Raw genomic sequence first — 41,914 nt, forward strand, 5'->3', positions numbered from 1 at the left:
TCATACAATAGGTTATTAATGTTTTTGAATATCAAAGAAATGTCACGAGCACTTTGCTTTGATAACAGTGTTACAAATAACGATTTTTTTAGAAGGCAAGCCCATTGTTTTATAGAAAATTTCTATTTAAAAAAGTTACAAAAGGAGTACAAGATATTTTTTTCGTTAATTAAATCAAAGGAAAATAAAAAAAACACTCTTTTTAAAAGAGTGCTAAAAAACATATAACCTAATAATGTTTCTAGTTTGATTACAGAAAAAAGTCTTTATTAAAACATATAGTTGCTAATTTAATTGCGATCTTCCTTGCACCCAAGCAGCAATATCATTTATAACATACTCAGGAATATTAGCAGGACTATAATATTCATCCGGTTTACTTATTTCTCCATCCCCTTCTGTAAAGAAATGATTTAACTTTGGATATAGCTGATAATCAACGTTATCTCGTTCTTTTAATTGTTCTTTCCAAAGAGGAATTTCGATTTTTGATTGAACTTGATAGTCTCTTTCCCCTTGAATAATAAGAAGCGGTGTCTTTTGTTCTTTTGACATTTCTGCTGCTTTAATTTTCCGAATAGAATCCCAAAATACTGCTGATCCTAAGTAAAAATCTTTTGGAGGATTCTGACCAGAGAAATTTGGATCATTTAATAATTCAAATTGTGATTTGTAGAATTTATATTGCTCCTGGTTCATTGCTCCAATAGAAAAAAGATACTCAAATTGATCTAAAACAACGTCTTGAATCGTACGAGCTGGCCCACCCATTACAATTGCCCCAGCAATATTTTGATTTTGGTCTTTTTCAATCATTTTCGGAAGCATCATTCCACCTTGACTATGACCAAGAATATATATTTGATTCTTATTTATTAGAGGCTCATTTTTAAGAAATTGAGTTACAAGAAGAGCATCATCTGTTGTCTCTTTATCAACTGTATAGAAGGGACTGAATTGTGTTTTCAACCCATGTTCATACGTTCGTTTATTATAGCGAAGGACAGCAATTCCCTTCGATGCAAGACCTTCAGCTAAATCGCGAAATGGTTTTAAAGCAAACGCTGTTTCATCCTGATCAGTTGCTCCTGATCCTTGAACAAGAATAACCGCTGGAAAAGGACCCTTTCCTTTTGGAACCGACAATGTTCCTGGTAATGGAAATGCACCACTTCCAACTACTACTTCTTTATCAACAAATGATTCAGGCTTACTATATGATGGACGCTCAGCAACAGGACTAAACGACATGCTGAGTTGAAAATCGTCTATTTTTCCAGATGGATCTAGTTTAATTAGTAAAGGTACAGTCATTTTTTCAAAAACTAATTGAATCTCTACATTTGTATGAACAGGATTTGTCTCTTTTTGTGTAACCTCTCCAATTTCTATAAAAGAACCTGCTTGTAATTGAATTGGAAGTCCCTCCCAATAGCTCTTCAACCATTCTTGGGATATTATTTTCTGTAATGACCTTGAGGTTAAATCAAATGCAGATTTATAATCTTCACTATTCATATGGCGAATAAATGAAAAAGTAGTAGATATAATAGGATTTTCATCATCACTATTGTCTATTTTTTTTATATTTGTGTTTACTTCCTTTAATTTTGAAATAAATTGGTGGTTAAATGGATTATTATATGTATGAGGATATAAATTTGTTTTCAAAATTTCCGTATTTCGTCCCTTATAAAAATTTGAAGAACTCTTAAAATTTTCAGGTGAAATTACTTCCTCCGCATATGAGACTGAGGGAATTGCTATTGTAAAAATTGCACTGATAAGTAATAACTTATTACTTATTCTTCTTTTCTTACCCATACTTATTGATTCTCCCTTCAAAATTTAAAATTTCTAATGCAATATGCCAACTATAAGGAAAATAAAAATCACCAAAGAGATTAATAATCTATTTTACGATCCCCCTCTCAAGTTAAAAATCTATCATTAACAAACTTCAATAAAAAACGCCTTCCCCCTCTTTTTTTATTGTTGGATTTTCCAATGACCTAGAAGCACAGCACGAAATTACATGTAACCGACCCATGAGATTCTCTGTTTCAAAAGAAAAAAGCCCCCCACTAGATACTTTCTTTAATTGTTCTCACTATCATTTATTTAGGTAATTCTCTTATTACTGTAAGATAAATTCATTCTATTTTCTAAATCTCACTTATTTCTTAATTCACTCATACCAATATAAAACCTAATAACCTACCATCAAAAAATAAAGAAAACAAGTTATTTGGCTATTCATTTCTTAAACTTAATGCTCAAATTAGTTTTTTTCACAAAGTTAAACTTTATTAAGAAAAACTTAAAGAATTTCCCTCTATATTCATAAGAACTTTTTTCTATACTCAAAAATGTAAATAGACAAAAGGAGAAACGGTCATGAAGAAATTTGTAATTTGCATACTAGGGATAGGCCTCCCTATATACTTACTACCTTTCATATTACGCGGAGATTTAGACAGATTTAATCCGATTGCTGAAGAAAAAAATGTATATGCCGTTGCGAAAGGATATGGTGTTCCAGATTATCATCATAAAGGAAGAGCTATGTACTCACTAAAAGGTGTTGATGAATTAAGCAATGAAAAAGAATATAAAGTTGGAACGAACACGCCTAATGATTTTAGAAGAAAAACTTACTTAAAAATTCATGTGAAAGGAAAGTATGTCTATTCTTACGATGTTATTTCTGAAAAGGACATTCCAGAGAAAATAAGGGGACAATTGGAGATAGCAAATAAATAAAAGAGCCAATTCGTACGAGTTGGCTCTTTATTATCGCTCCTATCTACCGTTTGGAGAATTCTTTCGGTAGATTTATTACATTCATTATCATTGTTTTAACAACCATTCTTCAATTACTTTCACTGTTTCATCTCGTTGTGCTTTTGGCGCAATTAAACTCGCATTATCACCTTTTTGCTCACCATACATGCCAAAATGAGCATGATTGCCCCCTTTTATCATGTGCATAGTTGTATTTTTCGACATTAACTTTTTATTGTTCTCTATTTTTTCTACTGTTGCTAAAGCATCTACTTCCCCATAAATTGATAACATCGGAATTGATTTCGTAGAAAAGTCATCTGCAGGATACGAACCTAAGAAAATGATCCCGTCTATCTTGTCTTCATGTTGAAAAGCATACTTAGAAATCATAGCTCCCCCCATTGAATGCCCCGCAACATACCACTTCTGAACTTCAGGATACTGTTCTATTACACTGTCTACTGCATTGATTCCAAATATCGCTAAATTTAATGGCAACTTAGGCATCACTACAAAATGTCCATCTTTTGCGAGAGCTTCCCCTAAGTAACTATAAGCCTCAGCTTCTACTTTAGCTCCTTGATAAAAAATAACCCCTATTTTACCATCTTTCTCTCCAAAAACTATATTCTCTTCATCTTTTTTATCCTCTACTAACGATAAAGCCTCTTTCGTCGGTTTATAAGTAAACTGAGACCAAACAAAAAAACTAATACTTCCTATAAGTAAAATACCTAGTAAAGAGTACATCGTAATTTTTATCCATTTCTTCACAAAGATGACCTCCCTAAGATGTGTATATTCTATATTTCAGATTACCATTCATACACATAAAAACTCGAGCATTTTTATTATGCTCAAGTTTTCATTTACGTCTTTAATTTATACTGTAAATTGTCCAAGATAAATATGTAGCAAATGCAGACCATAAAAAATATGGAATTAGCAACCATGTCGATACTTTAGATAATTTGGAAGAAACCACTATGAGAAGTAACGTAGTAATAGCGACTAGTAAACAATCTACTGTTGCTAAAAATAAATTTTTTTGACTGAATTGAAAGTAGCTGAACGCTTGATTGCACATGTAATTTAAAAGGAATACAAACCAAAATGTTTTTGGCTTACGACCATATTTATTGTAAATAATTGCAACTGAGAATGCAATAAGTCCATATAATACAGCCCAAACTATTCCAATTGTCATACCAGAAGGTGTCCAAGACGGCTTTTCTAGTGCATCGTACCACATACGATCAATAGGAAATAAAATACTAGAAACATAAAACAAACCATATGTTAGTAAAAATACTATAATACTAGATTTTTTCATAAACATTCTCCTTTTTCAACAGAAGGTTTTAGAAACTCTATATGATTATTCTGTCCCTTTAATGGGTAACATTCTAATATTTAAATTTCAAATACATATTGTTTAACCTATTTTATACGAACTCTTTCATACTTTTATATGCAAAAAGTGCTCTCTCACGTGCTGCCTTATGATCAACAATTGGTAAAGGATATGTATGACCAAGCTTTATATTGGCCCTTTGTAAAATATGCTCAGGTGCTTCCCAAGGTTTATGTATATATTTATTAGGCATATCTCTTAATTCTGGTACCCATCTTCTTATATACTCCCCATCTTTATCAAACTTTTCTCCTTGTGTGATAGGGTTAAAAATACGAAAATACGGTGATGCATCTGCTCCACTTCCAGCAACCCATTGCCATCCCATTGTATTATTTGCAATATCAGCATCTAGTAGTGTATCCATAAACCATTTTGCTCCTTCTTGCCATGGAATTAACAAATGCTTTACAAGAAAAGAAGCTACAGCCATTCTTGCCCGATTATGCATAAAACCCGTTTGCCATAGTTCCTGCATTCCCGCATCAATAAACGGATAACCAGTTTCACCCTTCTGCCATACTGTTAATAACTCCTCTTCATTATTCCACGGAAAATGTTCAAAGCTTTTATTAAGAGGTTTATATACTGTAAACGGATAATGATATAGTAAATAATAAGAAAACTCTCGCCAAATCAATTGACGTATAAAGCTATTCACTTGTTTTTCAAAAAAACTACATTGTCTTTCCGTACTTTTATTTATTAAGTAATGATACATCCATCTCACTGATATTTGGCCAAATGAAAGATAAGATGCCAACATCGAATGAGCATTTTCATTTGGAAAATCTCTTCCTTCACTATAAGAGGCTAATTTACTAGAGAAAAATTTCTTGAATATTTTGTATGCCCCTTCTTCTGTAGGCTCCCATATTGATTCAATATGAGATGTCCACCGTATAGTCGGCAGCAAATGTAATTCTGAAACAGATAAGCTTGCTGGTAAAGAGCTTCCTCCCTTTATACGCTGCACTTTACTAATAGGCTTAGGTATTACCTGCTTTTGAAATGCATTGTAAAAAGGCGTAAACACCTTATATTCAGTGTTATCTTTCTTTTTAATAATCCACGGTTCTAATAATAAATGCGAATTAAATTCCTTACAGATAATACCTTTCTCTTCTAACATTATTTTCATTTTTTGATTAGATTGTAATCTGTCCGGATCATAACAAATATTCCAATATACAGCCGTTATACCTAATTGTTCTATGAGAGAACGTATTTCTTCCAGTGTATTTCCTTTGCGAATTATTAAAGTAGATCCCAATGCCTCAAGTTGCTTTTGGACATCTATTATAGCATGGTGTAACCACCACTTTGACGCACTTCCTATTGAAAAAGTTTCGTCATGTACATATACCGGAAGAACCTCACCAGACTGAACAGCCTCAAATAGAGCTGGGTTATCATATACACGAAAATCTTTTTGAAACATAACAATAATTTTTTTTTGCATAACTATCCCTTCTAATTCTTAAAACATATTAAATTTTATTATATAACAGTAATTTATACATAAGAATTTATTTGTCTTTAATAGTTTAAACTTTTTCAACTATTTTATTAGTAGCAATTTTAACAACCGTTTCTTTTTCACCTGTTCTATCAATCATGAAACCATGAACTTTAATATCAGAAGGTACTAACGGATGATGACGAATCATATCTATACTCTTCTCAATATTTTCACTAACATTTTCTTGTCCACTTAGCCATGCATTCAGGCTACCACTTGAAAATTCAGGCATGCAATTTTTAAAGAGATAGTCTATTTCTCTGTTATTTTTTATGGAATCACGTTGAATTTGTAGATTAACTATATCAGTTTCTTTATCCTCTATTCCGACAACAATAATTTCTTCAACTTTTTCTTGATAAATAGCAATAATAACAGATCTCATTATATCTCCATAAGGATGTACAATTACAGAATCATAGCTGTGTATAGTCAACACGTTTTCTTGTTGAATGTTAGTTACTTGTTGGATAATCGGCTCTATTCCGTGTTCAATGTCTGTTAATAATAATACTTTTTTATTCTTTGAATTCATATGGAGCACTCCTTCTTCATTATTGTATTTATGAAACTTTTAAACTAGTAACGATAGTTGATTATTCATTACATGATTGTTACCAGTTTTTCCATTGTCCTTCTGGATCAACACTTGCAAGTCTGACCCATCCATTTTGAACTTTTTCTCGAAATGCGAAATCATTATTTAGCAAACGTTCTATATATTCAATAGGCGCTTGAATTACAATTAGTAAACGAAGTGGTGAATGATACGTCTCACTATCTGACTGCATAACGGATTGCCAAGGTAAGCCTGGCAACAGGTCACTTGCATTTCCTTGCATAACACCGAGACCTGCCGTTACGGTTTGGGTTGTTTTGTTTCCACTACCATAATAATGAGGAGCTACAGTTGAAGCGTAATATTGTAAATTTATCCACTGAGCTACTGTTCCTGGCCCTGCAATGATGCTAGCTAATATATCGCCACTTCCATCCTGTTTCCAATCATAATTATGAAGGAAAGCCCTTCCTTCCAAGTCACAATCCTGAGTTAATTCTCGTTTTCCGATAATAAAAGATGCATTACGGGCTAATCCCCATTCCGGACGTATTTCACTCCAATCTTCTGCAAATCGATGTGCCTCTTTACTCGGATTTTTTATTTTCGTTTTAAAATTAGGTAATTGTGTTAAACGCTCTCTATTTGCATGTTGGCTCACACTTGGCATAACCGACTCAATACTATCAAACGCTTCTTGCGCAGTTTCCGAAAGTTCTGGGACATAAATCCATTCCAATTCATCCACTGTTGTTTTATGTTCAGCTGCTGCAAAAATGGTGTCCTCCGGAATTTTAATGCCTTCAGCAGACAAAGCCTCTCTGACTTCTGGAAGATTACATAAAGTAGCAAAAACTCTTGCATTGAATCCCCCTGCCGCTCCGCCACAAGCACCACACTCAAGCGCTGCGGCATAAGGGTTGTTCGTACTTTGACTACTATGTCCGCACATTACAACTAAAGGCGCGAATTTTTCTGTTAATCCCACCATTTTTAAAGCTTGACGCACATAGTTCACTTTTTCTTCTTTCGTAAAACCGATAGGCATCTCACATTTTGTATCATGAACATGATTAAGTGAGAATGTCGTATCAGGTTTTTGTAACATTGTTTTGCGAAGGTTACCAATGAAACTACCTACTCTTCTTGGCACAAAACTTCTTGTCATCATTTGTAGACCAAGTAAAGGGCCACTTATCTCAGGTAGTAACATACTTGTAAGTACATTTTGTTTCATCGTTTTAAACGTATAACTTACTGAGCTGTCTATCTTCTTACGTTGCTCATAAGATTTATATTCATTTTCATCCGTGAGCTCTTTTATTTGATGTTTCGGTTTTAATATAACTGGCAAAGAAGGATGACTGTCATTACTACCTAGTTCACTAGTCGCAATTGGTAACCCAAAGAAACCAGCTATTCCAAACGTTTCGAACGGACCTAATTTTTCTAGGTGGCGACGAAACGGTTCTGAACGTACATCAATACAAAATGCTAATTGAGCTAATACACGTTTTTTATCATTAGTTGCACGTTGCTTAGAAACAATCTTTTCCCTTAATTGCTCTGCATGCGTCTGTTCCCAAGCTTCTAGCCAAAGTTTCCTGCGAATATTTTCATCAAAACGATATGCAAATGCTAATAATTCGCTTTGTTCAGCTGCAGACATTTGTGACCATTCCAGGGTTGAAATATTCCCCCAATAGATCCAAGAAGCTATAAGTGGGACAATCGCAACTTTCTTCTCAGCCTTTTGATTTTTTGTAGGTAAATAAGGTTTGACAATGGCCAGCTCCATAGAAATTCGAACTGCTAAATATTCAATCATAAGTTCCTGTTCCTGAATTGATTGTTGGGAACGCCATAGTATCATTCCTGCCCACCCAGGCAAAGCAAGCAAGTGCCCTTCAAGGTAAGCTTGCTTGTTAGATTCAGAAATTCCTAATTCAGATAAAGCTCTTGTTAAAGCTACCTCGGCATCCTCTGGCCAATCTTTTAAAATGCTACGCTCATTTTTACTGAGCGCTGGATCAAATTTAATAAGGTGATGCCATGCACGATACAAACCTTTCTCTCGATTTGGCATCGTCCAACTTGATCCGGAGTCATCCAAATATAATTTACACCATTTAATGATATGATAATTAAGAATATCAGATAGGTTTTCACCCTTTTGATTCTCTATAAGTGAACTTACAGGTTGCATAGGAGAGTCTTTCATACTTCCTGTATTTATATAACTCATTTCTTCTGCCAGTTTATTTAATTGTGGCGATGATAATAGGCTAGAAGGTAATTTCTCTAATTTTAAAGTTGCTTGGCAAAACTGCTCCGCTTTCTTTCGCGGGATATGAAAAGATTGTGAATCAAGCCAATGAGACAAGCCACTTTGTAAAAATGATTCCTTAATCTCCCCTTTCGCCTTTGCCGAATGAATCATAGTAGCACTAGGATATATATCCACATTACGAATTTCTTTTAACCAATCTGCAACTTGTTCAAATGATTGTTTTTCAAGTCCCATCCAAGGGTGATGAGCTGCAAATGTAGCGATCGGCCAAAGTGGTGCAATCACTCGGCTAGCAGATTCAACTAACTCATTCATATTATTTTCTTGTACTTCAATGTTTGTATCTTTCTTTTTTAAAGTTTCTTTCGTTACGATTGACGGTATGCTCATCACTGATTACCTCCCTTTGATACATAATGTTTAAGATAGCTCGGATGACTTTCTACTGACTTTTGTCTCGCCTCCCCTACTCGAACGAACCAAAGATACATTACAGCAAATATAGTAGAGGATTGATTATGAGTAACGAGAGTACTAATAACACTACCAAATAATAAGAGACATATAACAAAAATAACGGCTGAAACTGAAGGTTGAACATTTGGATACATGTCAGTATGCAACCATTTATAAAGAGAATTATGAACGGTAAAGTAAATGAGAGAAAATCCAACTAAAATAAATACGCCAACAATTCGTCCCATTCTTCCCTCTCCAAAAACAACAAGTTGTTTCCATGAAAAGTATAATGACCACCCTAAGATGAACGCACTAACTAATTCATACCCTTCTCCAGAAGTCGTAAACCAAAAAGCAATCGCTATAAATAATCCGAAAACACGTCCGACCATAATCCATAAATCAGATATCTTTTCATTAGACTGCTTCACTGCCCCAAAACGTTGTACGGAAGAACCAGCTTGTAAAAACAATGTAGCTTTAAACAAACCATGTAAAATTAAATGAATAACAGCCGCCAAATAAGCTCCTAATGCGCATTGAATAAGCATAAACCCCATTTGTGCAATAGTTGACCCCACTAGCTGACGTTTATAATCAACTTGAACTAGGCTAATTCCTGTTCCGATTAAGACAGAAATACTAGAGAAAATTAGTAAAATGATTTGTGCCATATCATCATGAAAAAGAGGTGAAAATCTAGTTAACATGATACCGCCAGCATTTACTAACCCCGCATGCATAACAGCAGAAACAGGAGTTGGAGCAACAGCTGACTCAATTAACCATCTTTGAAAAGGCCATTGTGCTGCTGGAATCATCACAGCTACTATAATCAATAAGTTAATTCCTGTTTTCTCCAACGTTCCAAATTGAGCTACATTTTCATTCGTTAAAACTAATGTTAACTGCCACTGTCCAGTAACTTGAAAAAGCCAAATGATAGCTGCTAGCAAAGCAATCCAGCTTATTGTAAATAAATAACTAGAAATTTTTGTTGCTTCACTAACCACTTTCCACCCTTTATTTAGCCCTATGAGTAGAACCAATCCTATAAGAGTTGCTCCCCAACACATAATCATGAAACGAAGATCATCACTTAACCATGCAACCGAAGATATACCTGTAGTAAATGTAAAAAGTGCAAAGTATTTTCGATATGAGCGATCTCCCAGTAAGTAACGTATAGAAAAACGCTGAATGACTAAACCAATTGTAAGAACAAAGAAAGCCATGAACCAAGCTAAAGTATCTAAATGCCAAGGCCCCACAACTCTATCTCCATTGTGATTAACAAGTGCGAGTAAAGAAAACAATGAAGGCAAAGCAGCGATACCAATATGGATATGAACAAAACGTAAAGGCATCCTTGCATGTAAAAACAATAATCCACTTAGCCAAGAAGCGCTAAGCGCCATAAAAAATAATGTTAACAGTGTTGATGAACTCAGCGAAATTAACATGTACAATACTCCCTTCCAAACGAAAATAACCTATAAAAATTCCTTTTAAGTAAGATAGTTTTTTAATTTCAATTTTCATTCACTCTTTTCAGTACATCGTTTTTTCCCATAAAAAAAACCGACAACTTCCATAATTCAATGATTTTATATCATCATTGAATTATGGAGATTGTCGGTTTCACTTCAACTAACTTCAATAAAGTTTTTTGAAGAGCTCCCATTGTATAGAGGATAATAATGTATGTATTAATCCTGTTAAAAAGAAAAGTATATTTCTGATCTCCTAGATTATGCAATCAAATATATCAATTTATGTTATACGCTATCTTTTCATTAAGAAACTTTTTCATTTAGTCAATATTACATATTAAAAAAATGCTAAAGCCTTAATTATAGCAAACTGTTAAAATGAGCATCTATCAATTTTTTAAAACAATTATAAGATAAACCATATTAAGCAGTTTGTCAATTTCTTTATCAGTTTTTTAAGAGTTATTTGAATTACGATTTATTATACCTAAATAACTTCAAGTTTTTTAATTATTAGCATGTTAATAAAGTTAAATAAAGTGCAAAACTTGTAGGTTTCTTAATCCTTCCACTAACCTTAAGTTTTATTTTTAAAATTTTTCCTCAAGATTATGAAGCAATTTAAAAATCATTACTCGTTCGCCTGTACGGGAGCTTATATCCGTATGAAAGCTTTTCACTTTCTCTCCAGTTAATTCTAGTATAATCTCTTTCAAATCATCAATTCCAGATTCAACTAGCTCCGAACGGTTTTTCTTTATCGTTAGCATGCCATCTTTTGTTTCGCAAACAGTATATTCAGCCGGGGTTAAAATACCTTGTAAATTTACGATAATCATATCCCGTAATATATCTGTCTTAACGGATATAGAACCGCGTCCTAAGTAGTCCTTTTCCCAATGAGTAATTGCTTTGCTTATCTCTGATTCAATAGAGCCTTTTGAGCTTTTCATCTATGTATCCTCCTTCAATAAAATAAATTTACAATAACAATATAATAATCTGGATTGATTTTATTTTCAATTATTGAGAAGAATTTATTGGGGTTGTTGTAAGGTATCCTTTCATATCATAGTGATTTTTTATATTACAATATAGATTTTTTGATCATTCCCAACAAGTTACTCTTACTATAAAGGCTCTGTTGCATAGATTTCTAAAAAGGTCATTGTGGGGGGAGTTGTATTTTCTTAGCTTGATAGCGATGGGGCAGGACCCCTGTACGTTAAGAGATTAGGTTGTATATTTGAGGAGATGTACGAAACAGGTGTGAATTTAAGGTAATCTAATATTTTCCATTCAAATATGATAGAATAGAAGTATATCCAAAACGGAGGAATAACAAATGAACTCAAACACAAAACAGTTTATTTATGATATCCAGCAACGAAAGAACAATTATATAGAAAATGCTTTAATAGCAATACAACACCCTAAAAAAGAGCAATCTGAACAGGTCATTCAAAATATAGTAGAGAAGATGGATATGATGATTAGTCTAGTTACTACGTACATGAGGATTGAATCTGGATCTACAAAAGAATTAAAAGAACTTCAGAAAGAAATTATCCATGCTCAAGCATATATCCAAAAACGAAAATTTGAAGAAACACAGAGATAAAACCCTGTGTTTTTATTTGATGCTCTATGACGCTAATTTGATTATTGTTTTGGCATAATCCATACAATTTGTTGAATGCGTACAATATATGGCACCGTATCTTCAATGAGCAAATGATCGGGTTTCACATCCTTTAATTTACCTCTTATATTTCCTCTTACAGTTTCAATAACCACATGTTTACCAATTACTGATTGTAATGTCTGATATACATAGGGATTAGGCACACTTACCATATTTTGTTTACTAAAGTCATTTCCCTCCAAATAACTCATTCTATAAGACTCCTTTCTAACTCGCATTCTTTCTCCTAATATATGATGTAAATCTTATAAATATGCTAGAAGGATAATTCATTATATGAACGGAAATAACATTTTAATAAGATACGGTTTCTATTTCTACATTGCTAAAAAATTATTTATATAAAGTTACTTTTACTAGTTAATAGGTGATGATATAGGGATATTTTGAATGTACATCTAGGTTGTTCCTTTTAGGATATGTATCATTTTAAATACGCCCTTTATTAGAATAGTACTCATACTTTTTTTGAGATTCTTTCGTAATACGTGCGTTAAGTAAAATTGCTAACAATAAAAACACTCCATATTTTCCCCCTGTAGCTCCTATGATAATCACACTACTACAAACAAGTACAATTAATAGGATAAACGAAACTAAATAAATACGATCATAATTCTTTGACATCTTCTCGTATTTTATGCGTTCTTTCCTTGCATCCATCTAAATTCCTCCTTTAAATAATCCATTTCACTCTCAAATAAATCTAGCCCTTAAAAAGGAAACAATCTATCGTTTTAAATAATTAGTTTGTTTTTTATCAACTAATTTATATAACGTAAAAAGAAATCCTACCAATATTAAGCTCTCTACCATGATAATCCCGACCCTCTCCTTCCTTTTAATCCCAACAAATCAGATAAAAGTTATGTATATCCCATATTAGCTGCAACAAGCAAAAAGGATCCCCTTCTCTTAAAGGCCGATCCTTTTCTCCTTGTATGCAACTATTTTTACCTATTCTTGATTAATTAGAATAATAGCTGGTCCATCTACACGAATTCCACCAACTTCGATTTTTTCATAAGACTCAACTGTAATAGAGATGATCCCTTCTCGCTTCTTTAATTCATTACTTAATTCTTTTGTTAACATTTTTTTCATGTGTGTACTCCTTCTTACTGCTTAATTTACTATTGGTATGTAAATAAAATTTAAATTGGTTTCCTGGTCTGGAAACCAATTTTTTGTAGTTGACCATATGGTGTTACCAGTTCGTTTATCAATTTTACGTAAAGAAGATAAACAATTACTATTCACCGTCTCAGTAGATATAAGGCACTCTTACAGATAGTGGTGAGATTGATTGTTTTTTCTTCTAGAAATAATGACTTAGATAGTATATTACCTAAAACAATGAAAGCCCTACCTCTCTTTCATCCTTACGGCTCCTTGTCCGTGCCAGTGTGAATCAGGATTGTAAAAATCAAGTGACTATTTAATCGAGTTATTTGATGAAACTTCAAATGTTCGTAAAAGAAATTTAAAAATAAAAATGGATTAGATTGAAGTGATAACAAAAGAGGTATCTACTCTAAAAGTGAGTTGAAGAAATTGAATATCTTTGAAATACTTTCCTTTTAATAATCAACATATACCCAGAAAATTCAGGATATTCCCAAGGGATGTCATACAGTATTTATAATAAATCTCAACAGAAACTTTTTATTTGTTTTTCAGTGATTCCTTTAATTAATTCTAGCTCACTGACCAAAAATTTATATGCATCATCCAACAATTTTTTTTCGCTTGTATTCAGTGCTTTTTCCTTCTTTATACGGATTAAATCACGTATAACTTCAGCACCTTCTTGTATTTCACCCGTTTTTATTTTATCTGTGTTTACTTTATACCTTTGTTTCCAAGGCATTAATTCGCCTGATTCTCCATGCTGAAAAATGTGTATAATGCGCGTTAATGTAAGTATATCAATAACTGGTCGTATATTCGAACTCAATATTTTGCCCTTAGGAATCATGATTTGCATATTACTAAGGGACATTTTTATGACATAATAAAGTTGCTTTTTCCCTGAGAACTCTTTTTCTTCTATGGCTTCAATTATACCTGCTCCGTGCATTGGATAAACAATGTTATCGCCAATTTGAAACATATAACCCACCTCCATATGTGGTAACCTTCTCAAGCTTAACACATACGTTATTTTTTATCAAATATTTAATAATATCATGAGTTTATTTTTGGTGTCAATCACTTTTTATTCGGAAGTTAAATTAAGGAAAACAGCCGCAAAATAATAGAGAGCGTTCTAGATTTCAAATAAAAGAAAAGGGAATTCCCACGCGTATATTCTGAAATCTCTACTCATTAACGTAGATCAGTTTTTCCTTGAAAACGGCCAAATCGATCCCGTATTTTTTTCAATCTTATATGATACTCCAAAATCTCAATTCTTGCTTTTTCTGCTAGAGGGGCAATTGGTCGTAAGTCTTTTAACCCCCAATACTCAACCACTACATCAAGTACTTGATCAAAATATTGTAGTGGCCCATAGTTTGCTTCTTTTGCAATCACAGCCATTCTATTTTCAAAATCAGGCATGACGGCACCTGGCATTTTAAAATTCCTAATCACATTGGCAATATGGTAGCAATAATTTGGTTCCAATTCTAAATGTGTTCGAATAACGTCTCGATAAAACGCATAATGAAGTGTTTCATCTTTTGCAAGACGGCGTAATAATGTAGCAAGATCTGGATCATGCTTACTTGCCACCTTAGCTACATTATTGTAAAACACCATTGTTGCAAGTTCTTGTAGCGTCGTATACGTCATGGCTTCGATTGGTGTATGAAAATCAGGCTCAAATCCACACTCAACGACTGATTTTCTTAATTCATGTATACGTTTAGGGTTTACACTTCGAGTGAGTAGTAAATATGTCTCTAATAAATTCGAATGTTGATCCTCTTCTGAGGTCCAAGTATGAATAAAGTCTGTAATAACAGAAAGGGAACCTTTAAAAGTCGCAGATAAATACGTTGTAAACCATGGTAAATTCACTTCTGTTAATAAAGCTGTTTCAATGGCCGTAATTACACCAGAAGGGAGAGTAACTTGACTTTCATCCCAAGGAACTCTTTTAAAGTCCATTCCCTTATCCCATGGTAAAAACTCATGATAACCCCAGTCTATCTTCTGCGCTCTTATTTTATGTTGTTCATACAGTTCTTTTAAACGTGGTTCTAATCGGAAATCTAAATCATTTGTTAGCATATAAGTGCCCCCTTTTCTTACCATGAATATTCAGCTTATTTTTATCTCTAAAAATTTTCTACAAATAAAGATTACTTTCCTTTTTTTAAATCAAACATAACAAACTTGTAACAAAACTCTTTAAGAGCGCTATATTTTCATAGGATTTTTTTATCAAAAGAGGGACCGTTACATCTATTTTCTTTTTTATAAAATAGATATTGAGGCAAACAATATGTTAGTTAGTCAAAATAAAAACTAACCTCAGTAAATACAGAATAACATTCATCGATAAAGATACTCGTCATGCTATAAATTTTGGTGAGTGTAAAAAGGTGCATGCCTATAAAGAATCGTTTTATAATAAAGATTGATAATGTTTTATATACACTATCAACTTATTTAGACGTAAGATAATAATCCAATATATTAGATTAAGCGCTTGAAAAAAATATAGTTGATGAGATAGCCTTAAACGACAATTCCCAACAAGCTTAATGCACATTGGCTATGATGAGTTAGACCAAATTTTGTGAAACAGTATACAAAAAAAGGGAAGAGGCGATAAACATGCAGTCAACGGAAGCGCATATGAAGGAAAAACAACGTAGAGAAAAAATAGAAATTATATTTAGTCACAGGGTAAAAGGAGAGAATTTTTTTCACGGGTCTTCCTATCAATGGAAAAACATTGTATATCAAAATTATAATAGGATACAACAAAAAGAGTTGAAAATTGAACAACTCATTTCAAAAATGGAAAAAGAAGGGATCCGTTTTACGCAGCACCGTTCACTCATACACTATCCCGTCATTGATTTCATAAAATATATAGCTAAGATTTATAAGGAGCCCCTTGAAATAAAATAATCATATTTATAAAAGGTTTATTTCCGGGGGGGTTTTTAACTTAAAACCAGGGGTAACCGCCCCATTTCCATCAAGATAAAGTTTTATAACACCCCCAAAACGAATTTTTTAGGTTTTATTGTGAAAAAAGCCTATTTATCGTTTTGGGGGTGACCTGTTTTCTGCTAATCCAGTAACCCAAAAACCATACCAGGATAGGAATGTATAAAAAATGAATAGAGTTATAAAAAAAGTGGATTTCTTTTGAGAGTGTGGATTCGCTTTTTTCTTGCTAGTGATAATAGGACATTATGTTAACCCCACATGTATACAATATGCATTTTTCTACTAAAAACATAAGATAATAAAACATTTTACTTTACCAATCATTGATGTTAAAATCTTGATTTGTAATAAAATGGATTACACCACTACTTTCCCTACTACCCTACTACTAATAGTTATTTAAAACAAACCAGGTAATTTAACACTTAAATATTTAGGAAGAAGGCTCAGAATGAAATTAAATAATGAAAAAGATGGCATTGTGTTTGCAGTACTTTCTTATATTATGTGGGGTATTACTCCAATTTACTGGAAGCTTATTCAACACGTATCTTCAGGAGAAATTCTAGCACAACGAGTTTTTTGGTCCTTTATTTTTATGCTTGTACTTTTATTTTTCATGAAGAAATGGTCTACATATGTTGAATTCATGAAAGAAATTGTTAAAAATCCAAAATTAGTTTGGTCACTTTTTATTGCTTCTGTACTGATTAGTTCAAACTGGGGCATCTTTATGTGGGCAGTGCTTAATGGAAAAATATTAGAAGCAAGTCTTGGTCAATACATTAATCCTTTAACAAGTATGTTAATCGGTGTAATCGCATTAAAAGAAAAGTTAAGTGGTTCTCAAATTCTTGCATTTATATTAGCAGGCATTGGTGTATTAACACTAACGTTCCATTATGGTGTGATCCCTTGGATTTCTCTTAGTTTGGCGCTTACCTTTGGATTTTATGGTTTAGCCAAAAAAATGATTAAAACAGATTCAGTCATTGGATTAACACTTGAAACGATGGTAATTTCGCCTATTGCGTTAGTATATTTGGCTTACTTGATGTTTCAATCTCAAATACAATTTTTCGATTCTGTTTCAACCAGTTTATTATTAATGGGGAGTGGCGTAGTAACAGCTCTACCACTTTTATTATTTACAAAGAGTGCTAAAAAAGTTTCATTATCTATGCTTGGTATTCTCCAATATATTTCACCAACTCTGTCACTAATAGCCGGTGTTTTTCTTTATAACGAAACGTTAACAAAAACTCATTTTATAGCTTTTACCTTTATTTGGTTAGCCCTTATAATTTATACTTTTTCTTCTATAACAAAGTCAAGTAAAGAGAGTAAAAAATAAATGAGTTTAACTTATAAATAATGAAAATCATGTAAATAAGCTGTCCATATGGGCAGCTTATTGTATTTTTTGCTTAGCGTTTTTTTGATGCATGTTGAATTGATGGTATTTTTGTACCAAGTACAAGTATGAATGCAACAAGTGCTAATCCTGTACATAGAAGAAATAGATAATGGAATGAAAATGATTTTATTACTCAAAGATCTAATACTGGTCCTAAAGCCATGCCATTGCTTCTCCACGAAGAGATCGTGGAATACATCAATCACAGCCTTTTCTATCGAACTTGTAGCAACTGCCCAGCTGATTCCATGGAAAATATGTAAAATCACTAAGCATATAGCCCCTGTTATCCAAGTATAAAAATACATTGCCTTTACAAATAATACTCAAACATTTTTGCAACCTTTTCTTTTATTTTTTCTTTTATAGATAATTGGTTGACGTCAGAGGATGTTACTTGCTTTGAATTTTGTAAGTCTGCATTAATCACAGGTTTTATTTTCGAAATATAGATAGGGTCATGAATATAACAGTTCATTTCTTCATTTAAATGAAATGAGCGTGAATCAAAATTCACGGTCCCAACCATCAATACTTTTTCATCAATCAAAAATACTTTACCGTGTAACACCCCTTTTTTATAACCATATACTTCCATACCCTGTTTTAATGCTTTTCGGATATATGGATATGCTGCTTCTTTAACTAATAGTGCATCCGAATGAGGTGAGAATAGAATTTTGACACGGACTCCCCTCTTTCTTGCATCTACTAATGCGTTCCAAATAGTTTTGTCTTTTGGTATAAAATAAGGTGTTAATATAATAATGGATTCCTTTGCTTGTTCAAACAGCATTTTATAATCTTGCCCAAGTTTTTCTCCACTATAATATGCAGTAAATCGTTGCGAGGTTGCTCCCTTTTCCTTTACCGCATTGTGTATCGGAATCGGTTTCTCTGCGTTTCTCTTCCAGTCTAATACAAATTGTTGTTCTAAATCTTGAACTCCTTCTCCTCGTATTTGAAGATGATAATCTCTCCAATAACCAAGTTTTTCTTTTTCCCCTAAATACTTCTTTCCGATGTTGAATCCGCCAATGTAACCAACCTTTCCATCAATAACTGAAATACGACGATGATTCCGATGATCCAAAGAAGAAAAAAGATAAGGGAAAGCAGGTTTATTGTAATATGTAAAATGAACTCCTTTTTTAACTAATAATTCTCTTTCCTTTTTCTTTAGTAAAATTCCACCTAACCTGTCCAAAGCATAGTATACTTCTACACCTTCTTGACTTTTTTTCCGTAATAACTCTAGAAACTGATGGCTTACTTTATCATCAGCAATAGAAAAAAAGTTAACATGCACGTAATGCTTTGCTTTCTCTATATCTGAGAATAGTTGATTGTTTAACTGTTTCCCATCTGTATACAAAGTAATATCACTTTGACGCATAGGGTATTGACTAGAATTCTGGCTAAATACCCCATTTTTTTCGGCTATCGTTCTGTCAATTTCACCCCAAACAAACAGAACTAAACATCCACCGATAAATAAAAAGAGGAATACTCGGAAAATTCTTCCTATCTTTTTCAGCATATTTAATCTCCTTTATATATTATCGTTTTATTTCTGTTAGTTTTTGTTATTGGGACAAAACTATTCCATGCATCTATTAGCTAACAAAATCCTTCTTTGAATGATTAACTATAAAATTTCTCATTCGCATAACCCTAAAATTGGAAGTCGTACGACGATAACAAAATAGGCACTCTATATTTTGAAGTACATTTACAAGGAGGAATACTACATGACAGTAAGTACTAAACTTAAACAAACTATCGCTGGATTAAAGAGTGCTCAAGCATGCCTAGAAGGATTTGTTCTTGATACTGATAACAAGCAAGCAAAACAATTATATAAAGGTGCAGCACAACAAACTCAAGAAATTATTGAATCTTTAAATCCTCGTCTTCAACAAATTGAACATGAAGAGCCTCAGTACAAGTAATAACATAATACCTTTCACATAGAATATCGTCCCCATGGAAGAGTGCCCAGCTTAAATAACGATTATCATAATGCTAATTACGATTAAAGGGTCTCACCATATTGCCATCAATTTAAGCATTCAAAATTACCCCAAAATGAAAAAATGAATTCAACTCTCATGGACACCTATGAAAAGATAAAATTTTCGTTTTTGGGCATTTCAAAATATTAGCTTGATTGGCATAGGGGTACCGCCACATCGCTATCAAGCTAAGATTATACAATGTCAAGTATAGTAGAGATTATTTCTTTTTTCTAAAAGCCAGGCTTAGAGAATTTAAAGGTTTGCATGCGAAATAAACCCTATCGGGTTTCATTTTTTGAATTAGGCCGCTTGATCTTCAGAAATGGTATAATTATAAACGACACCTAATATATCAAAGACTGTTTTCTTCTCATATCTGTGAGATTTTCGCCCATTTTGCTGTAGGAGGTTGAACAGGCGAATGAGAATCTTTGATAATTCTTGGGTGTCTTTCTGTATGGCTTGATAAATAAGAAAAAAATAATCTCTAATCATATATATGGCCTTATATTCACTCAGCTCTCGTTTCTTTTTCATAAGAAGTAATTGACGCATTTGAAACATAGTAGAAGAACAGAGGAGAATGGCGATCAGTTGCCCATACAAATGGCATTCTAATCTTTCTCGTTTTATCTTTTTACAATGGTGAATTTGAAAGAATGATTTCCATGTTTTAAATAAAATCTCGATTTGCCAACGTAAAGAGTACCAATCATGTACTTGTCCCATCGGGACAGTATCTGTAGGGGTATTTGTCATATATACATTGATACCACTGAGACGTTTACTACGAGGGGAATACTTTATTCCTTTCTTTTTCTCTCTTACAGCTTGATCTTGCAATCGTTTTTGTTGTTGTTCATCTGTAAGTCGATGAACAATCACACGAGTTGGTACTTTATCAGTCATTCCTACATAAGCATCGGATATTTCATAGGTTTGCCCTGGTTGAAGAGATTTCATTAATACCTCCATATCTATCTGTATATACTCTGTACCTTTCTTGATTCTTCCATCCTGAAAATAATCAGGTGTGAGATTTTTTTGATAAATACGTGTATTGGATTTAATACGAGAGATATAGTAAGCCTTTTTATCTTGTATATGTTGAAGATCTTTTAAATGAAAATACCCTAAATCACGGATACATAAATCATTTGGTGTTACAGTTGGAACACACAGAGAACCATAGGTTCGATCATGTTGTTTTCCTGGACCTGTATGGATATGTAGGAATTGTCCGCTTAATAGGTCATATTCAAGTTGAATTTTCATCCCAGCAGTATGGCTACATCCTCCAGCCCCAGGATAAATGGTTGAAAATATATCTGGAAGCTGAAATGCAGTGGAATCTAAAATGCGAATACGCTTGAAAACAGAGGTGTATGGAGAAGAAAGTGGCATAGATGAAGTTAATTTTTTATTTAGAAGGTTAGTCAATATATGTTGTAAAAACTGAACAGCTGATGTATTAAACCGTTGATTCAGTCCTTCTGGACTGATGAGTACTTCTGTGGATGCTTCTAAACAGCTAGATAACTGAGCTAAAGAGGTTGTAGCGATATTTTGACTCATCCATATACATAAAGCGACTAAATCTTTTGCTTGGTATTTACTAGTTCGTTGTACAAAACCAACATCTTTAGCAAGATCCCGTAAGGTATTTGGAGATAAAAAACTTTGAATCTCTTGAGCAAATAGTTGTAATTCATCAGACACAGAAACAGACATAAAAAACGCCATCCTTTCCTATAATTCTACAGAAAGGATAACGCCTTTTTTGCTTTATGGATAGTGTAAAACCTTAGTTTTATAGCGATGTAGCGGTACCAAATAGCCGTTTAATAATTATTTATGCTACCTTTATATATCTATATGATCAAACATTATTACTCATTTTTAATTGCTCTAAAAGATAATCACAGACATTCACAAAAATACATTGTTTTTTTAAACTTAATAATAAGTACTTTAATTCAAATTCTTGATAAAAAATCTTAGTGATATATAGTTTAAATTCATCTAAATTAGGCTTTTCTGTGTTGTATAGCATATCTAAAGGAAGCTTAAATTTAGAAAATAAATGATCGTTTTGGGCAAAAATCGAAACTTCTTCTCTATTTAATCGATCATTAAATGCAATTAAAATTTTTCTTAAGACATTTACTTGTTCTTCTTCAAATTCATGATCTATAACAAATCTATAAAATGGGAATTCATCTGACTGAATCATACTTTGCATAAGTCTAAATTGATATCTTAATAAAGTCACTTCTTTGATTAAATCCATATTTCCCCTCCTTTATTTCCCTAAATTAACCAGTTTATCATAACAATTTATAACTTAAAATACAAATAATTATGATATATCACCCATACAGTTTTTATTAACATAACCTATCATTATCAATAGTTAACGATGCGTAAAATTTTCGTTATGGGGGTAATTAAAACTATTAGCTTGATAGCGATGGGGTACCGCCACATACCCATCAAGCTAAAGATGTATATTCCATGCACTTCTTTTCTTGATGCTCACATGCTTGATATTTTTATTTGTTTTTAAAGTTTGCTTTTGATTAAAAGGGAAAATACACGCTATAAAAATAAAACCCCAATTTCTCTATATTAAAATTGAGAAATTGGGGTTTAGTCACGTAATAATATTTTTTATTTAAAACAAGTAACTGATTAATAATCCTGCCGATAATAAAAAGCCAAAAATCGTATTTGTCATCGCTGTTGATTTCATTGCGATGCGCATATACCCGGGATCCTTTGCTCCTTTTTGGAAACTTTGAATGGCAGAAATTGGCTTTCTCAAACCTAGGAACATAACTAATGCCCAAGGGCTTATATAACCCATCAATACAATTACGGCGATCCATAAATAAGCAATGAAAAAGGCTACAGCTAGTGTTACTATTGCTTTTTCTCTCCCAAGGAGGATTACTAATGTCTTTCTTCCACCTTTAATATCTTCTTCGATATCTCGGATGTTATTCGACATGTTGATTGCACCGACTAAAATTCCAATTGGAATGGAAATCAATACACTTTCAATCGTTATCGTATTCGTTTGAATAAAGAAAGCAATGAGTACAAAACATGTCCCCATTAACAATCCAGAAACTAATTCTCCAAATGGAGTGTACGCAATTGGTAATGGACCACCTGTATATACGTAGCCAACCGCCATCCCAATTAAACCAATAACGACTAACCACCAGCTGCTATTCATACAAATATAAACTCCAATAATTGCTGCTACTACATACAATAAAAGCGCAACTGTTAACACATTTTTTGGTTTCAATCCGTGACGGACAATTCCACCACCGATGCCAACAGAATCAGCGGTATCTAATCCACGTTTAAAATCATAGTACTCATTAAATAAGTTCGTTGCGATTTGCAATGCTAAACACGCAACCATCATCGCAATAAATAAAAGCCAATGAATTTCGGCAACATAAAGTGATGCCACTGTCCCTAAAATTACAGGCGAAAATGTCGCCGTTAATGTATGCGGGCGCGTCATCTTCCATATTAATTTAGCGGAACTAATTTCTTTTTCTGTCCCCATAACTCTGTTCAATCTCCGATACGATAAACTTAACTAAATCTATACAATTCAATCAAATTTACACAAGTTAGTGCTTCATCGTGTTCTCGCACCCCCGAAGGGACGAGGGGTATAACACTCCACACGAGGCAGTATCGTTACCTCCATTATCAAGCATTTATTTTACCCATCTTGATAAATTTATCGACGCATTTACATCCCTATCGTGATGGCTATTGCATGAAGCACAACACCACTCACGTATTTTTAAACTCCACTGTCCTTCTGGTTGAACTGAATGGTCGTATTTTACTCCGCAACATGAACAAATCTTGCTTGAGGCGAACCATTTATCAGCTTTTACATACGCAATGCCATATTTCTCGCACTTGTATGATAAACATTGAAAGAAGAAGTGTAATTTTTGAAATGAAAATGCTTTCGATAGTTTTTTGTTTTTTAACAGGTTTGAGATAGATAAATCTTCCACAACAATCCTCATTGGTTTGGTTTTCACCAATTTAGCTGTTGCTTGATGAATATGGTTATTTCGGATATTCGTAATTTTCCTAGATAACCGCAGGTGCTCAGTTTTAGCTCTTTCATATCCGGCAGATTGAATTTTTACACCTTTTTTAAATCTCCTAGACATATCTCTTTGTGCTGACTTTTTCCTTTTCAAAAGTTTTTTAACCTCGGCATCTTTGTTTATATTTCGTTCTTTCATACCATTAGAAGCTACAAACAGCTCTTTTAAACCAACATCCACACCAATCGACTCATTGGTTAGTGCTTGTAATTCAAAGTCTTCTTGGAATCCTACACTAATCCACCAGTGACGACCGTCAAATGTAACTCTTGGATTGGATGGTTTTTTGTTTCTTGGTAGTTGTTGGCTTGTTTTCACTTCCCCAATAGACTGAATATGAACTACTTTCTTTCCTATAATCAGTCTTTCATAATTGGCATAAAATCCTTGGATTACATCTTTTTTGGATTTATAAGAAGTGTGATAACCATTTTTGTACTTTTTGAACGAATTTTTTCTCGCCGTATCAAAATCTTTTGAAGCCTGTTTAGGAACTTGTGCATTGATGTCTTTTAACCACTCATATTTCTTTCGCTTCTTGATCTTTGTAAATCGTTTCTGTAAAGCTAACTGTGAAACAGATTTTCCAAATAGCTTATAGTATCTATCACTCATTCTTTTACAATAGTTATAAGCAAATCTTGCAGCACCAGCATGGTTTCTAAGCACTTTTTCTTGTTCAGGCGTTGGAATCAGTCTGACTTTCTTCGCCAATATCATCAGAATGTAACTCCTTTAATGAAAGATTTGTTCTTCTGAATAGTAGCGTGTTCCACCAGCATTCTCCTGAGACTACTCGGATGCAAACCTGTTAATTCCGATACTTGACTAACTCGTGAAAATTTCATTAATATTCTCACCCCATTGAATTTACCACAATGCATAGGTTCGGTAGCTTCAATGGGATTTGATAGATTTAATTAAATTTATCTCGTTCAACTAAGGGCGCAATTCCTTAGCCAGTTCTCTTATGAACTTCTCATATTTTCACATGAGCGCAGACTATATGTTTATCTCTTTAGAGATAGAGGATTTTTCCATCACCATAGGCTTGTGATGTACTCTCGTCAGTTATACGAGATAGTCGTTGAACGTTCATCTTATCCATTTTGACTTAGATGATTCGAGGCGGAAGACCCATTATTCTAGTGTTTAGGATTTAACCGTGCACGATCTGATTGATTTTTTCTGCTTTCGCAACATTCACGCTCGCTATTTCTAGCCACGTTGTAGTTCAATCAGCTTTAGGGATTGCCCGCAGTTAACCCTCACTACTAGCCAATCACTTGACTAGCAGGGCTTACTGATATATTTAATTAACTTTCGTTATAACTGGTTAAATAAATCGTAACAGTTAGTTACCCTACATTTAAGTATAAATTACTAGCAGTATCTTTCTATCTATTTCCTGCTTCACATCTATTATATCAAAAAATGAATTGGTAATAGAACTGTAATGCTCTTGCTTATCCCTCTATCACTCTTGAATTCAGTTTTTCAAAAGAAAATCCGTTGCTCAAATGCGAACAACGGACCTTCTTTATATGAACCAATGTAAAACATCCTCAGCAATCTCTTCCGGTCTATCCCAATGCATTAAGTGCCCTGTATCTCTATAGAGCTTAGTCGTAATATCAATATGCTTCCTAAATTCTGCAATTTGCAATTCCCTTATTTCTAAATAATTATGTGGGAGATCACAATACAATAATAAAATATCATTTTTAATTTCATGCGATTTCAACGTTTTATACACCGTATATTGAAACTTAATTACACTTCTAGCGGTATCGCCAGTAGCATGCCATTTCACTTTATTATCTTCTTCTCGCATTAAGTCATAAACCGCACGTTCTATTTATGGTTAGACTACATCTTCACGCCTATGAAATTAATATAGTTTAATAATTGTACTATACGTCTATCGTAAGTGTGATTTTTCAAAGTTTTATCCAGTCCATTTTTCGCTATTTGTTTTCTTTCTTGTACATGTTCCAAATAATACTCCGCTTTTTGTATAAACTCCCGTGCACTATTAAAAGTTTCTATTTCAACACCTGGTATGTAATGCTTTGCTACATCTGGTCGTATATCAGTTAATTGAAAAGAACCTACAGCATTAATTTCAAAAGTCCTATTATTTACTGAATACGCTTGGATGTTTGCGGCATTACAATTCAATTCTTTATCATTTGGTGAACGGTGTAAATTTATATTAATTTTAGTAGCTACGTAATATTGCAATGCATCCTCATACTTCGCAAGTGGCAAGACATGTATTTTATCCTTTAATCTTTCATAATTCTTTAACTTCTCCCAACCGAACCCCACAATTTTTATATTTTTTTCTGCTAAATACTCTGAAATAGAATCAATAAAGGTAAGTCTATTTTCAAATGCTGTGCCTATAAAACTAAGATCATACTTATATGTATCCCCTTTATAAGAAGGTTTAAACACATCTTGATGCGCCGCTAACGGAAGATGAAACACATTCTTACATCCTAACGCTCTATAAAACTTGATACAATTTAAATCTTGCGTAAATATGTAATCATAATACGGAACAAGATTTTGTGTTACATCCGTATAATAAGGATCATCTGTCAGCCAAAGTCCAGTAGTAAAACCTGCACTCTTTATTACTGGCATGACACTAATAATACCCTCGTTTAAACCACCGAGTACCAAAATAAAATCCGGTTTCATTTTTAATGCGGTTTCTATCGCTCGTTCTGGGTTCACCATAATTGTATTACTGTTTACCTTTTGTAAACTATTCAAAATTGCTGCTTCGATCATTGGGTAATAAAAAGGAATTCCTGATTGAATAAATAAAATTTTCTTAGGCGTATTGTCTTTCATGTCATCCCCCCTATTTCTACATAATCAAAGTGCACGAAAATTAGCAGTCTTTATTCATTTTATGACATCTTACTTTACATGTATAAGCAACGTTTATGTCCATTATGTTGCACTTCCCCTCATTTTACAGACTAATGAGATTTTGGAAGCTGTTACGAAGGGATTAAAATTAGGTTATATTCAGCCCAATTATTAAACATAGAAAATGAATACAAAAAAAGAGCCTGCTCGTACTAGTTGGCTCTTTCTCTTTTACAATATCTAATACGCTATACGGCAAAAAAGCTATGATTACGGTCAAATTACTTCCAAACAACACCTCGCCGCTCATATTCCATTCTATATTCAACAGCAGCTGCGATTTTAGGACTTGCGAATCTTTCCGTGATCCAAAGTCCTAAATCAACTCCTGAAGTAACTCCTCTTGCGGTAATAACATTCCCTTGATCCACAATTCTGTAAGGAAGCAATCCTGCTCCATATTCACTCATTTCATTCTGCGCCAAATGATGCATTGTCGCCTTTTTATCATTCAATATACCGGATGCAGCTAGTAACATACCTCCAGTACAAACTCCCGCAACGATCGTTCCTTCATTATGCATCTCTCTAATTATTTTAGTCAAAGTACCAAGCTCAGCTTCCTTTCGCGCCCCATGTTCAGCTTTATGATTCCAGCCACCACCAGGCACAATTAATAAATCTGGACGATTATCCATTCGTAAAAAATCATGTAGTTTAATCGTAACTCCGAACGAAGTAGTAACTTCTTGTTTTCGTTCACTTGATACGAGTTCAACCGTAAATGGAGCCCCTTCTTCTATCGCTCTTTTTAGTACTTCAAAAGGTGCAAAGGAGACAAGTTCTCCGAAACCGTCAAACAATACAATTTGTATTTTCATTTTTTGAACACCTCATATGCTTTCTTTTTCGCATCCAAAATTAAGAGAATAAATGTTATATACAAATTAACAATGAAGATTGTCTTTCTCCTCTCACTCTATAAACTTCCAAATGTTTTTCCAATTCCCTCTCATCACTTATTACAAGTAGCGTTTTCTTCACAAAGTTCCAATTTAAACTACCGGATAACCATAATAATGAAGAAAGCCTTTTATAATCATTTGATGTTAAAATATTATGGGCCTTATACCCTTCTAAAAATGCTCTAGCAACTTTCGAACATACTTCATGCGACTCTATTCCTTCTGTCCGGGAATACCATTTTATTAAAAAGGCTAAACCTTCAATACGATCTACATATCCAATCGATTCAAAATCTACAATCCCTTTTACACATTGATTTGAATCCCATATGACATTTAAAGGATTTAAATCAGTTTGTACAATATACTCTAGATCATTCGTATGTGCGCTTTCTATATGATACTTAGCGAGATCTATATACCCTCTTAATTCCTTACATGTACCACCCTTATTTTCTAATAGCTTTATAAACTCACCATATCCATCTAAATGTGATTTCTTTTGAAAAATCGGGCTTTGAAACGTACTAGAAATATCATGTATCTTTCTTGCTTCCTTTCCAAAGACTTCTACCATCGTTTCTGTACAATAAGTGACATGTTCCCCTTCCATCCAAGTAGACAATACAAACCGGTACTGTTCCTCATTCCAAGTGACTAATGTAAAGGACTCTCCCGCCCTATTCTCCTTAATCTGCATAAATGGAATTCCATGCTCACGTAAATAATACGTAAACCGTACTTGCTCTTTCAATTGTTCATTTGATAACGTCCCAAAGGCCGGATTGATTGTTCGAGCACGATTTATAAACCGTGCGGAATACTGGTCTCCATTTACGACGATTTTATAATGCAAATCGGTATTCCAACTGTTCTTATGTAATTCTTCTTCCACTACTAATGTATGGATTTCTTTAAAATAATTTATTAATATGTCTTTTATTATGTGTTTCATCATTTTTTCCTTTCATGTGAAAACCCTCGATGATAGGTTTGTAACATACACTTAATTCACTCAAAAGGAAAATAATATCCTACATAATTAAACACATTTGAAAAACCTACATTTTCTACAACCGCGACAGAAGGCTTGTTCAAATCCATGCAGTCCCAATATGGAATAATATTATTCTCCAAACACTCTTTTACGAAACTATGAGCTATCCTTTGAGCTAATTTTCTACCTTGGTGACCTTCTATCGTTTCAATATCTATACAGTGTATATTTTCAAAAACGAACCCTGAAAAACATACACTTACAATCATGTTGTCAAAAACTATACAATAACCAATTCCCTCATTAAAAAATCCATCAGGTGAGGACCAAAACTCTAAAATTTTTGATTGTAAAAAATTCAATATTCTTCAATACGTGCCCTTTATTTTCATAGAGAGCTTTACTCATTTTTAGTACTGTATATCCTTGTTCAATTTTAGGTTCACGATTACCCTCATAATTCTCTTCTTTTAGCGTATACACTCTTTGATTCCAACTCTTTAAATTACGATGTTGAAATATTTTTTCGATTGCTTTATTCCACTTTAAATGATTACCGATTGCTTCAAAGCAATTTAGTCCAGCCTTTCTTGCCTCAGGTTCTATCACATTATCAATAAAACTATTCATTTCATTATTAAACTTTTGATTTTCTGCACTTCCTATAAAAAAGAAGCCATCGTTATTCCCTAACCAAATAAGTCCTGAATTAGGAGAATAGATGTTATCTACAAATATACGACCAGGATTCACCCCTGCAATTACAGCCTTTACCTCCAATTGCCCTTTTTCATTTACTAAACTATTACATTTATAAAAATCAGTCTTGTTTAATTCAGAAATCATATGTTATCCCCCCTGAAACTGCTCTATTCTAACTTTACCACCATGACAGAATATTCTTTATTCGTTTTAATAATTGTTTTAAACCAAAGAAGTAGATAATAAAAAAGAGCCAATCTCCTATACGTTAGAAGATTGGCTCTTTCCTTTATTTACTCCCCTGTTTCAGCAAATCGCTTTATACGTTCTCCAATTTCATCACGAACACGTTGAAATTCAGACCACTCTTTTCCTGCTGGATCGTCAAATCCCCAGTGAACACGATTAACGTGCGGAGGTGTGGAAGGACAAACAGAATCTGCATGACTACAAAGGGTAACAACTAAATCAGCGTTATTTAAAATATTTGAATCGATTATATCCGATGTTTGATTCGTTATATCAATATTTACTTCTTTCATCGCTTTAATAGCATTTGGATTTACTCCGTGTGCCTCAATTCCTGCAGAATATACATTCCACTTATCACCTACATATTGTTTGCTCCATGCTTCTGCCATTTGGCTTCGGCATGAATTTCCTGTGCATAAGAAATAAATTGTCTTTTTGTTTTCCATGTTGTTTTCCACCTTTGTTTTTAAATTATACTGGTTGATCATTAAAATATTTACGCTTAAACCAAAAAGCGACGTTTACAAGGGCAATCATTACAGGTACTTCAACTAACGGCCCGATAACAGCTGCAAATGCTGCGCCTGAATGAATACCAAACACACCAACTGCTACAGCAATTGCTAACTCAAAGTTATTACTACCTGCTGTAAATGCTAACGTTGTAGTCACTGGATAGTTTGCACCAATTTTCCTTCCCATAAAGAAAGAAACAAAAAACATCACAATAAAATAAATAAGTAATGGAATTGCTATTCTTACTACATCTAATGGTACGCTAACAATCATTTCCCCTTTTAAAGAGAACATAATGATGATTGTAAATAATAATGCAAGTAATGTAAGTGGACTAATCTTCGGTATAAACACCTTTTCATACCATTCTCTTCCTTTTAACTTAACGAGTACAAAACGTGTTAACATACCTGCTATAAAAGGAATTCCCAAATAGATAAATACGGATTTCGCTACTTCTATCATTGTAATATCAACAATAGCCCCTTCAATCCCTAACCATTCTGGAATGACTGTTACAAACACGTATGCATAAACGGAGAAGAATAACATTTGAAATACTGAGTTAAAAGCTACTAAACCTGCAGCATACTCTTTATCCCCATCCGCAAGGTCGTTCCAAACAATTACCATTGCAATACAGCGTGCTAAACCAATCATAATGAGCCCGACCATGTATTCTGGCTTATCAGGAAGAAAAATAATTGCTAAAACAAACATAAGTACAGGTCCGATAATCCAGTTTTGTACTAAAGATAAAACCAATACTTTTACGTCTTTAAATACTCGGCCCATTTCCTCATAGCGAACTTTCGCTAATGGTGGATACATCATGACAATTAAACCAACAGCAAGTGGAATAGACGTCGTTCCAACTTGTAATGTATTTAGTCCGTCTACTATACTAGGAAACACAAACCCTAAACCAATCCCAACAGCCATAGCTAGAAAAATCCATAGCGTTAAATATCGATCTAGAAAAGATAAACGTTTCATTTTATTTTCCATCTCCTATTAACAACAAGAATTTTTTTCTACTACGTTAGAAGTCGTGCAACAAGAAGGCTCTTCAATTTTATGAACATCACTATGTGCTTTCGTATAAAAGAATTCCCACTCGTTCCCATCAGGATCTGTTACCCAAAACTTATCTTGAACCGCATAGCAACAAGTCGTATCCATCTCATCACGTGCAAAGAACCCTTCTTTTTCTAATCTTTCTTTATGCAATGTAATTTCTTCAGCTGTATCCACTTGGAAACCGAAATGATTTACCTGATTTCCCTTCACTTCATCTCGTACGTTCAGCGTGAAGTTAAGTCCTGGCGTCTCTAATAAAAATTTTGCATAATCCACTTTCACCTTAACTGGTGAAACACCAAATACCTTTTCGTAAAATTCAATAGACTTCTCTAAATCCGTAACATTTATACCAACGTGAACATATCTCATAGCTAATTCCTCCTCTTTATATTTCATTAATCAATTTTTTTTGATTAATGGTGCAAAATTTTAACAGCAACTACCTTTGCCTGTTTTTCTAAAGATACAGCATAATTCTTCTGATAATAAATTATTTACTTCCGCATCATTTAAATCATAATAACTCCACGTGCCTTTTGTTTCTTTTACAATTAAACCTGCATCTAATAAAATCTTTAAATGATAGGACAACTTAGATTGCGTCATGTCAAAAACCTCTGTTAAATCACATACACAAGTCTGGCCTCGCTGACAAAGTTCATACATGATTTCTAGACGCTTCTGATCCGCCAACGCTTTAAACTTTTTCTCATAGAGCTGAAAATCTTGTGCCACTGTAGTTCACTCTCCCTTCATCAATTTTTTTTGATATTTATAGTATATACGCAGATGAGTTCTATATGCAACTAATTCATCAATTTTTTTTGATTTATCAAAAAAAATTCCTCTTCAAAATCTATACTTGAATACTTTTTCTTGCTCAATATAAAATAGCTTTCTTACAAATTAATACGATAATTTAATATTAACATGGTGCAGTTTCAGGGGTAAGTTATCAGAAAACATATGAAGTAAGCACTCTACAAATGATAATATATTAAATCTCGTTAAAACAAAAAGATATGTCCTAGTAGTATACCTAGGACATCCCCTTCATTTTATAATTTCTAGATTCTATACATCACAAACAATTGAATATACCTTCTGTCTAAAACATAGTATTATCATTAGCTGCCTCATTTGGAATCTCTTGAATTACATCCCAGTGTTCAACAATCTTACCATTCTTTATACGAAATATATCGACTATAGCAACTCCCTTATCTTGAGAATTAGTACGAGAATGTACATGAAGAGCAACTGTATCTCCTTCTACTACTACTCGTTTAATCTCTGCAGAAGAATTAGGATTTTTAACAAAGTCCTCCTTAAAGAAATCCATGAAGGCTTTTCGTCCGTCAGCAACAAAAGGATTATGTTGCTTATAATCTTCACTTACATATTTAGGGATAATATCGATATCATGTTTGTTAAAAACTTCATTATAGAAATCAACTACCATCTTTTTATTCTTTTCATTTTCTGTCGCTTCTTTCGATACCGATGCAACATTCTCACTCTTTATTGAGTGACCTTTGGTATTACCAGTTGAAGCTTGAAATATCAAAGTCGACACAATTCCTAAAATAAACACAGAAATAATTATTACTATTAAATTTTTCTCTAATTTCATTTATGCCTACCTCTTCTAATCGTATAATAAGTTATCTTCCATAACACGCTTGAGAAGTAGAAACCTTCCCAAAAATGTAATGTGAGGGGGAATGTGAGGAAATTACACTCCCCCTTATACAAGGCATGTTAGAAACTAATAACTCTAACTTAATACCTCATTAACAGTTGCACTGTCCACAATTTGAATAAACTTCTTAACCTTATCGTTCTCATCAAACTCATAAAGATGACAGAAATCTGCTATGAACGATTTCCCTGTTACTTTATATGTTCCACTATATTTTCCATACACGATAACAGTATTGTTATTAAAAGCATAAATTTCATCTTTAGCGTTATAGTTATCCCATTCCGTGCCAAGACGTTCATGTACATTTTTCACTACTGCATCAGGACCTGTATAAGTGCCCGCATATGGAAACCCAGCAGCTTCTGTCCAAGATACATTCTCACTTAAATACGTTTTGAAAGCATCCATTTTCCCCTCGCCAGTTAACACATACGTTTCATGTAATAGTTTTTGATATTTATTCATAGCATTAACCCCAAGGCATTTCTTTTGTTACAACTTTTGCACTTAATTCTAATACACCTTTATTTGCATAGTCTGGATATGCTGCTTCAAGTTTCGCTACAAAATCTTTTGAAGTTTTACTTTCCTCAGAAGCTTGAACCGCAGTTCTTAGGTAATCCATAGTTGCAATAATCGCTTGATTATCTAAGGATTTTTCAATTGATCCATGGCTAGGTACAATTATGTCAGCATTTAATGCTTGTAATCCTTTCAAGTTCTCAATCCATGCCTCCATAGCCGCTTTTGAGCTAGTATCCGCTAAGAATACATGTATTTCGTTAAATACATCAATACCACCAATTAATACTTTTAGCTCTTTATTAAATAAGCTAGTTCTGTAATGATCTAAGCCTACTAGTTCAAATGTTAACCCCTGAAAATCAATTGTTTTTTCTTTAAACACTTGAGGTAATACTACGTTGCTTGGTGCGTTTTCTCCTAGGGCACCTTTCCAAACTTTTAATTTACCTAAGACAGAATGAACAATATGTTCAACAGTAGACTCTGTAGCATACGCTATAGCTTCTGGGTAAGCAGCCTTAATAATTTCTAATCCAAAGTAGTAATCAGGATCCCCATGAATAATAAAGATTTTATCTAAAGATAAGTCGTTTTTTTTCAGATACTCAACAATTTCTTTCGAATCAGATTGAGTAAATTTTGAGTTTATTAAAAATGCATGTCCCGCTTTCTCAACTAAGGTTGCAGTGACCATAAAACTTTTTTCGTCTGAACTAAACACCGTCAATTTCACATCTTTTTGATTTGTATCAATTGTTTTAAACATAGAATGTTATTCTCCTTTTGTTAAAGTTATTTTCTAGTTAACATATTTTTATCTTGTTCCGACAGAAGCTCCCTCTTCAATTTACCTGAAAGTGTGATAGCACCAGCAAATAGGCGAGAGATGAATGTCGGTTGGCGTAAGCTAACATGTTTGCTACTATAGCTGATAGTAAAATTAAATTTGGACTCTTTTTAAAAATAAATTGAAACCGACTGTTATAAAAAGGTTTAAGTCCATCCAATTCTAGTCTTTTTTAAAACGTTAAATGTTATATACTGTAACTTAAAATTCATTAATATAAATTTTTAAAACGCGCTTCAATTTTATCCGGCGTCATTACCCCACCACCAATAGGGATAATTTGATTATCCTTTTGTAAAAGTAATGAAGGATAACTATTAACACCAAGCTGTCGCACTTTATTGAAATCGTTTTGGACATCTATTATTGTTTCTTGAGCGTTTAAACGTTCTAGTACTTGTTCAGGGTCCAAACCATGCTCGATTGCAATCTTACGATATGTTTCAGGATCACTCAGACTTTGGCCCTCATAATAAAACGCTTTTTGCATAGCCGCAGTGAATTCTAACAAACGATCTGGTGCTAATGAGCGTAAAGCTGAAAAGCCAATTGCAGCATCTTTCGAATTCATTTTAAAAGTCCCTTCTTCCACCAATTTTTGATATGAAGGACCAAATTCTGCACCTGTAAGTTGATTAATTCTTTTATTCCCCTCTTCTATATATGAGAAATTTTTTATTGGTAAATTATCTAAAAATAAACCTCCACATAAAACGGTTAACGGCATTTCAGTGTGGTTTTTGTAAAACCCTTTAATACTTTCTGAAAAGCCATAGCACCATCCACAATAAGCGTCCCATACATAAATAAGGTTATCTTGTTTCGTCTCCATTTAAATCTCCTACCTTTATTTTTATTATCCAGCTCAGCTAAATTTCTGGTTTATATAAGTACATCTTTTTATATCTTGTTCTTTTTTGAGTTACCTTACTATATTTTTCAAAACTAACCTTTCCCAAAAAGATTAGATAAGATTTCTAATAAAAGATAGCGCTGCACATCATTGCTCCAAAATAGAAGATACTAAAATTCGGAATATATCTTGATTTAAATATGTTAGTAACTTCCTACACCGGGCGATAACATGTGGACTACCATCCTTAATTAAATATATAAACCTTATTTTCACTTTAAATATCCATAAGATGTAACTAACTCAATTACAACCTTATGTAACCATATTAGTTACAACTGTAGTAGAAGTCAATTCTTTTTTAACAAAAACAATAAATTTCTACCCTAACGCTTTTAAAATTCTATTATTAAAAACTGGCTTCTTGTTCTTAAATTTGTTAAAAAGCCTAGTAATTCCCTAAAAACATCACTAGTAAATATGGAACAACAAATTCAAGATAATTTACAAAACAAATAATATAAATACCTCTTTCATGGCTTACCGACAGAGTACCAGTTCTAGTACATAGTTTTTTTCAAAGCATTACATTTTGTTTTTACCTTTAATAGAAACTACCTGATTAACTAAAACAGGAACTGTCCCACCATGACTTATAATTTTTTATCCCTGTACATTGTGCGGGAATTTTTTTCATAAAGAAAAGACACCCTAAAGTGCCTTCTTTCAATGTGAACCATCACAATTTCAATAGTAAGTATTGGACTCTCATCCAAATATACTTTTACCATGTTAAATTGTTTGATTCATTGAGGAATAGGGTTCAAATTTGGGTTAGCATCACATCGCTAACATACTAAGGTTTTATGCTACCCAAAAACAATGATTTTTACTCTGGGGATCTCAATTTTACTATTTGGGGATTTATGCTTTTCTTAGCTTGATAGCGATGTGGTAGGGCCCTATATTTGACTCTTTTTCTACACCTAGATATTCTAGAGTTCGTTCTAACATAAGTGCTGCCTGTTGACGTGTGAGTGTGCCATATGGCGTAAACTTAGTAGCTGAAACACCTCGGATAATTCCTGTACCGTATAGGGCTTGTACATCATAATACCAGCTGCGAACGTATTTACATCAAGAAGATTAATGGAGCAAATGATGATTGCCCTAAATTGGTTTGATAGCTGTTTTTGCAGAGTTTGAGCGTGATATTATTCTTTGAAATTCTCTTCTTAAAGATAATACGTAAATACAAACAAAACCAGCAAAACAACGTTCCTATGTCTTACTGGTTTTGTTGAAGTCCATTTTGAATTGTAGCTAGTTCAACGTAATTGCAAATTCTGAGTTCGGTACCCCAGCAATTACAATCGTTCCATTCTTCGGCAGTTTTACTTTGTTATTGCCGCTCACGATGGTAAAGTTGACACATACTCCGTTCTCATCATACACCGCGAACGCACCCTTCGATGGCAATGTCACGGTCATCCTTTTTCCTGCTGCCGCTTGCGGAATCGTAAACCATTTAGCATGCCCATTTGCTTGCAGAGTAACTTTGGATGATTGGCTAGCATCAAGTGGTTTTACGTTGTTTCCACTTACGTATAACAACCCGGCCATTTCCATATATTCATTGCCGCCTTCTGTATAGAAATGCGTTTCCGTCGTATCACGGCCATTCATCACAGGGATCTGGAGCTGATGCGCCGCGGTGTTCGGACTTGTAATTTTTCTGCCCTCCCAATAGCCCGTCAGGCCTTCCTTACGAGTAATTTGTGTGGTAATAAGTTTCGGTTGTACGAGATATTCAATAGAACTAAATTTCTCATTCACGAGATAGAACTTGACACCTTCCCGCTTCGCCCATGCGGCAGCGGTTTTCTTCGATAGCACATTGTCTTCTAGTTTCTCGGCTAAATAGTGAGTCATCGCACCTTGCCCTAAGTCTGGTGTCGATTTATATGTGCTCTCTCTCAAATAAGTTCTTCCATTCTTCTCGGTGACAAAGTTGAGCTTAGAAGTACCCTTCTCATTAATAAAGCTTCCATCCATAGTATATACATATTTTTCTTCTCGATTAGATGGTAAGAACAGTTCTCCATTCTTCGTAATTTCAATTTTGAAATGAGTTTCGCTATTGCCATAAAAGCCCGCTTTCTTTGCCACGTCTTGAGGCATCTTGACCTTGACCGGCTTGCCAAAAGATTTGTTCGGCTTGATGTTCTTAATTGTCCCCTTCTCTTTAAGCACGGCGAGCAGCAATTCAGTTGCCAGCAGTTGATTTGTAGAGCTTCGTCCACCGGATGACAACACAGCCGCTGCCATTTTCTGTTCCGGAAGCACGACCAGTATAGCATGTTGCAGTGCCGTGTCGCCGCCCTTAGCCAAGCCTTTTATCCCATATTCACTGAATGGGTATAGTTTCACACTATCCCAGCCAAGACCATAGTTAAAAATATTATCTCCATCCCCCGGCCACATTCCTTTTTTATATTCCTCTTGCTCCATCGCCTTGACTACCTTATCAGAGAGGATCCCTTTTCCCTGTCCCATAAATAATTGTGAGAATCGTACCATATCTTCTGCCGTGGAAGAGACCCCTCCCGTACCAATCACATTCACCGATTCAATTGGAAGCTGACCTTGGTACGCCGGAAAATAAAGTCCAGCCCGCTTTTCGTCTCTCCATTTGTCCTGCGGCGTTTTTGTATGATTCATCTTTAAGGGTTCTGTAAACCGTTGATGTAGAAATTCGGTAAAGCTCATACCGCTGACTCTTTCCACCAAAATTTCGGCCAGCGTAAAACCATCGTTGCAGTATACCGAGAACGCGCCAGGGTCTGCTTTCAGGCTCTGGTTGGACAATTGCTGCAACAAGAAATCATGGGAATAGGTATCATTATCGTTAAATAAAAATGCATTACTTAACGTGGAACCTTGCAAGCCGGAGGAGTGATTCAACAACATACGCGGGGTAATGCGTTTGTACCGCCCATCTTTCATCTTAAAATCAGGAACATAGTTAACCACAGGAGCATCCAAATCGACTTTTCCTTCGTCGACCAATTTCATTACAGCCGCTGTTGCATACATTTTACTGACTGAACCAATCCCGTATAGAGTATCTTTGGTTAGTGGCTGTTCCCCTTCCATATCGTTCTTTCCAGCCTGCCCCGACAAAGTAAGCTTGCCATTATCAATTAGCGCATACTGCACGCTAGTCGTCCCATGGGACTTCGTGAGTAGCGCAGCCTTCTCTGCTGCAATCTTCTTCAGCTCTTGGCTAGCTACTTCTACGTTAGATACAACTGTAGTCTTACTATCAGAAAATGCTTTCGCCCCTGTTGGTAGAATCATAGTTAGCGCTAATGTAGCGGCTAATACACCAGTTAGTTTATTTTTCATGAGGGAATTGCCTCCTTAGATAAGTGATCAATTTCATCATTTGTTTGTTTAACTATGAAAATATGATAAAATTTATCCGTTCTTCCTTTTGGCCTACTTGCTAAATTCAGCAAGTAAAATATTTTTAAAAGGATCAGGACTATCAGCATTAAGGCTGTTCAAATTGACAGCTAATGTACGCTTGCCTCCAAGTGTACCTCCAGCAAAAGTAACAAACCCTGGAATGCTACCTCCGTGTCCCCATATTGAGACACCGTTTGGAAGCTTAGTTTCATAGATTCCAAGACCATATCTGCCAAGTGCAGCTTCTCCTGTTGGAACTGTAGTAAGCATTTGTTTTAGTTGCTGTTCTTTTATTAATTTACCTCCAAGTAAGTAAGAGAAGAATTTGTTTAAATCATCAGCAGTAGAAATCATATCTCCAGCCGAGCTCCCCATACTTGGGTTATAATACGTAACATCTTTTGGCTCACTTGCTCCGTCTAGTTGGATATATCCACGGGCATGCTTGGTTCCTGGAATCACGCTTGAATTGCCAGGTAAGAATGTATTCGATAATTCAAGCGGTTCAATAATCCGATTTTCAATCTCTTCCGCATAGCTGTTCCCGGTTACTGTTTCAATAAGGATCCCTAGTAATACGTATCCTGTATTTGAATAAGACCAGCTCTTTCCTGGAGCAAAATCTGGGGGCATCGAAATCCCCATCTTTACTAATTCTTCAGCCCTATACGATTTTTTTGTATCCATAAGATTAAAACTTTTTGACCTTGTGTATTCAGCGATACCACTTGTGTGGTTCAATACTTGCCGGATAGTAATCTGTTTATCATCATATCCGTTTCCTTGAATGACACCAGGCAACCATTTTTCAATAGAGTCGTCTAGATTCAAGCGGTTCTCTTCGGCTAATTGAAGTACAACTGTTGCCGTGAACGTCTTCGTCACGCTACCAATGCGAAAGCGAAAATCTGTTTTCATTGGTTTCTTGCTGCTCAGATTCGCTACCCCAGCGGCATAACTCCATGTTTTTCCACCCTCAGAAGTTTTAGCAAGTATCCCCGGGAATCCAAGTTGCAATGTATCCCGCACTGCTTGCTTGACAGAATTACGATCTCGTTGAGTACTTGTTTGTACCGAACTAGATACACTTTGAGTAGGTTCTGCTTTTACAATTAAGGTTGGCGTTGTGTATAACAGAGAACTTCCAGCTATTAAAATGGCCAGACTTGCACATGTAATTTGACTACATGTTTTCATAGGGCATCCCTCTCCTCTATTCATATTGTATAGGTGGTTTCTTGCTATTTCGTATTAACCACACAGCTACCATCTCCACCAATGAAAAAAGGTCAACATTGAATTCGTAATCATCTTCATATTTATTATTTTTACAAACGCCATTCTGTCCTGGGTAAATCCCTCTTTTTCCACATATATGTTAACCACATAAATTACTTCTTTTCCTTGAAACAGTCTTGTTACTGGTCTGTTTTTCATATATAAATCATATCTGTTCCGCCTTTCACGCTTCTTTATATTTTTATCATACACAATGAAAATTTCTTTTTTCTTACCCATTTCTTACAAATTACTTACTTTCAAAATCGCTTTTATAATAGGATAGAAGGAGCATCTGTGCCGTAAAGTTCAGTAAATATATTAATCAAAAAGAAACACAGTTTTTTTTACTTCTGTGTTTCTTTTTACCATCCTTTTAAATATTAAGAGTCGATTTCCCCTTAACAGGATGAATTCTGGCTCTTTTCTAATGTAATTTTTTTCATGCAATACAACACAAATGACATTGTGCTGCATGAAACACTCCTAACGTTGTTAAAATCACTTGTTTTTAAGTCAAAATTTATTTAACTTAGGGCGGATACTCCATATCCATCAGCTTAAGAAAAATAAACGCCCTCAAAACGAAAAAATAAGCTACCTTCTCAAAGTAACTACCTGTAGAAAAAGAAAATGTTCATTTAGGAGATATATTAAAACCTTAGCTTGATAGTAATGTGGTGCTACCCCACATCCATCAACTTAAGGAGAATAAACGCCACCAAAACAAAAAAAGCCCCAAATTTTTCTCGAAAATAAGGTGGGGCTTTTGAACCCGAAAAGTATATTTTTAACTATGAAAACTACAGTAAATTTTTCCTTTTTTCCTACTTGCTAAATTCAGCAAGTAAAATATTTTTAAAAGGATTAGGACTGTCAGTTCTACCCAAACTATTCCAATTGACAACCAACGTATGCTTGCCTCCAAGTGTACCTCCAACAAGAGTAGTAAACCCTAGAATGCCACCTGTGTGTCCCCATATCGAGACACCGCTTGGAAGCTTAGTTTCATAGATTCCAAGACCATATCCATCGATTCCTTCTCTTCCTGTAGGAACTGTAGTAAGCATTTGTTTTAGTTGTTGTTCTTTCAGTAATTTACCACCGAGCAAGTAAGAGAAGAATTTGTTTAAGTCGTCAGCAGTAGAAATCATATCTCCAGCAGAGCTACCTGCGCTTGGGTTATAATAAGTAACGTCTTTTAGCTCACTTGCTCCGTCTGGTTGGTCATATCCACGGGCATGGTTAGTGCCTGGAATAACGCTTGAATTGCCAGGTAGGAATGTATTCGACAATTCAAGTGGTTCAATAATCCGATTTTCAATCTCTTCCGCATAGCTGTTTCTGGTTACTTTTTCAATAAGAATACCCAGTAATACGTATCCTGTGTTTGAATAAGACCAGCCCTCTCCTGGGTCAAAGTCTGGGGGCAAAGAAATCCCCATCTTCACTAACTCTTTAGCCGTATACGATTTTTTTGTATCCGTAAAATCAGCGTCTTTTGACCTTGAGTATTCAGCGATACCACTTGTATGGTTCAATATATGCCGGATAGTAATCTTGTTACCATCATATCCATTTCCTTGAATGACACCAGGCAACCATTTTTCGATGGAGTCGTCTAGATTCAGGCGGTTCTCTCCAGCTAATTGAAGTACAACTGTTGCGGTGAACGTCTTCGTCACACTGCCAATGCGAAAGCGAAAATCTGTTTTCATTGGTTTCTTGGTTCTCAGATCCGCTATCCCAGCGGCATAACCCCACGTTTTTCCACCCTCAGAAGTTTTAGCAAGTATCCCCGGGTATCCAAGTTGCAATGTATCCCGCATTGCTTGCTTGACGGAAGTACGATCTCGTTGAGTATTTGTTTGTAACGAACTAGATA

At 34.3% G+C, this 41,914-nt stretch carries 37 protein-coding genes and 5 pseudogenes; 6 read left to right on the forward strand and 36 right to left on the reverse strand.

Annotated elements, in window-relative coordinates:
• Nucleotides 1–18 precede the first annotated feature (18 nt).
• Nucleotides 19–173, forward strand: a pseudogene (locus ACSG5Z_RS07875) (acyl dehydratase).
• A 112-nt stretch (nucleotides 174–285) separates the two neighbouring features.
• Here the strand turns inward: ACSG5Z_RS07875 and ACSG5Z_RS07880 are convergent.
• Nucleotides 286–1,824, reverse strand: a complete 1,539-nt coding sequence (locus ACSG5Z_RS07880) for an alpha/beta hydrolase (RefSeq protein ID WP_435711227.1) — start codon at nucleotides 1,822–1,824, stop codon at nucleotides 286–288.
• A gap of 573 nt (nucleotides 1,825–2,397) precedes the next feature.
• Between ACSG5Z_RS07880 and ACSG5Z_RS07885 the strand changes: the two genes are divergently transcribed.
• Nucleotides 2,398–2,763, forward strand: a complete 366-nt coding sequence (locus tag ACSG5Z_RS07885) for a YxeA family protein (protein ID WP_000714888.1) — start codon at nucleotides 2,398–2,400, stop codon at nucleotides 2,761–2,763.
• Nucleotides 2,764–2,850: 87 nt separating this feature from the next.
• Here the strand turns inward: ACSG5Z_RS07885 and ACSG5Z_RS07890 are convergent, their stop codons facing one another.
• From ACSG5Z_RS07890 to ACSG5Z_RS07920, 7 genes are all read right to left on the reverse strand, one after another.
• Complete coding sequence (locus ACSG5Z_RS07890; RefSeq protein ID WP_435711228.1) at nucleotides 2,851–3,561, reverse strand: alpha/beta hydrolase; 711 nt, start codon at nucleotides 3,559–3,561, stop codon at nucleotides 2,851–2,853.
• A 103-nt stretch (nucleotides 3,562–3,664) separates the two neighbouring features.
• Complete coding sequence (locus ACSG5Z_RS07895) at nucleotides 3,665–4,120, reverse strand: TspO/MBR family protein (RefSeq protein ID WP_306007914.1); 456 nt, start codon at nucleotides 4,118–4,120, stop codon at nucleotides 3,665–3,667.
• A 112-nt stretch (nucleotides 4,121–4,232) separates the two neighbouring features.
• Nucleotides 4,233–5,663 (reverse strand): cryptochrome/photolyase family protein, encoded by a 1,431-nt coding sequence (locus ACSG5Z_RS07900; RefSeq protein WP_435711229.1) that lies wholly within the window; start codon nucleotides 5,661–5,663, stop codon nucleotides 4,233–4,235.
• An 85-nt stretch (nucleotides 5,664–5,748) separates the two neighbouring features.
• Complete coding sequence (locus ACSG5Z_RS07905) at nucleotides 5,749–6,258, reverse strand: carbonic anhydrase (RefSeq protein WP_435711230.1); 510 nt, start codon at nucleotides 6,256–6,258, stop codon at nucleotides 5,749–5,751.
• A gap of 79 nt (nucleotides 6,259–6,337) precedes the next feature.
• Nucleotides 6,338–8,962, reverse strand: coding sequence for a DUF2309 domain-containing protein (locus ACSG5Z_RS07910; RefSeq protein ID WP_435711231.1), 2,625 nt, complete (start codon nucleotides 8,960–8,962; stop codon nucleotides 6,338–6,340).
• Nucleotides 8,962–10,494, reverse strand: coding sequence for an NADH dehydrogenase subunit 5 (locus tag ACSG5Z_RS07915; RefSeq protein ID WP_097858711.1), 1,533 nt, complete (start codon nucleotides 10,492–10,494; stop codon nucleotides 8,962–8,964). The genes ACSG5Z_RS07910 and ACSG5Z_RS07915 overlap by 1 nt, the downstream gene beginning before the upstream one ends.
• Before the next feature lie 620 nt (nucleotides 10,495–11,114).
• Nucleotides 11,115–11,477: a Na-translocating system protein MpsC family protein gene (locus ACSG5Z_RS07920; protein ID WP_001968557.1), complete on the reverse strand. Its 363-nt coding sequence runs from the start codon at nucleotides 11,475–11,477 to the stop codon at nucleotides 11,115–11,117.
• 392 nt (nucleotides 11,478–11,869) lie between these two features.
• On the opposite strand from ACSG5Z_RS07920, the gene ACSG5Z_RS07925 reads away from it, so the two are divergent.
• Nucleotides 11,870–12,145, forward strand: coding sequence for a hypothetical protein (locus ACSG5Z_RS07925; RefSeq protein ID WP_001087713.1), 276 nt, complete (start codon nucleotides 11,870–11,872; stop codon nucleotides 12,143–12,145).
• 41 nt (nucleotides 12,146–12,186) lie between these two features.
• Here the strand turns inward: ACSG5Z_RS07925 and ACSG5Z_RS07930 are convergent, their stop codons facing one another.
• From ACSG5Z_RS07930 to ACSG5Z_RS07950, 5 genes are all read right to left on the reverse strand, one after another.
• Complete coding sequence (locus ACSG5Z_RS07930; RefSeq protein WP_000120818.1) at nucleotides 12,187–12,420, reverse strand: YuzF family protein; 234 nt, start codon at nucleotides 12,418–12,420, stop codon at nucleotides 12,187–12,189.
• A gap of 238 nt (nucleotides 12,421–12,658) precedes the next feature.
• A complete protein-coding gene (locus ACSG5Z_RS07935) occupies nucleotides 12,659–12,892 on the reverse strand; it encodes a hypothetical protein (RefSeq protein ID WP_000340034.1) in 234 nt (77 codons plus the stop codon).
• A gap of 294 nt (nucleotides 12,893–13,186) precedes the next feature.
• Nucleotides 13,187–13,333 (reverse strand): BC1881 family protein, encoded by a 147-nt coding sequence (locus ACSG5Z_RS07940; RefSeq protein WP_000738548.1) that lies wholly within the window; start codon nucleotides 13,331–13,333, stop codon nucleotides 13,187–13,189.
• A gap of 547 nt (nucleotides 13,334–13,880) precedes the next feature.
• Complete coding sequence (locus ACSG5Z_RS07945) at nucleotides 13,881–14,342, reverse strand: CarD family transcriptional regulator (RefSeq protein ID WP_000486301.1); 462 nt, start codon at nucleotides 14,340–14,342, stop codon at nucleotides 13,881–13,883.
• A gap of 215 nt (nucleotides 14,343–14,557) precedes the next feature.
• Nucleotides 14,558–15,466 carry an acyl-ACP desaturase gene (locus ACSG5Z_RS07950; RefSeq protein WP_000957101.1) on the reverse strand — a complete coding sequence of 303 codons (909 nt, stop codon included), beginning with the start codon at nucleotides 15,464–15,466 and terminating at the stop codon, nucleotides 14,558–14,560.
• A 549-nt stretch (nucleotides 15,467–16,015) separates the two neighbouring features.
• Between ACSG5Z_RS07950 and ACSG5Z_RS07955 the strand changes: the two genes are divergently transcribed.
• Both ACSG5Z_RS07955 and rarD read left to right on the forward strand, forming a co-directional pair.
• Nucleotides 16,016–16,315, forward strand: a complete 300-nt coding sequence (locus tag ACSG5Z_RS07955; RefSeq protein WP_435711232.1) for a hypothetical protein — start codon at nucleotides 16,016–16,018, stop codon at nucleotides 16,313–16,315.
• 496 nt (nucleotides 16,316–16,811) lie between these two features.
• Nucleotides 16,812–17,714: an EamA family transporter RarD gene (gene rarD / locus ACSG5Z_RS07960; protein ID WP_435711233.1), complete on the forward strand. Its 903-nt coding sequence runs from the start codon at nucleotides 16,812–16,814 to the stop codon at nucleotides 17,712–17,714.
• Nucleotides 17,715–17,793: 79 nt separating this feature from the next.
• Here the strand turns inward: rarD and ACSG5Z_RS07965 are convergent.
• Both ACSG5Z_RS07965 and ACSG5Z_RS07970 read right to left on the reverse strand, forming a co-directional pair.
• Nucleotides 17,794–18,103 (reverse strand): annotated as a pseudogene (locus ACSG5Z_RS07965) (MFS transporter); the annotation flags it as partial.
• Nucleotides 18,091–19,317: a phospholipase D-like domain-containing protein gene (locus ACSG5Z_RS07970; protein ID WP_435711234.1), complete on the reverse strand. Its 1,227-nt coding sequence runs from the start codon at nucleotides 19,315–19,317 to the stop codon at nucleotides 18,091–18,093. The pseudogene ACSG5Z_RS07965 and the gene ACSG5Z_RS07970, both read right to left, overlap by 13 nt.
• 211 nt (nucleotides 19,318–19,528) lie before the next feature.
• On the opposite strand from ACSG5Z_RS07970, the gene ACSG5Z_RS07975 reads away from it, so the two are divergent.
• The gene (locus tag ACSG5Z_RS07975) at nucleotides 19,529–19,729 is read left to right on the forward strand and encodes a DUF1657 domain-containing protein (RefSeq protein ID WP_000218933.1); all 201 of its coding nucleotides are present in this window, start codon (nucleotides 19,529–19,531) and stop codon (nucleotides 19,727–19,729) included.
• Nucleotides 19,730–20,095: 366 nt separating this feature from the next.
• On the opposite strand, the gene ACSG5Z_RS07980 is transcribed toward ACSG5Z_RS07975, so the two are convergent.
• From ACSG5Z_RS07980 to ACSG5Z_RS08080, 21 genes and pseudogenes are all read right to left on the reverse strand, one after another.
• A complete protein-coding gene (locus ACSG5Z_RS07980) occupies nucleotides 20,096–21,526 on the reverse strand; it encodes an IS4 family transposase (protein WP_088610502.1) in 1,431 nt (476 codons plus the stop codon).
• Between the two features lie 148 nt (nucleotides 21,527–21,674).
• Nucleotides 21,675–22,085, reverse strand: coding sequence for a DUF1878 family protein (locus ACSG5Z_RS07985; protein ID WP_197227686.1), 411 nt, complete (start codon nucleotides 22,083–22,085; stop codon nucleotides 21,675–21,677).
• A gap of 384 nt (nucleotides 22,086–22,469) precedes the next feature.
• Nucleotides 22,470–23,381 (reverse strand): 1,4-dihydroxy-2-naphthoate polyprenyltransferase, encoded by a 912-nt coding sequence (menA, locus tag ACSG5Z_RS07990; protein WP_435711235.1) that lies wholly within the window; start codon nucleotides 23,379–23,381, stop codon nucleotides 22,470–22,472.
• A gap of 157 nt (nucleotides 23,382–23,538) precedes the next feature.
• Nucleotides 23,539–24,669 carry an RNA-guided endonuclease InsQ/TnpB family protein gene (locus tag ACSG5Z_RS07995; RefSeq protein WP_435711236.1) on the reverse strand — a complete coding sequence of 377 codons (1,131 nt, stop codon included), beginning with the start codon at nucleotides 24,667–24,669 and terminating at the stop codon, nucleotides 23,539–23,541.
• Nucleotides 24,670–25,489: 820 nt separating this feature from the next.
• Nucleotides 25,490–25,807, reverse strand: a pseudogene (locus ACSG5Z_RS08000) (alpha/beta hydrolase); the annotation flags it as partial.
• Between the two features lie 11 nt (nucleotides 25,808–25,818).
• Nucleotides 25,819–26,814, reverse strand: a complete 996-nt coding sequence (locus ACSG5Z_RS08005) for a CgeB family protein (protein ID WP_435711237.1) — start codon at nucleotides 26,812–26,814, stop codon at nucleotides 25,819–25,821.
• 302 nt (nucleotides 26,815–27,116) lie between these two features.
• Entirely contained in the window at nucleotides 27,117–27,716 is a 600-nt protein-coding gene (locus ACSG5Z_RS08010) for a DJ-1/PfpI family protein (protein ID WP_435711238.1), read from the reverse strand.
• 55 nt (nucleotides 27,717–27,771) lie between these two features.
• Nucleotides 27,772–28,755 (reverse strand): phosphotransferase enzyme family protein, encoded by a 984-nt coding sequence (locus tag ACSG5Z_RS08015; RefSeq protein ID WP_435711239.1) that lies wholly within the window; start codon nucleotides 28,753–28,755, stop codon nucleotides 27,772–27,774.
• Between the two features lie 56 nt (nucleotides 28,756–28,811).
• Nucleotides 28,812–29,643: pseudogene (locus ACSG5Z_RS08020) on the reverse strand (GNAT family N-acetyltransferase).
• A 149-nt stretch (nucleotides 29,644–29,792) separates the two neighbouring features.
• Nucleotides 29,793–30,197 (reverse strand): arsenate reductase (thioredoxin), encoded by a 405-nt coding sequence (gene arsC, locus ACSG5Z_RS08025; protein ID WP_435711240.1) that lies wholly within the window; start codon nucleotides 30,195–30,197, stop codon nucleotides 29,793–29,795.
• 25 nt (nucleotides 30,198–30,222) lie between these two features.
• Nucleotides 30,223–31,263, reverse strand: a complete 1,041-nt coding sequence (arsB, locus tag ACSG5Z_RS08030; RefSeq protein ID WP_435711241.1) for an ACR3 family arsenite efflux transporter — start codon at nucleotides 31,261–31,263, stop codon at nucleotides 30,223–30,225.
• Nucleotides 31,264–31,281: 18 nt separating this feature from the next.
• Complete coding sequence (locus ACSG5Z_RS08035; RefSeq protein ID WP_087984492.1) at nucleotides 31,282–31,719, reverse strand: ArsI/CadI family heavy metal resistance metalloenzyme; 438 nt, start codon at nucleotides 31,717–31,719, stop codon at nucleotides 31,282–31,284.
• A 60-nt stretch (nucleotides 31,720–31,779) separates the two neighbouring features.
• Nucleotides 31,780–32,085, reverse strand: a complete 306-nt coding sequence (gene arsR, locus ACSG5Z_RS08040; protein ID WP_025708626.1) for an arsenical resistance operon transcriptional regulator ArsR — start codon at nucleotides 32,083–32,085, stop codon at nucleotides 31,780–31,782.
• Nucleotides 32,086–32,458: 373 nt separating this feature from the next.
• Nucleotides 32,459–32,983: a nuclear transport factor 2 family protein gene (locus ACSG5Z_RS08045; protein ID WP_087984491.1), complete on the reverse strand. Its 525-nt coding sequence runs from the start codon at nucleotides 32,981–32,983 to the stop codon at nucleotides 32,459–32,461.
• 144 nt (nucleotides 32,984–33,127) lie between these two features.
• Nucleotides 33,128–33,520: a nuclear transport factor 2 family protein gene (locus tag ACSG5Z_RS08050; protein WP_060486500.1), complete on the reverse strand. Its 393-nt coding sequence runs from the start codon at nucleotides 33,518–33,520 to the stop codon at nucleotides 33,128–33,130.
• Between the two features lie 4 nt (nucleotides 33,521–33,524).
• Nucleotides 33,525–34,346 (reverse strand): MBL fold metallo-hydrolase, encoded by an 822-nt coding sequence (locus ACSG5Z_RS08055; protein WP_137015116.1) that lies wholly within the window; start codon nucleotides 34,344–34,346, stop codon nucleotides 33,525–33,527.
• A gap of 292 nt (nucleotides 34,347–34,638) precedes the next feature.
• Nucleotides 34,639–35,259: a DsbA family protein gene (locus ACSG5Z_RS08060; RefSeq protein WP_137015114.1), complete on the reverse strand. Its 621-nt coding sequence runs from the start codon at nucleotides 35,257–35,259 to the stop codon at nucleotides 34,639–34,641.
• 945 nt (nucleotides 35,260–36,204) lie between these two features.
• A pseudogene (locus ACSG5Z_RS08065) lies at nucleotides 36,205–36,387 on the reverse strand (S-layer homology domain-containing protein); the annotation flags it as partial.
• 216 nt (nucleotides 36,388–36,603) lie between these two features.
• Nucleotides 36,604–38,688, reverse strand: coding sequence for a serine hydrolase domain-containing protein (locus ACSG5Z_RS08070; protein WP_435711242.1), 2,085 nt, complete (start codon nucleotides 38,686–38,688; stop codon nucleotides 36,604–36,606).
• 93 nt (nucleotides 38,689–38,781) lie between these two features.
• On the reverse strand, nucleotides 38,782–39,948 hold the full coding sequence (locus ACSG5Z_RS08075) for a serine hydrolase domain-containing protein (RefSeq protein WP_435711243.1): 1,167 nt from the start codon (nucleotides 39,946–39,948) through the stop codon (nucleotides 38,782–38,784).
• A 908-nt stretch (nucleotides 39,949–40,856) separates the two neighbouring features.
• Nucleotides 40,857–41,914, reverse strand: a 1,058-nt coding sequence (locus ACSG5Z_RS08080) for a serine hydrolase domain-containing protein (protein WP_435711244.1), incomplete at its 5' end; no start/stop codon positions are given.

The sequence above is a fragment of the Bacillus pretiosus genome, assembly GCF_051294775.1.
GTDB classification, from domain to species: Bacteria; Bacillota; Bacilli; order Bacillales; family Bacillaceae_G; genus Bacillus_A; species Bacillus_A wiedmannii.

Excerpts from the sequence above, each read along its gene's own strand:
- ACSG5Z_RS08010 (WP_435711238.1), bottom strand. The coding sequence starts at position 27,716 with ATGAAAATACAAATTGTATTGTTTGACGGTTTCGGAGAACTTGTCTCC.
- ACSG5Z_RS08015 (WP_435711239.1), bottom strand. The coding sequence starts at position 28,755 with ATGAAACACATAATAAAAGACATATTAATAAATTATTTTAAAGAAATC.
- ACSG5Z_RS08060 (WP_137015114.1), bottom strand. The coding sequence starts at position 35,259 with ATGGAGACGAAACAAGATAACCTTATTTATGTATGGGACGCTTATTGT.
- ACSG5Z_RS07985 (WP_197227686.1), bottom strand. The coding sequence starts at position 22,085 with ATGGATTTAATCAAAGAAGTGACTTTATTAAGATATCAATTTAGACTT.
- ACSG5Z_RS08070 (WP_435711242.1), bottom strand. The coding sequence starts at position 38,688 with ATGAAAAATAAACTAACTGGTGTATTAGCCGCTACATTAGCGCTAACT.
- ACSG5Z_RS07970 (WP_435711234.1), bottom strand. The coding sequence starts at position 19,317 with ATGCTGAAAAAGATAGGAAGAATTTTCCGAGTATTCCTCTTTTTATTT.
- ACSG5Z_RS07945 (WP_000486301.1), bottom strand. The coding sequence starts at position 14,342 with ATGTTTCAAATTGGCGATAACATTGTTTATCCAATGCACGGAGCAGGT.
- ACSG5Z_RS07950 (WP_000957101.1), bottom strand. The coding sequence starts at position 15,466 with ATGCTAACAAATGATTTAGATTTCCGATTAGAACCACGTTTAAAAGAA.
- ACSG5Z_RS08045 (WP_087984491.1), bottom strand. The coding sequence starts at position 32,983 with ATGAAATTAGAGAAAAATTTAATAGTAATAATTATTTCTGTGTTTATT.
- ACSG5Z_RS08055 (WP_137015116.1), bottom strand. The coding sequence starts at position 34,346 with ATGTTTAAAACAATTGATACAAATCAAAAAGATGTGAAATTGACGGTG.
- arsC (WP_435711240.1), bottom strand. The coding sequence starts at position 30,197 with ATGGAAAACAAAAAGACAATTTATTTCTTATGCACAGGAAATTCATGC.
- ACSG5Z_RS07910 (WP_435711231.1), bottom strand. The coding sequence starts at position 8,962 with ATGAGCATACCGTCAATCGTAACGAAAGAAACTTTAAAAAAGAAAGAT.
- ACSG5Z_RS07925 (WP_001087713.1), top strand. The coding sequence starts at position 11,870 with ATGAACTCAAACACAAAACAGTTTATTTATGATATCCAGCAACGAAAG.
- ACSG5Z_RS07920 (WP_001968557.1), bottom strand. The coding sequence starts at position 11,477 with ATGAAAAGCTCAAAAGGCTCTATTGAATCAGAGATAAGCAAAGCAATT.
- ACSG5Z_RS07915 (WP_097858711.1), bottom strand. The coding sequence starts at position 10,494 with ATGTTAATTTCGCTGAGTTCATCAACACTGTTAACATTATTTTTTATG.
- ACSG5Z_RS07940 (WP_000738548.1), bottom strand. The coding sequence starts at position 13,333 with ATGAAAAAAATGTTAACAAAAGAATTAAGTAATGAATTAAAGAAGCGA.
- ACSG5Z_RS07980 (WP_088610502.1), bottom strand. The coding sequence starts at position 21,526 with ATGTCTGTTTCTGTGTCTGATGAATTACAACTATTTGCTCAAGAGATT.
- ACSG5Z_RS07995 (WP_435711236.1), bottom strand. The coding sequence starts at position 24,669 with ATGATATTGGCGAAGAAAGTCAGACTGATTCCAACGCCTGAACAAGAA.
- ACSG5Z_RS07900 (WP_435711229.1), bottom strand. The coding sequence starts at position 5,663 with ATGCAAAAAAAAATTATTGTTATGTTTCAAAAAGATTTTCGTGTATAT.
- ACSG5Z_RS07935 (WP_000340034.1), bottom strand. The coding sequence starts at position 12,892 with ATGGATGCAAGGAAAGAACGCATAAAATACGAGAAGATGTCAAAGAAT.
- ACSG5Z_RS07895 (WP_306007914.1), bottom strand. The coding sequence starts at position 4,120 with ATGAAAAAATCTAGTATTATAGTATTTTTACTAACATATGGTTTGTTT.
- ACSG5Z_RS08075 (WP_435711243.1), bottom strand. The coding sequence starts at position 39,948 with ATGAAAACATGTAGTCAAATTACATGTGCAAGTCTGGCCATTTTAATA.
- menA (WP_435711235.1), bottom strand. The coding sequence starts at position 23,381 with ATGGGGACAGAAAAAGAAATTAGTTCCGCTAAATTAATATGGAAGATG.
- ACSG5Z_RS08050 (WP_060486500.1), bottom strand. The coding sequence starts at position 33,520 with ATGAATAAATATCAAAAACTATTACATGAAACGTATGTGTTAACTGGC.
- ACSG5Z_RS07930 (WP_000120818.1), bottom strand. The coding sequence starts at position 12,420 with ATGAGTTATTTGGAGGGAAATGACTTTAGTAAACAAAATATGGTAAGT.
- ACSG5Z_RS08005 (WP_435711237.1), bottom strand. The coding sequence starts at position 26,814 with ATGAAAGACAATACGCCTAAGAAAATTTTATTTATTCAATCAGGAATT.
- ACSG5Z_RS07955 (WP_435711232.1), top strand. The coding sequence starts at position 16,016 with ATGCAGTCAACGGAAGCGCATATGAAGGAAAAACAACGTAGAGAAAAA.
- ACSG5Z_RS07885 (WP_000714888.1), top strand. The coding sequence starts at position 2,398 with ATGAAGAAATTTGTAATTTGCATACTAGGGATAGGCCTCCCTATATAC.
- ACSG5Z_RS08035 (WP_087984492.1), bottom strand. The coding sequence starts at position 31,719 with ATGAGATATGTTCACGTTGGTATAAATGTTACGGATTTAGAGAAGTCT.
- arsB (WP_435711241.1), bottom strand. The coding sequence starts at position 31,263 with ATGAAACGTTTATCTTTTCTAGATCGATATTTAACGCTATGGATTTTT.
- ACSG5Z_RS07975 (WP_000218933.1), top strand. The coding sequence starts at position 19,529 with ATGACAGTAAGTACTAAACTTAAACAAACTATCGCTGGATTAAAGAGT.
- ACSG5Z_RS07880 (WP_435711227.1), bottom strand. The coding sequence starts at position 1,824 with ATGGGTAAGAAAAGAAGAATAAGTAATAAGTTATTACTTATCAGTGCA.
- ACSG5Z_RS07905 (WP_435711230.1), bottom strand. The coding sequence starts at position 6,258 with ATGAATTCAAAGAATAAAAAAGTATTATTATTAACAGACATTGAACAC.
- rarD (WP_435711233.1), top strand. The coding sequence starts at position 16,812 with ATGAAATTAAATAATGAAAAAGATGGCATTGTGTTTGCAGTACTTTCT.